This window comes from Pseudoxanthomonas wuyuanensis (genome assembly GCF_900215535.1).
Classification (GTDB): domain Bacteria; phylum Pseudomonadota; class Gammaproteobacteria; order Xanthomonadales; family Xanthomonadaceae; genus Pseudoxanthomonas_A; species Pseudoxanthomonas_A wuyuanensis.
Map to the genome: position 1 here is coordinate 801,478 of NZ_OCND01000001.1, position 57,671 is coordinate 859,148.

General features: G+C 65.9%; 38 protein-coding genes and 3 pseudogenes (2 of these 41 only partly in view). 13 read left to right on the forward strand and 28 right to left on the reverse strand.

The window, feature by feature from the left end:
- A protein-coding gene (locus tag CRO39_RS03475; protein WP_238394529.1) for a cellulase family glycosylhydrolase crosses the window boundary here: on the reverse strand, window positions 1-28 show its start. It extends 1,475 nt beyond the left edge of the window; only the first 28 of its 1,503 coding nucleotides appear in the window; it begins with the start codon at window positions 26-28; the stop codon falls past the left edge of the window.
- A gap of 400 nt (window positions 29-428) precedes the next feature.
- Window positions 429-1,637, reverse strand: coding sequence for an EAL domain-containing response regulator (locus CRO39_RS03480; protein WP_141400696.1), 1,209 nt, complete (start codon window positions 1,635-1,637; stop codon window positions 429-431).
- Between the two features lie 580 nt (window positions 1,638-2,217).
- Here CRO39_RS03480 and CRO39_RS03490 point away from each other — a divergent pair.
- The 5 genes from CRO39_RS03490 to CRO39_RS20400 all read left to right on the forward strand — a co-directional run bounded on the left by CRO39_RS03490 (window position 2,218) and on the right by CRO39_RS20400 (window position 20,827).
- On the forward strand, window positions 2,218-5,550 hold the full coding sequence (locus CRO39_RS03490) for a PAS domain-containing protein (protein ID WP_176520145.1): 3,333 nt from the start codon (window positions 2,218-2,220) through the stop codon (window positions 5,548-5,550).
- Between the two features lie 90 nt (window positions 5,551-5,640).
- Window positions 5,641-6,273, forward strand: coding sequence for a response regulator (locus tag CRO39_RS03495; RefSeq protein WP_141400697.1), 633 nt, complete (start codon window positions 5,641-5,643; stop codon window positions 6,271-6,273).
- Window positions 6,274-6,429: 156 nt separating this feature from the next.
- Window positions 6,430-6,807: an Hpt domain-containing protein gene (locus CRO39_RS03500; protein WP_097120455.1), complete on the forward strand. Its 378-nt coding sequence runs from the start codon at window positions 6,430-6,432 to the stop codon at window positions 6,805-6,807.
- A gap of 526 nt (window positions 6,808-7,333) precedes the next feature.
- Window positions 7,334-20,149, forward strand: a complete 12,816-nt coding sequence (locus CRO39_RS03505) for an autotransporter-associated beta strand repeat-containing protein (RefSeq protein ID WP_162125679.1) — start codon at window positions 7,334-7,336, stop codon at window positions 20,147-20,149.
- Between the two features lie 411 nt (window positions 20,150-20,560).
- A complete protein-coding gene (locus CRO39_RS20400) occupies window positions 20,561-20,827 on the forward strand; it encodes a hypothetical protein (protein ID WP_176520146.1) in 267 nt (88 codons plus the stop codon).
- Between the two features lie 35 nt (window positions 20,828-20,862).
- Here the strand turns inward: CRO39_RS20400 and CRO39_RS03510 are convergent.
- The 14 genes and pseudogenes from CRO39_RS03510 to CRO39_RS03570 form a co-directional block, all read right to left on the reverse strand.
- Window positions 20,863-21,324 (reverse strand): annotated as a pseudogene (locus CRO39_RS03510) (transposase family protein); the annotation flags it as partial.
- 55 nt (window positions 21,325-21,379) lie between these two features.
- Entirely contained in the window at window positions 21,380-22,975 is a 1,596-nt protein-coding gene (locus tag CRO39_RS03515) for a hypothetical protein (protein ID WP_141400700.1), read from the reverse strand.
- 9 nt (window positions 22,976-22,984) lie between these two features.
- Window positions 22,985-23,920 (reverse strand): hypothetical protein, encoded by a 936-nt coding sequence (locus CRO39_RS03520; protein ID WP_141400701.1) that lies wholly within the window; start codon window positions 23,918-23,920, stop codon window positions 22,985-22,987.
- 8 nt (window positions 23,921-23,928) lie between these two features.
- Complete coding sequence (locus tag CRO39_RS03525; protein ID WP_097120460.1) at window positions 23,929-25,200, reverse strand: hypothetical protein; 1,272 nt, start codon at window positions 25,198-25,200, stop codon at window positions 23,929-23,931.
- Between the two features lie 20 nt (window positions 25,201-25,220).
- Complete coding sequence (locus CRO39_RS03530) at window positions 25,221-26,546, reverse strand: hypothetical protein (protein ID WP_202926254.1); 1,326 nt, start codon at window positions 26,544-26,546, stop codon at window positions 25,221-25,223.
- Between the two features lie 97 nt (window positions 26,547-26,643).
- Window positions 26,644-27,705, reverse strand: coding sequence for a hypothetical protein (locus CRO39_RS03535; RefSeq protein ID WP_097120461.1), 1,062 nt, complete (start codon window positions 27,703-27,705; stop codon window positions 26,644-26,646).
- Between the two features lie 33 nt (window positions 27,706-27,738).
- A complete protein-coding gene (locus CRO39_RS03540) occupies window positions 27,739-29,499 on the reverse strand; it encodes a hypothetical protein (protein ID WP_097120462.1) in 1,761 nt (586 codons plus the stop codon).
- A 263-nt stretch (window positions 29,500-29,762) separates the two neighbouring features.
- Window positions 29,763-31,208, reverse strand: coding sequence for a S8 family peptidase (locus tag CRO39_RS03545; RefSeq protein ID WP_097120463.1), 1,446 nt, complete (start codon window positions 31,206-31,208; stop codon window positions 29,763-29,765).
- A complete protein-coding gene (locus CRO39_RS03550; RefSeq protein WP_097120464.1) occupies window positions 31,205-31,972 on the reverse strand; it encodes a hypothetical protein in 768 nt (255 codons plus the stop codon). Before CRO39_RS03550 ends, CRO39_RS03545 begins: the two co-directional genes overlap by 4 nt.
- A complete protein-coding gene (locus CRO39_RS03555; RefSeq protein ID WP_097120465.1) occupies window positions 31,969-32,262 on the reverse strand; it encodes a hypothetical protein in 294 nt (97 codons plus the stop codon). Before CRO39_RS03555 ends, CRO39_RS03550 begins: the two co-directional genes overlap by 4 nt.
- Window positions 32,262-33,248 carry a hypothetical protein gene (locus CRO39_RS03560; RefSeq protein WP_202926255.1) on the reverse strand — a complete coding sequence of 329 codons (987 nt, stop codon included), beginning with the start codon at window positions 33,246-33,248 and terminating at the stop codon, window positions 32,262-32,264. Before CRO39_RS03560 ends, CRO39_RS03555 begins: the two co-directional genes overlap by 1 nt.
- Window positions 33,249-33,256: 8 nt before the next feature.
- The gene (locus tag CRO39_RS03565) at window positions 33,257-38,428 is read right to left on the reverse strand and encodes a trypsin-like peptidase domain-containing protein (protein WP_162125680.1); all 5,172 of its coding nucleotides are present in this window, start codon (window positions 38,426-38,428) and stop codon (window positions 33,257-33,259) included.
- Complete coding sequence (locus tag CRO39_RS20820) at window positions 38,425-38,772, reverse strand: hypothetical protein (RefSeq protein ID WP_176520147.1); 348 nt, start codon at window positions 38,770-38,772, stop codon at window positions 38,425-38,427. Before CRO39_RS20820 ends, CRO39_RS03565 begins: the two co-directional genes overlap by 4 nt.
- Window positions 38,773-39,102: 330 nt before the next feature.
- Entirely contained in the window at window positions 39,103-40,041 is a 939-nt protein-coding gene (locus CRO39_RS03570; RefSeq protein WP_238394733.1) for an AfsR/SARP family transcriptional regulator, read from the reverse strand.
- 274 nt (window positions 40,042-40,315) lie between these two features.
- Between CRO39_RS03570 and CRO39_RS03575 the strand changes: the two genes are divergently transcribed.
- A complete protein-coding gene (locus CRO39_RS03575) occupies window positions 40,316-40,675 on the forward strand; it encodes a helix-turn-helix domain-containing protein (RefSeq protein ID WP_097120467.1) in 360 nt (119 codons plus the stop codon).
- Between the two features lie 620 nt (window positions 40,676-41,295).
- On the opposite strand, the gene CRO39_RS03580 is transcribed toward CRO39_RS03575, so the two are convergent.
- Entirely contained in the window at window positions 41,296-41,625 is a 330-nt protein-coding gene (locus CRO39_RS03580; protein ID WP_097120468.1) for a nuclear transport factor 2 family protein, read from the reverse strand.
- A gap of 99 nt (window positions 41,626-41,724) precedes the next feature.
- Between CRO39_RS03580 and CRO39_RS03585 the strand changes: the two genes are divergently transcribed.
- Window positions 41,725-42,660 (forward strand): LysR family transcriptional regulator, encoded by a 936-nt coding sequence (locus CRO39_RS03585; RefSeq protein ID WP_097120469.1) that lies wholly within the window; start codon window positions 41,725-41,727, stop codon window positions 42,658-42,660.
- A 144-nt stretch (window positions 42,661-42,804) separates the two neighbouring features.
- On the opposite strand, the gene CRO39_RS03590 is transcribed toward CRO39_RS03585, so the two are convergent.
- Together CRO39_RS03590 and CRO39_RS03595 are read right to left on the reverse strand one after the other, a co-directional pair.
- Entirely contained in the window at window positions 42,805-43,395 is a 591-nt protein-coding gene (locus CRO39_RS03590) for a cytochrome b (RefSeq protein WP_097120470.1), read from the reverse strand.
- The gene (locus CRO39_RS03595) at window positions 43,392-44,498 is read right to left on the reverse strand and encodes a catalase family peroxidase (protein ID WP_425479648.1); all 1,107 of its coding nucleotides are present in this window, start codon (window positions 44,496-44,498) and stop codon (window positions 43,392-43,394) included. Before CRO39_RS03595 ends, CRO39_RS03590 begins: the two co-directional genes overlap by 4 nt.
- 152 nt (window positions 44,499-44,650) lie before the next feature.
- On the opposite strand from CRO39_RS03595, the gene CRO39_RS03600 reads away from it, so the two are divergent.
- The 4 genes from CRO39_RS03600 to CRO39_RS21150 all read left to right on the forward strand — a co-directional run bounded on the left by CRO39_RS03600 (window position 44,651) and on the right by CRO39_RS21150 (window position 47,306).
- On the forward strand, window positions 44,651-45,178 hold the full coding sequence (locus CRO39_RS03600; protein WP_097120471.1) for a sigma-70 family RNA polymerase sigma factor: 528 nt from the start codon (window positions 44,651-44,653) through the stop codon (window positions 45,176-45,178).
- Entirely contained in the window at window positions 45,175-45,933 is a 759-nt protein-coding gene (locus CRO39_RS03605) for an anti-sigma factor family protein (protein WP_238394732.1), read from the forward strand. The genes CRO39_RS03600 and CRO39_RS03605 overlap by 4 nt, the downstream gene beginning before the upstream one ends.
- Before the next feature lie 255 nt (window positions 45,934-46,188).
- The gene (locus CRO39_RS03610) at window positions 46,189-46,461 is read left to right on the forward strand and encodes a hypothetical protein (RefSeq protein WP_097120472.1); all 273 of its coding nucleotides are present in this window, start codon (window positions 46,189-46,191) and stop codon (window positions 46,459-46,461) included.
- Between the two features lie 164 nt (window positions 46,462-46,625).
- Window positions 46,626-47,306: a L,D-transpeptidase gene (locus CRO39_RS21150; RefSeq protein WP_238394731.1), complete on the forward strand. Its 681-nt coding sequence runs from the start codon at window positions 46,626-46,628 to the stop codon at window positions 47,304-47,306.
- Here the strand turns inward: CRO39_RS21150 and CRO39_RS21375 are convergent.
- Together CRO39_RS21375 and CRO39_RS03625 are read right to left on the reverse strand one after the other, a co-directional pair.
- Window positions 47,238-47,627: pseudogene (locus CRO39_RS21375) on the reverse strand (hypothetical protein); the annotation flags it as partial. The gene CRO39_RS21150 and the pseudogene CRO39_RS21375 sit on opposite strands and share 69 nt — an antisense overlap.
- Window positions 47,624-48,559: an alpha/beta fold hydrolase gene (locus CRO39_RS03625; protein WP_097120475.1), complete on the reverse strand. Its 936-nt coding sequence runs from the start codon at window positions 48,557-48,559 to the stop codon at window positions 47,624-47,626. The gene CRO39_RS03625 and the pseudogene CRO39_RS21375, both read right to left, overlap by 4 nt.
- 127 nt (window positions 48,560-48,686) lie before the next feature.
- Here CRO39_RS03625 and CRO39_RS03630 point away from each other — a divergent pair, with 127 nt between their 5' ends.
- Window positions 48,687-49,283, forward strand: coding sequence for a CGNR zinc finger domain-containing protein (locus tag CRO39_RS03630; protein ID WP_097120476.1), 597 nt, complete (start codon window positions 48,687-48,689; stop codon window positions 49,281-49,283).
- Between the two features lie 35 nt (window positions 49,284-49,318).
- Here CRO39_RS03630 and CRO39_RS03635 read toward each other — a convergent pair whose 3' ends face one another.
- The 6 genes from CRO39_RS03635 to CRO39_RS03660 form a co-directional block, all read right to left on the reverse strand.
- Window positions 49,319-50,233 (reverse strand): SDR family oxidoreductase, encoded by a 915-nt coding sequence (locus CRO39_RS03635; protein WP_097120779.1) that lies wholly within the window; start codon window positions 50,231-50,233, stop codon window positions 49,319-49,321.
- 37 nt (window positions 50,234-50,270) lie between these two features.
- Window positions 50,271-51,851, reverse strand: coding sequence for an NTP/NDP exchange transporter (locus CRO39_RS03640; protein WP_097120477.1), 1,581 nt, complete (start codon window positions 51,849-51,851; stop codon window positions 50,271-50,273).
- 63 nt (window positions 51,852-51,914) lie between these two features.
- Complete coding sequence (locus CRO39_RS03645; protein WP_097120478.1) at window positions 51,915-52,976, reverse strand: SDR family oxidoreductase; 1,062 nt, start codon at window positions 52,974-52,976, stop codon at window positions 51,915-51,917.
- Window positions 52,977-53,225: 249 nt separating this feature from the next.
- Complete coding sequence (locus CRO39_RS03650; protein WP_202926353.1) at window positions 53,226-54,017, reverse strand: MipA/OmpV family protein; 792 nt, start codon at window positions 54,015-54,017, stop codon at window positions 53,226-53,228.
- Window positions 54,018-54,048: 31 nt separating this feature from the next.
- The gene (locus CRO39_RS03655) at window positions 54,049-55,503 is read right to left on the reverse strand and encodes an NTP/NDP exchange transporter (RefSeq protein ID WP_097120479.1); all 1,455 of its coding nucleotides are present in this window, start codon (window positions 55,501-55,503) and stop codon (window positions 54,049-54,051) included.
- A gap of 48 nt (window positions 55,504-55,551) precedes the next feature.
- Window positions 55,552-56,649, reverse strand: a complete 1,098-nt coding sequence (locus CRO39_RS03660; RefSeq protein WP_238394730.1) for an oxidoreductase — start codon at window positions 56,647-56,649, stop codon at window positions 55,552-55,554.
- Between the two features lie 124 nt (window positions 56,650-56,773).
- On the opposite strand from CRO39_RS03660, the gene CRO39_RS03665 reads away from it, so the two are divergent.
- Window positions 56,774-57,385: a TetR/AcrR family transcriptional regulator gene (locus tag CRO39_RS03665; protein WP_097120481.1), complete on the forward strand. Its 612-nt coding sequence runs from the start codon at window positions 56,774-56,776 to the stop codon at window positions 57,383-57,385.
- Between the two features lie 133 nt (window positions 57,386-57,518).
- Here the strand turns inward: CRO39_RS03665 and CRO39_RS21155 are convergent.
- Window positions 57,519-57,671: pseudogene (locus CRO39_RS21155) on the reverse strand (Atu4866 domain-containing protein) (its annotated part continues 105 nt past the right edge of the window); the annotation flags it as partial.

Consider the following 57,671-nt stretch of genomic DNA (forward strand, 5'->3'; position numbering starts at 1 on the left):
CAAGCAGGAATGCCGCCGCGCAGAACATCGACAATCGTCCAATCAACCTGGACCGGAGCGAGCGAACGGAAGCGGGAAGTCTGGGACCCGACATGAATCCTCCTGGTTTCGATCAACACGAATGGGCTAATCCGCAACGCCATCACCTGGCGCTTCAGGGCTTGGTGTTGCCGGCTGCTCCCGCTGTGCCACGAAACGGTCATGGAGCAACGCCAAGGCGAGCATAGGCAGGCGTGACATGCCACACCAATGAATTGTTTCAAGTGAGCTATATCGTTTTCGACTGCGGCACTGCACCAACAGAGCGCGCGGATCAGTCGCCTGCGTTACGCCCGGTTGGTGAGGAGCCGCGGCGGATCGGGCCAGGCGGAGGGTGCATCTGTGCGGGAGAAGGTCGCGGACCATCGTCCTCGGGGGACGGCCGCATCCTACGGCATGCCGTCTGGAACGGGCGGCATGCCTGTCGCCATTTCCAACAGCTCCTTCAAGGGGAGGGGTCTGGAAAAAAGATAGCCCTGTCCGATCTGGCAGCCAAGCTCCAGGGCCAGTGCGCGCTCCTCTTCGGTCTCTATGCCTTCGGCCACGACGGATTGTCCCATCTGGAGCGCCAACTCGACGGCGGACTGCATGAAAGCGCGTCCTTGCTTGCTCTTCGGCGCGGCGGAAACGAAGCTGCGGTCTATCTTCAGTTCGGTACTCGGCAACTGCGAAAGCAGTTGCATGCTGGATGCGCCGGTACCGTAGTCGTCCAGAGAGATCTTGAAACCGGACAAGCGCAGGCGAAGCAGAGTTTCTAGGATTTTGGCCAGATCATCGACCAGGTGGGTTTCGGTTATCTCCAGCGTGAAGTCTGAAGGCTCGCCGAGTTCGGTCGCCACGGCATCGAGCATCCGTTCGACGATGTCCGGGCCGTGCAGGTTTTTCAGCGATACGTTGATGGCGAAGTCGAGAAAGACCCCCCTGTCGGCAGCGGTGCGGCGGTCGCGCGCGGTTCGGGAGAGCACCGCCAGGGTCAACTCGTCGATAAGACCGCATTTCTCCGCCGCATCGACCACCTGGGTAGAAGGCACGATGCCGAATGCCGGATCGGTCCAATGCAGCAATGCCTCCACGCCCGCCAGTCCGCCCGAACGCAACTCCATCTTCGGCTGGTAGAGCAAGCGCACGGCGCCATCCTCGATACCTTTCCTCAGATACGCCGCGTCCAAGACAGCGCGCACAGGCTCGGCGCGTGGCCGCCCGATTCCTGGCCGATAGAGATCGAGCAGGGAAACCAACGGCTCGCGCGCAACCGGCTTGCGGAGCACGCCAAGCAAGGTCAGTTGCTTGGCTTCGGCAAACTGGCGGCTGGAATCCAGAATGCGCGAATGTTCGCCACTGACAAGGATGAACGCGGGGCGCTGCTCGAGTGCCGCGATCCGGCTCATCAGCTGAACGCCGTCCATGCCCGGCATGTTGAGATCGCATATGAGAAGATCCGCGGTATGCCTTGAGAGATGCGCAAGAGCCGCCTGTCCGCCATCGGCAATGTCGACCTGCGCGAATCCGCAATCACGGAGGAGCATCGCAATCAGCTCCGTCATCAAGGGGTCGTCGTCAACGACCAGCGCACGCAAGTTGGCAAAGCGGTCGGGCACGGTCGGCGCAGTCCCTGAAGATGATCCCCAGGCGACTTTAGGGCAGGTTTTTCACATTGACAAACAACAGCAAGTAGAGCGACATTGAACAGGCCAGGCAGTCGTTCGTCTTATGGAGGCGCAGAGGCTTGGACCGAGGACATACCGGGATGCAGGAAGAAGGCGGAACGCTGCCTGGCAGCGTTGTTCCGATACTGCCGGTTGTCGCGGCCAGTTGCATCGCCGGCCCGGCGATAACCAAGGCCGCGGATGCGTTCCGGGGGACACCCGCATGGGGTGCCGCTGCGGGGCCGGACGGATGGCAAGCCACCCACCGGATGCAGGCGGTTGCCGGTTCGTCGCCATTCCGCAGCGATACTCCGTTTCGACCGTCCAGGACTTTGCCATCTTGGCCGACCGGGACCTGCGCTCTTTTTTCCACGGCCAGCCAGCCAACGGGAACGCCCGCTCTGCGCGGATGCGCAAGGCGGCTTTTTTCGGCCCGTGAACCCGGTCATCTCGCATCCTGGCGACGCCAATGAACGCTTCGGACGGACTAGAACTGCGCCAGCAGCTGGAAGTCAGCAACGCGCGTTTGGACATGGCGTTGCGTGCGGCGCAAATGGGGACCTGGGCATGGGACTCGGAGAGCGACGAACTGGATCTCGATGCTTTCGAGCGCAAGCTGTTTGGTCTTGGCGAGGGCCCGCACAAGGCCGCGGAATTGGCATTGCACATGCATCCGGAGGACATCGGGCCATTGAGGGAAGCGGTACAGCGCGCTCTGAAGGACGGGGTGGCTGTCGATTACGAATTCCGAGTCCCGGCCAAAGGCGGTGGTTGGTACTGGGTCGAGGGTTCGGCTCTCCGTCAAAGCATACCTGGCAAGCCGACCTATCTGATCGGGGTCAATCGGGATATCACCCAGCGCAAACGCCAGGAGCTGGAACTGGCCGAGGCGAGGTACGATGCCGAGCGTGCGTTGGCCGCGTTGGTGCGGTCGCGTGCCGATCTCGAGTTGGCGCTGCGTAGCGGGCGTCTCGGCGTCTGGCATTCCGAGGTTCGCGGTGCCGACAGTACCGATCGCCCAGGTCAGTTGGGACTCGAGCAACCGGTCGACTGGGACACCAATACGCGCCGCATCTTCGGTCGCGGTCCCGACGAACCGGTGACGCGCCGGCATTACTTCGAAGCGCTGCATCCGGAAGATCGGGAGCGCGTCTTGGCCGGCTTTGCGCGTTCGGGAGGCGGCGAATACGCCGACCAGTACCGGATCGTCCGTCCCGACGGGCAGGTGCGCACGGTCGCCGTTTACGCCGCGGCGCCGACGATACGGGTCGACCCCGATACCGCCGAAACCCTGTTGTCGATGACCGGCATCGTGCACGACGTCACCGACGAGGAGAACCTCAAGGCCGACTTGCGCCAGAAAGTGCGCGAGGCGCAGCAGGCGACCAGCGATCTGGAACAGGCTCGCGCTGCTCTCGAGTTGGCGTTGCGGAGCGGGCGGCTTGGCGTGTGGCGTTCCGAGTACCGCGACGTCAGCGAAGCCGACCGGGCGGACGAACCGGGGCTGGATGACCCGGTCGACTGGGATGTCAACGTCCGCCGCATCTTCGGTCGCGGCGCCGACGAGCGGGTTACGCGCCGGGATTTCTTCGACGCTTTGCATCCTGACGACCGCGGGCGGGTCCTCGACCACTTGAGCGATGCCGCCGAGCGCGGCGGATACTACACGGACAAGTATCGGGTCAGGCTGCCGGACGGTCGGATGCGCTGGGTTGAGGTACACGCCACGATCGAGCCGCGGAACGATTCCGACCCCGCCGCAAACAGGGGGATTACCGGCATCGCCCGCGACATCACCGAGGAAGAGGACCTCAAGGCGGATCTGCGCAAAACGGCCATGGAGGCGCAGCTGGCGATGGAGGCCAAGGCCCGCTTCCTGGCCATGATGAGCCATGAGATCAGGACGCCGATGAACGGCGTGGTCGGCATGATCGAACTGCTGCTGGAAACTTCGTTGGCCCCCGAACAGCAGCAGATGCTCAGGACCTGCAAGGACTCGGCGTTCGCGCTGCTGACCGTCATCAACGACATCCTGGACTTCTCGAAGATAGAGGCCGGCAAGCTGGAACTGGAGCATACCCAGCTGTCGTTGCGGCGGCTGGCCGAGAGCGTAGGCGAATCGCTCGGCACCCACGCCACGCAGCGCGGCATCGCTCTGGACATCGACATTTCACCCGAGGTGCCGCGCCGCGTCATCGGGGACAGGGTCAGGCTGCGCCAGATACTGACCAACCTCATCGGCAACGCCATCAAGTTCACCGACCGGGGCGGCGTGGTGGTGACGCTGTCGCTGGAGCGTGGCGGCGCGGAGACCGGACGGGAAAGCCCGATCCTGGTGCGCTTCGACGTTGCCGACAGCGGAATCGGCATGGATGAAGACACCGTCAAAAACCTGTTCCAGCCGTTCCAGCAGGCCGACGCAGCGACGACGCGGCGCTTTGGCGGCACCGGGTTGGGGTTGAGCATCGTCAAGCATCTGGCCGAACTCATGGGGGGATGGGTGGAGTGCGAAAGCCAATTGCTTCATGGCAGCCGTTTCAGTGCGGTGATTCCCTTCAGGGCGGTGGCCGCCAGCGAGTACGACTGGGGCTATTCGATAGCGGGGGTTCGCGTATTGGCGCTGGTGGCGCGCGATATTCGGCAAAGAATCCTCACCGATCTTCTGCAGCAGTTCGATGCCGATGTCGAGTTTTTCGATTCCGCCGAAAGCCTCCTGGTGCGTGCGCAAGCAGGGGGGGCGGGACGTTCGTTCGATCTCGTCCTGCTGGATCGGGATTGGTCGATCTCCGAATGCGTGGGCCTGCGGCGCCGTTTCGATGAAGTCCCGGCGCTGTGCGGCGTGCCGTTCGTCGTTGTGCGTTCTGCCGAGTCCCTGCATGCGCAGCTGATTTCCAATGCGACGCTGGTCAACGGCAATCCGCTGACCCGCGCCAATCTTATTCCCGGCATTGCGATAGCGCTGGGACGGATCAGCGCGCCGGTGCCGGCCATTGCCGCCGATCAGATGGATATCGCTGCGGCGGCGCCCTCGAGGGAACACGAGGAGGCGGCTGGCCGGCTGGTCCTGCTGGCAGAAGACAATGCTACCAACCGCGATGTGATCTGCCGGCAACTGGCCAGGTTGGGTTATGCGTGCGATGTGGCTGAGGACGGCGCCCGCGCCTGGACGATGCTCCACCAAGGCCAAAGCCGCTATGGCTTGCTATTGACGGATTGCCACATGCCGCGGCTGGACGGCTACGAGCTTACCCGGCGGATCCGTGCCCATGAGCAAAGCAGCGGGGCTCCCAGTTTGCCGATCATCGCAATCACCGCCAATGCATTGCAGGGGGAAGGAGAGCGATGCTTTGCCCTGGGCATGGATGGCTACCTGGCCAAGCCGTTGCAGATGTGCGAGCTGAAACGGATCATGGACGAGTTCCTGCCGCCGGCCGCCACCTCCAGCCCGGTCACGACCGTTCATGCGGCTGACGGAGCCATGGCGCGCTTCCGCGAGCTCGCGGACATCCTGGGGAACAACGAGCAGAAGCTTTGTCATGTGCTTGGCGTGTTCGAGCGCTCGACTCGCGCCGATTGCGAACTGCTGGATGCGGCGTATGCCGCCGGCGACTGGAGGCGCGTGCGCGACCTGGCGCACAAGCTGAAATCCGGATGCCGGCAACTTGGCGAAGAGTCGGCGGCAATCGCGCTGGATGGCCTGGAATCCAAAGCGAAAAGCGATACCGAGTTCGACAGCGAATTCGCAGCAGCGCGTTCTGAACTTCAACAGGTATTGGCGCACGTCAGGGCCCGGCTTGAGACGGAACTTCATGCGGATGCGGGGGACGACTCGGCGGCGGCTGGCTTCTGCAGCTCCCGGGCGTGAGCAGCAAGCTGGCGTGTTCTGGTGGATGGAGCTGGTTGCAGGCGTTGGGTTCCGGCAAAGGCGATAACGCGCACAACGGAGAACGTGCTGATGAGAATTCTGATTGCCGACGACCACCCCATCATCGCCATCGCGCTCACGGAGATGCTGAAGACCGCGTTTCCGGGCGATGTCCATATCGAGGCGATCGTCGATGGCCCCGGTCTCCTGCATAAAGTGGGGCAGGCGCGCTACGACTACCTTGTGCTCGACCTGCAGATGCCCGGTTCGCCAACCAGCATTCCGCTGCTGAGGGCGGTCATGAGCATTTGCCCGGACTTGCGCGTCATCGTCTACACGGGCCATGTGCATCCTTGCCTGGCGCTGGCCTCGCTCGACCTGGGCGCCTCTGGCTATGTCTCGAAGAACAGTGGCCCATTCTTGGCCATGGAGGCGATGCGCGCGGTTGTCGCCGGCGGACAGTTTGTGGATCCCACCATCGACCTTCAGGCGGCGCGAAACCACCCCTGGATGCGTCTGACGGCAGCCGAGCAAGGCATTCTCATTGCGCTCGCTCAGGGGAACAACCTGCAGGCATTGGCGATCGACAGCGAGCGCAGCTACAAGACCGTCACGACCCACAAGTACAACGCATTACGCAAGCTTGGATTGCGCGCCAATACCGAGATCGGTCCATATCTGGCGAATCACGGCCTGGACTACCTGCTGACAGAATCGACCTGAAGCGCCGTTGCGCTGCGCCGGAACGGGAGGTGCGTTCCCTTCTTTGCTGGGGAGAAGTCCTAGCGTCCGCTACCCGCTAGGACTTTTCCCAATATCGTTTCTTCAGGCCTGGCCCTACGATGGTTTCCCGTAGTGATTCCTGGCACGAATATGAAAATGGGACGCGAACAAACGCCGCCGTATCCCGTTCTTGCGGCACTGCTGGGAGGTGACGGCCGCAAGATGAGGTCGATCCTGCGGGTCTTTCACCTGTCGGTCAGCAAGGACATCGAGGCGATCGAACAGGCCGCCGCTCGCGGGCAGTGGTTCGTGGTCCTGCGGCTGGCGCATCGCATATCGATAGGTTGCCGGCAGATCGGCGAAGAGCGCATGGCCGAAGAGCTCATCTCCGATGTGGTGTCCGCAATCGAATGCGCGCGCACCGGTGCGGGCAGTTTCGCGCGCCAGTTCCGCGGCGCGCGCCATGGCCTTATTCAGGTGCTCAATCTTGCCGAAGCGTATGCCGCTGCCGATGAGCTTGATTCTGTGGCATGAGCAGGCATGGCAGGGGAGGGAGGGGTTCGCATCGGGCCGCAGGGCCCGGGCCGTAAGACTTTTCCCAATATCGGCAATCGCGGGTTCCATCTAGCATTCGTTCATGCGCGGCAGGTCGGATTTGAATGTTCAAGCGGAACGGTGTAGAAGCTGAGCCGCTGCATCGGCCGGTTCTTTTGGGGGGCATGGTGATGAAAGCAGTGCAGGGGAAGATTTCCTATCGCACCAGATGCGGCGGTCTTACGCACGATGCGGCTCTTGTTTGCCATCCTGCGATGGCGGTGAGTCGGAAGCCCGCGTGCGGGCATCGTTCCAACAACTCGCCTGCCTTTTCCCGCAACGCCAGGCGCATGTGCCGATTCCGCACTGGCGCCGCTTGCGGCGGTCGCCGTTTTTCCTCTTGCTGACGCGTTGTGCGGTCCTGAACCGCACCGCCTGCTGTTGATCGTTTCGCAAGTTCCCGCGGCGCTGCGCCGCCCCATCGATTGTCGCGTCCGCTACACGGATGTCATCCAGGAGCAAGCTGATGAACCGCATTTTCCGCATTCTCTGGTCCAAGGCCCTGCGCGCCTGGGTAGTCGCTTCGGAGTTGGCTTCTCCCGGCGGCAAGAACGGCAGGACCGTCGATCACAGGGCTGCCATGGTCGACATGGCGCAGGTTCAGGGCGCGCTTGAAGATTCGCCGCCGAGCCAGCCTTGGCCATTGCGCCTGGGCATCCTCATGGCGTTGGTGGCGTTGTGCGCACCGGCGCAGGCGGCAGACCGCTGGTGGGACCCCAACAACACCGCCATCGGCCTGGGCGGCAGCGGTACCTGGAACGCCGGTTCCGCCTTCTGGAGTCCCAATAACGACGGCGTCAGCGGCCCCTACAGCGCCTGGAACAATGGCGCCCTGGACGATGCGTTCTTCGGCGGTACCGCCGGCACCGTGACCTTGGACGGTTCGATCACCGTCCACAACCTGACCTTCGTCACCAACGGCTACATCCTCAATGGCGGCACCCTGATCCTGGACGGTGTGGACCCGACCATCCACACCGGCAACGGCGCCGTCACCCAAACCATCAACTCGGTGATCAACAGCACCAGCGGGCTGAACAAGGCAGGCACCGGCACCCTGACCCTGACCGCCAGCAACAGTTTCAACGGCGGGATCGTCATCAATGGCGGCCGCCTTAACCTGGACGCCGCCAACACTTTCGCCGGCGACATCAACGTCAACAGCGGCAGCGTCGGTGTTGTCGGGGACGCCGCCCTTGGCGATATCGGCAACGTGCTCAACATGCAGGCAGGCACTGGCTTGGCCGCCACCGGCGCGCTCTCCAGCAACCGGACGGTCAATCTGATCGGCCCGGGCGCTGTTGGCATCAGCGGCGGCGGTGTTGGCAGCGCCTTCTTCACCGGTGCCGGCGGCATCAGCGCCTCTGGTTCGGTTGCCATGAGCAACGACGCCAACGACTACACGGGCTCGACGGCGTTCATCGGGAGCGGCACTGCCACCTTCACTTCGATCGGCAACTTGGGCGAGGCGAGCTCACTGGGGGCGCCCACCACGGTCGCCAACGGCACCATCACCTTCCAGAATTCAAGCCAGACCAACCATACCCTCATCTACATCGGCGATGGCGATACCTCGAACCGCAACTGGGTCATCAACCCCGGTTCGGGCCCGGGCGGCGTCCGGCCGCAGCTCCGCAACGGCGGTACCGGCACCTTGACCCTGACCGGCAATATCTCGCTGGGAGGTGCTTCGGGCAACGGCCCCCAGTTCTATGCACAAAGCGCAGATCTTGAACTGCTGGGTGTGATCAGCAGCAACAACGCGCGTCCTGTTTCTTTCATCACCGATGCCGGGCGCATCCTTACCCTGGGGGACGCCAGCACCTTCACCGGTAGCGCCAACGTCAGCGGCGCGGGCACGGTAGTGGCGGGCACCATCGCCGACAGCGGCATCGCCAGTTCGTTGGGCGCCGGGACCGGCGCCAACATCAGCGGAAACGGCACCTTGAGCTATACCGGCACGGGCGCCGGCAGCAACCGCAACTGGTCGCTCAGCAACGGTACCCTCAGCAATGACGGCAGCGGCGCCCTGACGCTGAGCGGGGACGTGGCCATCGGCAATACCGCCACCCTTGGCGGCAGCTTCACCGGTGCCAACAATGCGATCACCGGCGTTATCTCAGGCGGCGGCAATCTGCGCAGTGGCGGCGACGGCACCTGGATACTGACCGGCATCAACACCTACACCGGCCAGACCATCGTCGACAGCGGCGTGCTGCGCGCGGGGACAGCCGACGCCTTCGGCGCCTCGGACACCTTCGTCGTCAATGGCGGCAGCCTGGATCTGAGCAGTTTCGACCGAACCATCGTCAGGCTGACCGGCACCGGTGGCACGGTGAACCTGGGCAGCGCCACCCTGACCCTGGAGGCCGATGAGGGCGTGAGCGCCACCTATGCCGGCAGCATCACTGGCATTGGCGGGCTCACCAAGCTCGGCGGCAGCACCCAGACCCTGACCGGTGCCAGCACCTATACCGGCGATACCACCATTGGCGGCGGCACCCTGAACCTGGATTTCAGCGGGGCGGGTGGCCCCACTAGCAACATCATCGGCAGCGGCTCCACCCTCAGCATGGGCGGCGGCACGCTCAACGTGATCGGCGCCGCGGGCGAGGCCAACGGCCAGACCTTCGACGGCCTCAACATCACCGCCGGCAACAACACCATCGACGCCAGTTCGGGCACCGGTGGCAGCATCACCGTCAATCTCGGTGCGATCACCCGCACCGGCGGCCTGATGAATTTCAACCTGCCGGGCAGCGGCAATATCACCACCACCAACACCGCGCTCGGTGGCTGGGCGACGGTCAACGGCACCGACTACGCCAAGGTCGTGAGCGGCAACATCCTCGCGTTTGTCGAAGAGGACTACACCGACAAGGACAACGCCGCCAACTGGCTGGACAACGAGTTCATCACCGACGTCAGCGGCTTCTTCGGCACGGTCAACGGCAGCGTGCAGCTGGGCGGCCTGCGCTACACCCAGCCGGTGTCCACCACCGTGACCGTGGAGCCGGGCGAGACCCTGGGCGTGGACGGCACCATCATCGTCGCGCCCTTTGTGTTGGGCACCAACCAGCTGATCACCGGCGGCATGATCACCGGCGGCATCGGCGGCGATCTGGGCGTGCAGCAGAACGGCACCGGCAATTTCACCATCGACTCGCAAGTCGTCGACAACGGCGGCCCAACCGGGTTCATCAAGGCCGGCACCGGCCTGGTCACCCTGGGCAATGCCAACAACAGCTATACCGGATCCACGCTGATCGCCCAGGGCACCCTGTCGGTGGACCATATCGCCGATGGCGGCGTGAACAGCAGCATCGGCGCCTCCAGCGCCGATTCCTCCAACCTGGTCATGGAAGGCGGCACCCTGCGCTACACCGGCACTGGCGACACCAGCGATCGCGGCTTCACCTTCCTCAAATCCGGCGACATCCTCGGCGCAGGCATCGAAGTCACCGACGCCAATGCCAACCTGACCTTCAGCGGCCTGGTTACCAGCCCGGACGACGCCAACTTCACCAAGAGCGGCGCGGGCACGCTGACCCTGGCCAATCCCAACAACGACTATGTAGGCATCACCACCGTCACCGGCGGCCTGCTGTCGGTGAACACCCTGCCCAACGGCGGCGTGGTCAGTCCCATCGGTCAGTCCGGCAGCGCCTCCGCCAACCTGGTGCTGGACGGCGGCGGCCTGCAGTACACCGGCGCCACCACCAGCACCGACCGCGGCTTCACCCTGGGTACCAACCACGGCACCGTCGACGTCGCCGACGCGGGCACCACCCTGACCGTCAGCGGCACAGTGGTGCAGGCGGTAGGGAACAGGAGGCTGACCAAGGAGGGCGACGGCACCCTGGTGCTGTCCGGCACCAACACCTACACCGGCGGCAACACCGTCAACGGCGGTACATTGCGCGCCGGTTCCACCCAGGCCTTCGGTGCCCCCAGCACCGCTGCCGTCATGACCCTGGCCGACACGGCCGGCGTCACATTGGACCTGGACGGCTTCGACAACACCATCGGCCCCCTCAACGGCGGCGGCGCCAATGGCGGCAACGTCACCCTGGGCTCGGCCACCCTGCGCATTGCCGGCGGCAACGGCAACTATTCCGGTGTCATCAGCGGGACCGGCGGCATCCTGCGCACCAACGGCGGCATCCAGACCTTCAACGGCTGCAACCACACCTACACCGGCGCCACCACTTTGGAGGGTTCCACCCTGAGCACGGACTGCCTTCAGGACGGCGGCCTGGCCAGCGGCATCGGCGCGTCCGGCGCTGCCTCCGCCAACCTGGTGTTCAACGCCGGGTCGTTGACCTACACCGGTGGCAGCGTCTCCATCGACCGCGGTTTCCAGTTGCTGGGAAGCGGTGGCATCAACGTGACCAACGCCGGCACCACGCTGGAGTTCGAAGGGAACGCGATTGGTGCAGGATCTTTGATCAAACGCAACGCCGGCACTCTGGTGCTGTCGGGCAACAACACCTACACCGGCAATACCCAAGTGGAAGGCGGCGTGCTGCGCGCCGCGGCAACCAATGCCTTCGGTCCCCAGGGCCATATGACCCTGAACAACACCGCCGGCGTGCTGCTGGATCTGGACAGCTTCGATACCGTGGTGACCTCGCTGATTGGCGGCGGCGCCAACGGCGGCAACATCAGCCTGGGCAGCGCCACGCTGACGCTGCTCGACGGCGCGACCCAGTCCTATGCCGGTGCGATCGGCGGCACCGGCAATCTGGTCAAGAACGGCAATGGGCTTCAAGCGCTCAGTGGCTGCAACAGCAGCTACAGCGGCACCACCACCATCAATGCCGGCGTGCTGCAGGTCAACTGCCTGGGGAATGGTGGCGTCAACAGCTCCATCGGCGCTTCCTCTTCCGCCCCTGCCAACTTGACCCTCAACGGCGGCACGCTGAGATATGCGGGCACAGGCGGCAGCACCGACCGCCAATTCACCCTGGGCACCAATGGCGGGACGATCGACGCCTCGGGCACTGGCGCAATCAACTTCAGCAGCACCGCCGCGGTGACGTTGGCAGGTACCAACACCGCGCGCATGCTGACGCTCACCGGCCCCAACGCCGGCACCAACATCTTCTCCGCGCAACTGGACGACAACGGCAGCGGCGCCACCTCGCTGACCAAGACCGGCACCGGTCTCTGGCGCCTGACCAGCGCCACCAGCAGCTACACCGGCGTCACCACCATCAGCGGCGGCATCCTCGAGGTCAACGAATTCGCCGACGGCGGCATGGCCAGCAGTATCGGCGCCTCGTCCAATGCGGCCGCCAACCTGGTGATCGGCAACGGCTCGACGCTGCGCTATACCGGCGCGGGCGACACCACCGACCGCCAGTTCACCCTGGCCACCGGCGTTACCTTCATCGAGTCCTCCGGCAGCGGCGCGCTGCAGTTCACCAACACCGGCGCGGTGGCCCTGACCGGCACCAACACCGCCCGTACCATCGCGCTGGGCGGCACCAACACCGGCGACAACACGATGGGCGGCGCCATTGGCAACAACGGCACCGGCGCCACCACCCTGGCCAAGAACGACAGCGGCACCTGGGTGCTCACCGGCAACAATACCTACACCGGCAACACCGTCATCAACGACGGCAACCTGATGATCGGCAACGGCGGCACCACCGGCAATGCCGGCGCCGGCAATGTGATCATCGATTCGGCCACTTCGACGCTTTCCCTCAACCGCAGCGACACCTTCACCTTCAGCGGCACCCTGAGCGGCCCGGGCACCCTGGCACAGATCGGCACCGGTACCAGTGTGCTCACCTCGACGACCAACCAGGTCGGCGCGACCACGATCAGCGCCGGAACGCTTGAGGTGGACGGTGGTTTGACGACGCCCACCATCGGCATGACCGGCAATGCCGCCCTGACCGTAGACGGCACCGTTCGGGCAGCCGGGCCCACCCAGACGGCCATCACCGGCGATGCGGGCGACCAGACCGTCACCGTCAATGCCGGCGGCACCTTGCTGGCCAATGGCGACCTGGGCGACGGCAACGATACGGTGGACCTGAGCGGCACCCTGGATACCGGCAGCGGTACCCTGGCCCTGGGCGACGGCGACGACACCCTGATTCTCAACGACGGTGCGCAGATGCTGGGAGCCGGCGTCAACGCCGCAGGCGGCGGCGGCACCGACACCCTGGTGATCGATACCGCGCTCGGCTTCGTCCTGGACGGCAGCGACATCGACGCTTTCAACATCCTGACCAAGCGGAACAGCGGCGAGCTGACGCTCACCGGCGAGCACGACTTCGATACAGGCAGCCAGATCGAGGGCGGCACCCTGAGCGTGGACGGCGCCCTGATCACGCCCGCGTTGTCCATGGCCGACGACACCACGCTGAACGTGGACGGCCTGGTGCAGGGCGCCGGCGAAACCCAGACCACCCTCACCGGCAGTGCGGGCGATCAGACCATCAGCGTTGGCAGCGGCGGCGCTCTGCTGGCCGATGGCGACCTGGGCGACGGCAATGATGCCGTGACCCTGGCCGGGCTTCTCGACACCGGTGCCGGCACGCTGGCCCTGGGCGATGGCGACGACACCCTGACCCTGCGCGACGGCGCCGTGATCGGAGGCGGCGGCGTTGCTGCCGGCGCCGGCAGCAACGACACCCTGATCCTGGACAACGCCAACGCATTGACCTTCAACGGCAGCCAGACCGCCGGCTTCGAACTGCTGCAAAAGGACAACGTAGGCGAGGCCACCATGACCGGCAGCCAGAGCTTCGGCGGCGGTACCGCCCTCAACGCGGGCACGCTCACCGTCGCCGGCGATCTGGAGACGGGTGCCGTGGACATGGCCGACGACACCACCCTCAACGTGGACGGTACGCTGCAAGGAGGCCTTGGCAGCCCCGTGGCAATCACCGGCAGCACCGGCGACAACACGGTCACGGTGGGGGCGGATGGCACCTTGTTGGCCAATGGCGACCTGGGCGAAGGCAATGATGCGCTGGACATCGCCGGGACGCTCGACACCGGCGGCGGCGTATTCGCGCTGGGCGATGGCGACGACACCCTGGTCATCCACGACAACACCAACATCATCGGCACCGTGGACGCGGGGGCGGGTAACAACACCCTTGAAACCAACATCGCGATCGTCGCCGACCTGGGCGCGGTTCAGGGCTTCCAGACCCTGGACAAGACCGGCACCGGCGAGCTCAACATCAACGGTCCGCTGAGTTCGGACTTCACCACGGTCAACGTGCGCGAAGGGATCCTGGACGTGACCGCTGGCGGCAGCGTCATTCCGGCGCCCGGCAATACCCTGGACACTTTCGTGGCCAGCGGCGCGACCCTCAACGTCGACGGCAACTACGGCTGCGGTGCCGGCAACGACACCATGACCGTAGCCGGCAACGTATCGGGCACCGGCACCATCGATCTGTGCGACGGCGACGATACGCTGACCCTGCAGGATGGCGCGGTATTGGCCAACGCCATCAGCGGCGGCTCGGGAACCGGGGATACGCTGGTGCTCGACAATGCAGGCGCACTCACTTTCGATGCGGGCAACACAGCGGATTTCGAACTGCTGCAGAAGAACAACACCGGCATCGCCACGCTCACCGGTGCGCAGAACTTCACCGGCGGCACCGCCATCAACGCCGGCACGCTGGATGTGGATGGCGCGCTGGCAACCCCCACCGTCGACCTGGCCGGCGGCACCACGCTCAACGTGGACGGCACACTGGAAGCCGGGGGCGGCACCGCGGCCACCGTGACCGGCGATGCCGGCGCCAACACCGTCAGCGTGGGCATCGGCGGCACCCTGCTGGCCAATGGCGACCTGGGCGAAGGCAATGATGTGCTGGACATCGCCGGCACGCTCGACACCGGCGGCGGCGTATTCGCGCTGGGCGACGGCGACGACAACTTCATCGTGCACGACGGCACGGTGGTGATAGGCACGGTGGATGGTGGCGCCGGCTTCGACACCCGTACCTACGCCATCAACACCAGCGCCGACCTGGGCGCGCTGCTGAACTTCGAGGGCGTTACCAAGACCGGCACCGGTGTGCTCAACATCACCGGGCCCGGGGCGACCGACCTGCAGCAAGTGGAGGTGCTGGAGGGCACGCTGGACGTGCATGCTGGCGCGAGCATCGTGGCGACTGCAGGCGAGTCGCTGGATACCCTGGTGGCCGACGGTGCGACCCTGAACGTGGATGGCGCATTCGGCTGCGGCGACGGGGCGGATACCCTGAACGTGTCCGGCACCGTGAGCGGCAGCGGTACCGTCAACCTGTGCGGCGGCGACGACACGCTGACGCTCAACGACGGCGCCGACATCGCGGGCTTGATCAATCCTGTCGACGGCGACGCCGGCGATGACCGGGTGGTGCTCAACAATGCCGGAGTCCTGTCCCTGGACGGCAGCGACATCGCCAACTTCGAGGTGCTGCAGAAGGACAACATCGGCGAGGCGATCCTCACCGGCGCGCACGGCTTCACCGGTGGCGCCGAATTGAACGGCGGCACCCTCACCGTGGACGGTACGCTCGATACCCCGATGGTCGTCATGGGCGACGGCACCGTGCTCGACGTCAACGGCCTGCTGCAGGCCGGTGGCGGCACAGCTGCAGTTCTCACCGGCAGCACCGGCGTCAACACCGTCAACGTGGGGCAGGGCGGTCTGCTGATCGCCAGCGGCGACCTGGGCGACGGCGACGATGTGCTGGATGTGGCGGGCATCCTGGACACCGGCGGCGGCGTTTTCTCCCTGGGCGATGGCAGCGACACGTTCACCATCCACGATGGCACCGTGGTGCTGGGCACGGTGGATGGCGGTGCGGGACTGGATACTTTCAATCCCGACATCGACACCAGCGCCGACCTGGGCGCTCTGACCAACTTCGAGATCCTGACCAAGACCGGCATCGGCGTGCTCAACGTCAATGGTCCCGGGCAGTCGGATTTCGTTGAGGTGAACGTGCTGGAAGGCACGCTGAATATCGGTCCGGCCGCGGGACTCGGCGGCGTGCAGGATGCCATCGTGGCCGGCGGCGCCACCTTGAACCTGGATGGCGACCTGCTGTTCACCACAGGCGACGACACTCTGACCGTGGCCGGCACCGTGACCGGTGGCGGCACGCTCGACATGGGCGACGGCAACGACACCTTCACCCTCCAGGACGGTGCGAACCTGTCCGGACTGGCCACACCGGTCAGCGGTGGTGCAGGGACCGATACCTTCGTGGCCGATCTGGCCGGCAGCGCCGTCCTGGGCGGTGCCGTCGACTTCGAAACGCTGACCAAGACCAATGTCGGCACCTTGCATGTCGACGGCCCGGCGATGTCGGCATTCGCTACCGTCAATGTGGATGGCGGCACGCTCGACATCGGCGTGGCAGGCAGCCTGAACGGTGTGCAGGACGCGACCGTGGCCAGCGGCGCCAGCCTGATCGCGGACGGCTCGATGCTGTTCACGGCCGGTGCCGACAACTTTACCGTGGCCGGCACCGTCAGCGGTTCGGGCATCATCGACATGCTCGATGGCGATGACAACCTCATCCTGCAGGACGGCGCCGACCTGAGCGGACTCGACAACGCCATCGACGGCGGCGCCGGTACCGACACCTTGACCGCCGACATCGCCGGCACCGCTACCCTGGGTGGCGTCACCAACTTCGAGACGCTGAGCAAGACCAACACCGGCACGTTGATCGTCGCCGGCCCGGCGCCGTCGGATTTCACCACGGTGAATGTTGATGGCGGCACGCTGGACGTCGGCGTCGCCGGCAGCATCAGTGGCGTGGTCACCAGTACCGTGGCCGGTGGCGCCACGCTGAATGTCGACGGCAGCTACAGTGGTTCGGCGGGCGACGACACGATGACGGTGGCCGGTGCGATCAACGGCGACGGCACGATCTTCTTCGACGATGGCGACGACGTGTTGACGCTCAACGACGGTGCCGACCTGAGCGGCTTCTCCGGCACCCTGGACGGCGGCGCCCACAGCGGCGGCGATACCGTGGCGCTCAACAACGCCATGGATCTGACCTTCGGTGCCGGCGCGGTCATCAACTTCGAGTTCCTGAGCAAGACCAACACCGGCACTGCGACCCTGACCGGAACGCAGGGCTACAGCGGCGGCACCACGCTCGCCGGCGGCGCGTTGGTAGTCGATGGCGGCCTGACCACACCGTCCGTCGCGATGAGCGACGATACGACGCTGACTGTCGATGGTGCGCTGGATGCAGGCACGGGTACGGCTGCGGTCATCACCGGCAGCGACGGCGTCAATACGGTGATCATCAACGGCACGGCACTGGCAACGGGCGATCTGGGCGCAGGCGAGGACGTGCTGGATGTGACCGGCACGCTCGACACCGGTGGCGGGGTGTTTGCGCTGGGCGATGGCGACGACACGTTCGTGGTACACGACGGCACCGTGGTGCTGGGCACCGTCGACGGTGGCGCGGGCCTGGATACGCGCGTCTACGACATCAACCTCACCGCCGAGCTCGGTGCGCTGGTGAACTTCGAGGGCGTGACCAAGACCGGCTCCGGCGTGCTCAACATCACCGGCCCGGGCACGACCGACCTGCAGGAGGTCAGCGTGCTGGGCGGCACCCTGAACATTGGGCCAGACGCCAGCGTCGCGGCGATCGCCGGCGGTCCGCTCGATTCGGTCATCGCCAGCGGGGCAACCTTGCACGTCGACGGCAGCTACGGCTGCGGCGACAGCGACGACACCATGACCGTGGCCGGCACCGTGTCGGGCACCGGCACCATCGATCTGTGCGGCGGCGAAGACGTGCTGACGCTGCAGGACGGCGCCGTCCTGGCCAACATCATCAGTGGCGGAAGCCATGGCAGCGGCGACACGGTCGTGCTCGACACCGCCAACGCGTTCACATTCGACGCCAGCAACACGATCAACTTCGAGTACCTGCAGAAGGACAACGCCGGCGAAGCGACCCTGGTCGGAGCCCAGAGCTTCACCGGCGGCACCACTCTCAACGGCGGCACCTTGACCGTGGCTGGCCAGTTGCAGACGCCGACCCTGGCGCTCGCCGACGACACCGTGCTCAATGTCGACGGCAGGCTGGACGCCGTCGGCGGTACCGCCGTGACGATCACCGGCAGCGCCGGCGTCAATACCGTGACGGTGGGCGAGGGCGGCACCTTGCTGGCGACCGGCGACCTGGGCGATGGCAATGATGTGCTGGACGTGGCCGGTACGCTCGACACCTTAGGGGGAACGTTCGACCTGGGCGACGGCGACGACACCCTGACCATCCACGACGACACCCACATCATCGGCACGGTGGCAGCGGGTGAGGGCAACGACACGTTCAACGCCGATATCGCCACCCAGGCCGACCTGGGCGCGGTGCAGGACTTCGAAACGCTGAGCAAGACAAGCGGCGGCGTGCTGAACGTCAACGGCCCGGCCAGTTCCGACTTCACCACCGTCAACGTGCTGGGCGGCACCTTGAACGTGACGGCGGGCGGCAGCGTCATGGCCCAGACCACCACGGTCGCCGCCGGCGCCACGCTCGATGTGCAGGGCAGCTACACGGGTACCGACGGCGACGACAGCTTCACCTCGCAAGGCACCGTGCGTGGCGCATTCGCCTTCGGCGACGGCAACGATACGGTGGCATTCATCGGCGGCGATCCCAGCGGCGTCACTTCGCTGGATGGCGGTCTGGGCAGCGACCTGCTCAGCTTCAGCGGCCTTGAACTGGAAAGCGCAACCCTGCCGGTGCTGACGAGCTGGGAACGCGTGGAGCTGCTGGACAACAGTACGCTGAACCTGGCCAATGCGCTCGATCTGGGCGGCGGCGTGCTGGCGATCGATGGTACCTCGCAGCTACTGGCTCGCGTTGGCGCCGCCATCGGCGGTAGCGTGGAGAACGCCGGCCTGATCGATGTCGGGATGAACCGATTGGCGATCAGCGGCAATTACACCGGCAATGAAGGCCTGTTGCGGCTGACGGTGTCGCCAGGCACCTTGAGTGCGGGCGGACTGGACATCGGTGGCGACGTGGCCGGTACCACGCGTGTGGCGTTTGCAGGCGACGGCAGCGATTTCACGCAGGGCGGTACCGCCTCGATCCTGGTTATTTCCAGCCCGAACGACAACGCCGCCACGGCCGGCGGCTTCGAGGCGGCCGAGGATGTCATCCGTCTGGAAGGCAGCATCTACCCGTGGAGCTTCGGGCAGCAAGCGGACAACAACTGGTACCTGAATGCCGAAGCCGGCGTGTTGCCTGAGGTTCCCGGCTATGGCGTGTTGCCGACCCTGGGGCTGCTGGCCGTCCAGAACAGCGACAATCTGATCCATCAGCGTCTGGCTGGCGTCCGTGGCCGCGAGCTGCCCCAGTGCGGCATCACACCCGAATGGCCGGTGCAGCACGCCGGTACCGAAGTGATCGACGACTGCCGCGGCGTCTGGGTGGCGGCTACGGGAAGCGAAGTGGAACTGGGAGCCAATCCGGGCTTCGAGGTCTCCGGCGACGACGTGGGTCTGTACGTGGGCGTCGACAGCGCCTTCGATCGTCCGGGGCGGACGCTGCGTGGTGGCATCTATCTGGGCTACCGGCACGGCAACTACTGGACGACTGGCGTCAATTCCACCGATTTGCCCGGCTCGGGACTCGCCCACGTGCAGATCGACACCCTGGTCGCTGGCATGTACATGAGCCATACCTGGGATAGCGGTGGTTACCTCAACTTCGTGCTCACCGGCCACCTGCCGCGCGCAAGCATCCGCACTTCGGATGGCTTCAGCGAACACATCCCCGGCAACAGCCTGAGCCTGAGTTCGCGCGTGGGGCATCGCTATCGCCTCCAGGGCGACTGGACGCTCGAGCCGCAGGCGCAGCTGACGGTCAGCGCCGTGGGTTGGGGCAGCAAGATCGACCAATCCGGAAAGGAGGTCGGCTTCGACGACGATCTGGTGACCACGGCACGCGCCGGGCTACGCATCGAGAAGGAGATCGCCCGCGGCAATGGTGCGCTGATCCGGCCCTGGGCCACATTCGCCGTGCAAAGAATCATCGGGCAGAACGACACCAGCGTAAGCCTGATGACCCCCGGCGCCACGGGCGACGCGCAAGCGTTCCCGAATCATCAACTGGGCACGTCCGCAACGCTGGAGGTTGGAGTGGAGGCAACAGTGAACCAGCGCGTCAGCCTGTTCGGCGTACTGTCGGTCGGCAAGCAACTCGACGGCACCGACTACGAGCAGCGCGAAGCCAACCTTGGTGTGCGGGTGCGCTGGTGAAATGAATGTAGTTCGTTGAAGCGAAATCGCCGATGAAACTCCGGCTTCCTTCGCGGAAGCCGGCATCGAAATGCCGGCCTCCGCAATGCTGGAGTTGAATCTGGCCACCTTGTCGGACACTCGTTCTCGATAGCAGTCTCCGGAACAAGGATCGATAAATACGTTCGGCAGCGCAAAGAGCGCAGGCGAAGTCGCTCGCATACATCTTCCCGAGCAGGTTCCGCGCACCCAGAGCGGCCTGCGTCGAGCCGTGCAACCGAAAGCTGCGGAAATGACTGCAGGCGCCGGGTCGAACAGAGCCATCGCACAGGTCCTGCAAGCAGTCGAAAGACGCTTCTTGCAGCCGGTTGATGCCAGCGTGAAGTGCGGGGCTTTTCGCTGGCCCGCGTCGTCTTACCAAAGAGAAATGATATGAGTCTTGTTTCAGTAGCTTGGCCAAACGCCGAGCCGGAAGCCACGATGATGGCCAGCCTCCTGTATGCGCACGGAATTCCATTTTTTGTCCGCGATGCAGAACCAGGTGAAACGCCTCACCCGGCACGGGGCAGCGAACACAGCCGGGTTGTTCTGGTCTCAGAAAAGGACGTCGCTTTTACGATCAGGCTATTGTCTGAACTGGTGCAGTTTGAGGGTGCTACAGAGAACGAAAATCCGGTTAGTCCCGCTTCAAGAGAGTAGTGAATGGCTTGTCGTCGCTTCACCCACGTCCATTACCGTCGGGTCAGTCGCTTGGACTTGCCCCGGTGCAGAATCTTCACATCCTCCACCTCGCGGCCGCGGTAGCCCAGATCCACGATGGCTACCTTCGGCTTGTGGCCCATCAGGATTTCGGCCTGCTCCAACTGCTCAGCCGGTGTATCGCCGTCATTCGGCGTGCCCGGGAAGCTGCGCGCACCGACAATCAAGCCCTTGCGCGCGGTACTCGCCAAGCCGACCTTCACCCCGGACTCATGCGGCTGCCGCGCCTTACCCTTGCCAATGCACTCCACTTCCGTGGCGTGCAGCGCGTACAGCTTGCCTTTGTCTTTCGGCCGCTGGCGGTACAGTCGTTGGGCCTGCTCCAGCCATGATTGCAGCGTGGCGCGAGCGGTCTCATCGACGCCTTCCGGCTTGCGTCCGATGTCGCGAATCACCCGGCTCAGCAACGTGCGCTGACGACGCAGCACCCGGCGCACGAAGACGATCAGCGGAGATGGGTACGCCGTCGGGACGGGAGGCGACGGCCCGAGCCTATGTGCCGGTCGCACCATGGGAAGTCGGCGCAGGAGGCCCGGCAGTGGGACGCGGAGCCGTCGGAGCCGGCGCGGCGGGGGAGGTCGCCGGTACGCCTACAGCCGGCGCGCCTACCGCGGGTGTGATGGGGGCGCCTGTCGCCGGTGAACCCGTCACGGGCGACGCAACGGCAGCGGGGGGCGTGACCGGCGTCGCAGTGGTGGTGCTGCCGGGCGTGACGGATGCCGCAGGCGCGGGTGCGCTGCCTGGCGCGACGGTGGCTGCACCGCCACTCGCCGGCGCGACAGGGCGCGCTGGCGTGGCTGGTGCAGGGGGCGTGGGCGCAGCCGGTGCGGCAGGGGCAGGCATCGAGATCGGCGTCGCGGTGCGCCGTGCCTCTTCCGCGGCGCGTTGTGCGGCCTGGCGCGCGGCGCGGGCGGCCGCAGGGTCTTCCACAACCGCCGCGGCGGGATTCAGCGTGCTGCTGCGGATGCGCTCGGCCTGCGCCTGGTTGGCCATCTGGTTTAGCGGTAGGTAGTCGCTGCGGAAGTTGAGCTCGACAGACGAGTTGAGCTCGAGATCGGTGTTCATCTCTTCGGTGGACTGGGTACGCTGCGTGGACACGTAACCGATGGTGTTCTCGACTTCGGCGCTGGCGCCCCAGGGCCCCAGGCCAAAGCTTCCGCTGCCTTTGATGCGGTTTTGCATGCTGGTCTGGCTGCCCTGATCCTGGTTGGCGGCGCTGCGGGTGTCGATATGAAAGCGCATCGCCGCGTTGATCTTGCCGCTGTCGATGACGATGCGCTGCATTCCCATCATCACCATGGTCGCGAGCATCTGCTGGCGCTGACGGGCCAGATGCCGGCGCGCCAGCGGCACGAGCTGCTCGGGTGAGCCGGCCTCCAGCGGGTCCTCCGGTGCCATGCCCAGCGTGGCGCGGATTACCTCAAGCGGCGGCATCGACGCGCCACTGCGCAAGCGCAGACGCGTGTTGGCGACCTCTTCGGGATCGGGCGCCTCGCCGGGCTCGATTTCTGGCGCGTCGTATTCGATGGATTCGGGAAACTGGTCCGCCAGCCACTGGCGCACGCGCATCAGCCCGAACTGCGCGCCTTCGAAGCCCTCAGCCGATGCCGATACGGCATTGAGCAGATTGACGTACTGCTGCATCTGCGTCTGGTTGGAGTCGAGCATGGCGCGGAACACGCCGTTGATCAGATCGGTGACGAAGCGTGGGAACGACACGGCGTTGAGAATGTTGTGGGTGGTCTGCGCCACCCGGTCGGCAGCGGCGGCGAAGTCGGGTTGCGACTGCGCGCGTGCCAGCGGCACAGCGGCGGGCGGCGACTCGATGGCGGTGCGGGCATCTCCTTCCTCGTCGATGAGTTCGGCGGCCAATGCCGACACGCGCACCATTGCGTGGGCCAGCGACTTGCGATCGGCTTCGGCGAGCGTCCGGTAGCCCGAGGTCCGCTCCAGCACCTCGCGCACGGCGCCGCGGATCCACGTCGGCGGTGCGGTTTCACGCGTCGGGCGTTTCGTCGTGCTCGTCAGGCGCTCCCGCGCAGGCAGCGGGGCCTGAGCGCGGGTCGACGTAAGGGGAACCGCGTCCATGGCGCGGTCTCAGGCCGCGATGGGAAGCGGAGGCATTGCGCCCGGCGCGAGTCGCGCTGAAGCCAGCGGTGCCGAATCGAGCCAGCGTTGCGCCGACATGATCAGCTCCATGTCCTCGGCATTGCGTGGGTCGAGCGCAAGACTTGTGCTCTGATAGTTCGCGGCCAGCCAGGCCAGCACCGACTGTCCCGCGCGGCCGCGCTCGGCATGGCGTTGCGCCGCGGTGGCGCTTCCGGCGGTCATGCCATCGCTGCTGGATGCGGTGGCCACCAGCGCCCACAGTGAATGCGTGCCGAACGCGACCTGCAGCATCCGGTCGCGCAGGAAGCCGATGGCCTGGTTGATCGTGTCGATGATGTCGCGTACGGCGATCGAGGCCATGGCGTCCACGCGCTGAGCCAGGAACTCGGCTAGCGCCTGCGCGCTGACGGCGAGGCCGACGTGTTCGCGCAGGTCCGGACGGACGCCCGTGGCATCCGCATTGTCGGCCTGCGCGACGATGGCGCGGCAGAGCGCAGCCATCAGGCGCTCGAAATGCGGCGGTTCCACCACGCGGTTGAAGATCGCCTCGCGCTCGCCGGCCTCCAGCCGGTCGCGACGGCCGCGCCAGAACGCGTTGATCGATTGCGCCACCGGCCCCAGCGGCTGGTTGATGGCGCCGCTGGCGAACAGGCCGGCGACAAGCTCCGCGCAGCGCAGCAGGCCTGCGGCTTCGAGTTCGGCGGCAAAGTACAGCGGCCCTGCGGCACGCAGTTGCGCGGCGTCCATGGCGTTGGGCGCACCGTCGGGCAAATCGATGGCGCCGGGATCGAACACCAGCGCGTGCGCCAACGCGCGCTCGTGGCCGGCGACCTGCGAGGTGGCGAACGCCAGCGCATGCAGCAACCCGGCATGAGCCGGCCGCCACGGCAGGCGTACGTCCGGCGGAGGCGGAGCCAGGCGCATCGTGCGCCTCAGACCGGTGCGGGCGTGGCGCCGGCGGCGCCCCCCGCGCGCGGTGGCGGAATATTGGGGTCGACCGGTGTGGAGTTGCCCTGGATGGCGGCCAGCATCGCCGGCGAGGCGAGCTTCTCCATCGGGAAATAGTCGCTCTTGAAGTTGACGCGTACCTCGCCGGTCAGCTTTGCCTTCATCTCCTGCTTGGATTCGGACTCCTCGCTGACCGAGGACGACACCGTGGTCATGTGCCGCTGCACGTTCTCGTTCTTGGTCGACGCGCCGCTCCACGGCAGGCCAATACTCGCCTTGGTCGTGTTGCGGTTGAAGCTGGAATCGCGTTCCGACATGCCGGCTTGCGCATCGCGCATCATTTCGTCGCTGGCGCGGAAGTCGAACACCACCTTGGCGTTGATCTGCCCATCGGTGACCACGATGCGGTTGATGCCCAGGATCACCATGGAGGACAGCATCTGCTGGCGGCTGCGCGCCATCTGCAGGCGCGCAGCCTGCACGAAGCGCTGCTCCTGCTCCTCATCGGAAATATCCTCTATGGGCTGGGCCAGCCCCAGTTCGGCGTTGATGCGCGCCATCGTGGCTTCCACGTCTTCGACGTCGCCCATGGCCAGCATCTTGCCGCCGCTGTCGGGGTTGTCCTGCACCTTCAGCGCATCGGGGAACTTGTCGGCGACATAGTCGCGCGCATTGTCCAGCGTGATGTTGTCCTGCGCGAACTGGTCCACCGACTGCGACACCGATTTCAGCAGCTCGCCGTAGGCGCGCATCTGCTGGATGGTGGCATCGACGATGGCCTGGAACACGTTCTGGATCAGGCCGCCGACGAACTTGGGGAAGTCCACCGCCTCCATCAGCTTGCGGGCGTTGGTACCCAGCGTGCTGGTGGAGGCATCGACGAAGTCGGCGCCTGCCGACCGGCCAACACCGCCTGTCGCCTTGTTGATGGCCTGCTGGTTGACGCCGGCCAGTGCGCGGGCGGTGGGTGCGGTAGGCGAAGCCGCGGTGGACGCGGCGGTCGCCGATGGTTCCTCGCGCGCCAGCACGCCGCCACCGGCGCCGAGTTCCTGGCGCGCCAGGTCGTCCGGGTTGGCCATGTACGAGGCCACCCGCACCATGTTGCGCGCGATCTCCTGTTGTTCGTGGGCGGGCAATGCGCGGAAGCCCGGCGAAGACTGCAGCATGCGGCGCACCTGCGGGCGGACCACGTCGAGTGTGGCATCGCCCAGCCAACCGGGTTCGCTGCTGGGAACGCGTTGCGCGGCGGCGTACATGGGAAGGCTCCGTTGCGAAGTCAGGCGGTGGGGGCGGGCACGGGCGCGGGTGTCGCGGCCTGGCCGGGCGCCGGGCGCGAGGCGAGCGTCTTGACCATGCCCGGCTGCGCGTTCATCTGGATGGCGGCAATCGATTCGGGATTGGCGAGCTTCTCCAACGGCAGGTAGTCGCTCTTGAACTTCACCTTCATCGTACCGGCAAGCGAGGCCTTGGCGGTGAGCTGCGAGTCGCCCTGGGTCTGCGTCACCGACTGCATCGAGATCAGCGGCTGGCTGACGCTCTTGTAGTCGCCCTTGGTGTAGAAGCTGGCATCGCGGCGCTGCTCGATGACGCGGCCATCAGGCATGCGCGCCATCGTCGTGGTCGGGCCGCTGCGCAGGATCGCGCCATTGGCGACCTGCTCGGTGGTCACGCTGGCGCTGCCGTAGTCGAACGCCTGTGCGGTGTGCTGGAACTGGAAGTTGTCGCGCGCCTGGAAGTCGTACATCACCTTCGCGGTGAGTTCGCCGTCGGTGACCACGATGCGGTTGATGCCCAGCATGACCATCGTCGCCAGCAGTTGCTGCCGCCCGCTGGCGATCTGGGTGCGCGCGGCTGGGACCAGTAGCGCCTCGACGAGTTCGTCGTCGAGCGTTTCGATCGGCTTGTCCAGCGGAAGCGACTGGTTGATGCGGGCGATGGCAGCTGCCTCGTCCACGTCTTCGCGCAGAACTACGCGCGGCTGCGGCGCTGTGGGTATCTCGTTGAAGGAGCCGGATCCGAAGCCGAAGGGGTCGTCGCCGCCGGTCTGCAGCTGGAATATGTCGGGGAAGTTCTGCACCAGGTGATCGCGTCCCTGGTTCTGCGTGGTGTTTTCGTCGCGGAATTCGTTGAGGCTTTTGGAGACGTCCGACACCAGCTTGGCGTAGGCCTCCATCTGTTCGATGGAGGTTTGCACGATGGAATGGAATACGCCGTTGATCAGGCCAGCGCAGAAATCGGGGAAATTGACCTGCTGCAACAGCGCGCCAGCCACGGCCGCTCCTTCGCGCGCGCCCTGGGCATCGAACTTCGGCGTCGCCGGCGGCGCATGCTTGTCGTCGCTCTCGCCCGCCAGGGCGCGTACCTGCGCGCTGGGACGGGCGATGTCGCCGCGCGGGGCCACCAGTTCCTCGCCGATGCGCACCATGCCCTGCGCCAGGCTGCGCTGCGCGTCTGGCGAAAGCCGGCGAAAGGCGGGGCTGGCCTCGAGCAGGTTGCGCACCGCATGGCGTACCGGCGTCCGGGCGTCGGTTGCGGGCGCCGGCGCCGGAGGCGAGTAGCTGCGCGAACCGGGTGGAAACAGCGAGGCGCGGGCGGTGGACATGGCGGGGCTCCGGATGGATCGGTGAGCGATGGAACGTCGCATCGGCGTGCAGCTGCCGGGCGGAAGCGGATACAGAAGCCGCCGCACGGGCTTGGGGCTACCGCAGCGAGCGAGCCTCCTCCATGGCGTCGCGCATCTCGAATTCGATCGGGCGCACGTACAGGCTGATGCGTGCCGGCGACGCCGGATTGACGCGGATGCTCAGCACCGAGAAGTGGCCCTCGTCGCCGGCGTCCATGCCGAAGGCGTCCAGCCAGCGCGCGAGCGCGGCAAGTTGCCGCGGCCGTTCCGACAGCCCCAGCTTGAGCAGATCGAGGAAGCGCGAGGGCAAGTCGGGTATCGCCGCCAGCAGCACTTCCAGCTTGAGCTCGGCGCCTTCCGGGGCCTCGCGCACGCCCACCAGCACGCCGCCGGGAGGCAGTTCGAATCGCCCACCCAGCGCCACGCCGACGATGCGCATCAGGCTGGGCAACTGATGGCCGATGCCGAGCCGGTTCATCAGCGGACCGAGCGCGGATACCGCCATCGGCCCGCGATGCAGGAACGTCACCCGCTGGCTGCCGCTATCGCGCTTGCAGCCGATGCTGGTGAAGATCGGCATCAGGTTCGGCATTTCGGTCATCACCTGGCGCGTCAGGTTGGCCAGGCTGGGCGGGAGCGCGTCGATCTGGGTGGGAAGCAGCTCGTAGTAGACCTTCGCCGCGTACAGCCCGTCCTCGTCGAACGCGCTGCCGAACCAGGCGCCGTAGTTCATCCACGACAGCCCGCCGAAACCGCGCCATTCCTCGCTGCGCGCATCGAACCACTTCAGCGCGTCGCGTCCGAAGATCGGCGAGACCAGACGGCGCATCTCGCTGGTGGCCTCGTCGCGACGCGCCATCGGCGTGGCACCGGGGCCCAGCGGCTCGATGGTGAAGCGCAGCTTGCCGGGCTCGGTTTCGGAAAACGACGGCTCGTACGGCACCGCGCCCGGCGCCAGAGAGTTGTGCGCGTACGAATAGTCGTCGTCGGGCAGGTAGAACGTGCGCTCGATGAGGTTGTCGAGGTAGGGCAGCGGATCGCGCGTGCCGAGCGCGCGTGCGGCCGACTGCAGCGAGCGGGTGACCAGGTGCTTGACCGGCCGCGGGCCGGCCTGCTCGGGAAAGGTGGAGATGTTCATCGCAAGGCTCCGGAGTCGGTCAGGGTCGCTGGGTTACATGCCAGGCAGGCTGAAGCCGGCCTGGTCCAGCACGGCGCGCGCCTCCGGCGGCAGGCCGTTGCCGCTGCCGATGGGTCGGCTTGGAATCGGCGGCGACAGCGCCGACTGCGAGTACTGCTCGACGCTTGCGTCCTGCACGCCTTCGACGGCCAGCCACTGCTCGCAAGCCTGCACCAGGTCCCAATCGTTGGGGTTGAGCATCGGCTGGTCGCTGCCGCTCATCTGCGGGTTGGTCAGGGCGTTGACGCTGATGACTTCGCCGTAGCGTCCGGCCAGGCGGTCGCTGTGATTGGCCAGCCAGCGGATGACGACCGCGCTTGAGCGCGCCTGCGTGCGGTGCTGGTGGGTATTGCGCAGCCCACCCAGGTAGTTGGCGTTGACCTGATCGATCAACTGCCACATGTCGCGCGCGCCGACGCAGCCGCGCAGCTCCGGGTCGGACAGCGCATCGCGGAACTCCAGGATCGTCTGCTGCAGCTCGGCGGCGGCGAAACGCACGATGCCGAAGCTGTGCACCGACAGGTTGGCAGCCAGATCCCGCCCGGCCTTGCGCACCTGCTCCTGAGAGACCGAGACCGGCACGTTGGTGCGCAGCATGCGGTCCACCGACAGCTGCCGGCCGAAATTGGATACCGCGGCGATGAAGCGCAACCACAGTTCCTTGAACTCCGGATTGCCGGGAGTGGCCGGGTCGCCTTCGTTGCGGCCAAGCACCTGGCGGTAGAGGTCCAGGCGCTCGTTCTGGGTCATGCGCTCGGCGGACTTCTTCAGGTAGCTGTAAAGATAGTCGCCCGCCTTGCCGCGACTGATCGGCAGCAGGCCCATGCGGAACAGGTCCACGCACTTCTCGACCACCTGGAACATGTTCATGTCCTCGCAGTGCGCCGCGAACGCGACGGCCTGCGCGCCGAGCAGGTTCTCGCGCACGGCGACCTGATCGCTGGCGTCATCGAACTCGGGTAGCGAAATTTCCGTCGATGAAATCGGCGCGCCTTCGATCACGCCGGCCTGCATGTCGTAGCCGTTCTGGATACGGCTGGTCAGCCACGGATCGTTTGCGGTCACTCCGGTAGCGGCCATGCGCCGTACCGTCGCGGCCACGTTGCGTGCCGAAAGCGCGCATACCCTGTCGCTGCCGCTGGGGCGGAACGGACGGTCGGCACTGGGCGCATCGCGCCGTTCGCCCGGATCGTCGCCTGGCCATTCGCAGCCGACGATGTCGGGGTCGATCAGTCCCGCGTCGATCTGCGATTGAACGGTGACCAGGTATTGCGTCGAAAGCTGCTTGAAAGCGGCATCGAACAGTGCGCGGTTGGCCCGATACTCGCCCTGGGCGGTGCTGATGTGACGCACCAGGCCGCCTTTGTCGCGCGTGCCATCCACGTGGTTGTCCAGTTGCAACAGGCCGGCGATGCCGGCGATCTCGCGCTCGTTCTCGCGCAGCTCGCCGAGCAGCTTGCCCATCATCCGTTGGCTGCCGAGCAGCCCGTACAGATGGATGAAGTCGTTGACGGTGGCCAGTTCCTTCCACGGGCGCTGCGTCACCGTTTCGGCGACGACCTGGTAGAACGGGTCGGCGGTGATGTCGCTGGCGAGCGTCTTCTTGATCGCCTCGTACTCGCGCTGCTGCGTCGGGTTGAGGCCGTCGAGGTTCTTGTTGGCGAGAATGGATTCGTACTTCAGCTTGCGTCCGCGCAATTCCTCACGGGTCTTGTGCTCGCGCTCGCCGAGATCGACCAGCAGGATGCGGTTCATGGCGTTTCTCTCATCGTGGTGTGCAGGGGTGTTGCGGGGAATGCCTCTTGCGGCGGCTACCGCATCGGGCGGGGGTGCGTTTGGGTTTGCCGAAGATTTGTCCGATCGCGCCGCGCCGGTCGCCTTGCCTAGGGGTTTGGTGACGGTCGCGGACGCGGTTGTGCGCGCGGCCGGGCCGTCGCCCCGCGCCTTGAGCCTCGGTGTCTTCCGAGTTGCGGACTTCTTAGGACTTCGCTTCGTCGCCATTGCAGTCTCCTCGGGTCTCAGGCCGCGGCAGGCGCGGGGGATGGTTCAAGCCATGCGCCGCCGTCATCGGCATCGCGCAGATGCAGGTCGATATCGTCATCGAGCGCACGCAATGCGGCGGCCGCATCGAGCACGCCATGGCCACAGCCGGTGATGCCGGCGCGCGAGAACGGGCGTGCGCTGGCGATGAGCAGGCGCTTGCAGTCCTCGCCGGTCAACGGCCAGGCGCGACGTTGCGCACGCGAGGCCATCAACGCGCACACTGCGGCCACGAACGGGGCGGCGAAGCTGGTGCCGGTGGCGCGCTGATAGCCGTCGAGGCCGCAGGTGACGATGTCGCGGCCGGGGGCGCACAACGCCACGTGCGCACCGCGGGTACTGAATGACGCCGGCTTCAGCGATTCGTCCACCGCGCCAACCGCGATCACGCCCTCGTGCGCGGCCGGGTGGAAGCGCTCCTCCAATCCGGAGTTGCCGCTGGCGGCCACCAGGATCACCCCGCGCGCCAACGCGTAGCGGATGACTTCCTCGTGCGGGCGTGGCGCGTCACCGGTCAGCAGCGAGTCGGGCGTGCCGAAGCTCATGTTGATGACCTTGGCGCCGAGGTCGATCAGCCGCTTCATGCCGGCGTCGATGTTGTCCAGCGCGCCGACGCCGAAACGTCTGGCGTCCGGCCCGAGCGCTGCGCCCAGCACGCGCACGGGGGTAAGGCCGCAGAGGCCCGCACCGCCCGATGGCATGCCGGCGCCGCGAGCTACCAGGATTCCCGCGCAACCCGTGCCATGGCCCACGTCGTCGTCCGGGCGTTGGCCACGATGGCGGAAATCGCCCACCAACGTGAGCCCGCCGACCGCATCGGGATCCAGATCGACGCTGTCGAATCCCGCGCGCAGGCGCGCATCGAGTTCGGCATGGCGCAAGGCGACGCCGGTATCGGCGAGCCCTACGACGATGGCGGGGTCGCCAGGCTCCAGGCGCAGCGCCTGCGGAAGGCGGGTGGCTTCCTGTGCCCAGGCCGCGTTGCCGGCATGGCGCGCGTCGCCAGCGATGGCGGGGGCGTCGAATGGCGAGTGGCACAGGTAGTCCGCGCTGACACGTTCGACCATCGGCAGTTCCGCCAACGCGGCCATCAGCGACTGCATCCGGCCGATCTCGCGCACTTCGATCCGTAGCACGCGCGCCACGCCGCTGATCTGCTCGACGTCATCGAAGCGGCGTGCGCCAATGACTTTCCCCCGCTCGGCGCGCCGCACGCGGGCGCTGTGCAGCCGGGCGACGCGGATGGCGCCGCCATGGTGGCGCAGGATGCGGTCGATGATGCCGCCGTCGACGTGGTCGGCCGGCTGGGTGCCGAAGCCATGCACCGCGCGCAGGCCGGGGACGTGTTCCGGCATTTCGCCGAGTTTCAGCGTCAGCAACAGGCGGTGGCGGGCGGTATGTGCGTTGGCGACGTGACTATTCATGGCGCGGCCTCCCAGCGGCCAAGTTGGCCTTCGGCCAGTTGCACGCGGGCGAACTCACCATCGCCGAAGTCCACTTCGGCCTCGCAGCCCAGTTGCATGGCCATCGGAGCCAGCACGATCTCGCCGTCGCTGGCCGAAACTACCGGCACCGCGGTGCCGGCGGCACGCACGAGCGGCAGACGGCCGGTGCGCAGGCCCGGCGCATTGATGTGAACGCGCTCGCCGTGGCCATTGCGATCCACGCGTGTCACCCGCGGCGCGGCGGCACGCATCATCGCCTGCTGCAGACGGTTGACCGGCATGCGCGACAGGCGCGCGATAACATCGGTGCCCGCGGTGGCCTTGAGTTCGTTGAGCTGGGTGATGGTGCGCACGCCGATGCGTTCCAAGCGGCGCTGCTCATCGTCGGAAATGCCGTCGCCAAGGGCCTCCTTGAGATTGAACTTCGGATCCTCGGCCTTGAAGTCGACCGCGTTCTCTTCGACCATCGCCTTGGTGATGGTGGTGAGGGAAAGCTTGACCGTGCTGGCGTCCGATTCGCCCGGACCTGCGGGGCGCAGATACACCTCATCGTCGACCATCTGCACGAACGCGCGCAGGTCGATGGAGATGTCCTTGACCGCAAAGGTCAATGGCATGCGTCCGACGCGGGCCTTGATCGCCATCGACGCCTGCGCCTTGTCGAGTTGCTCGGTGAGCGCCTGGATGAACAGGTCGAACGGCACGCCCGAATCCTGCACCAGCAGTGGCAACTGGGCGCTCATGGGAGATGCTCCGAGGAAGCGGGCGCGCTGGCGGAAAACGCGTCCCGGTCCGGGACATCGCCATCCGCACTCCACCCGATCACCAGCTTCGACGGACTTGCCACCCAGGCATCCACCGCCCGCTGCCGCGGCACGTCCGCAAGCAGCACGCAGCCGCCGTTGCGAAACAAGGGGCGCAGTTCCAGCGGCAAGGTCATGTCGACATTCGACAGACGCACGCCGGCATGCCGCTCGATGGCGTTGAGGCCGTCGTGCAGCTCATTCAGCAGATGGTGGAGTTCGCGCAACATTACGCGGCTCCTTCGGCGGGTGCCGGCGGTGCCGGCAACGGAGCAGGCGCAGCGGCGCGCAGTGCCGGCGCGTGGCGCTGCACCAGCGAGGCCTTGACCGGGTCCACCAGCTTGTCCAGGGGCAAGGTCTCGCTGACGAAATTCAACTTGACTTCGCCAAAGAGATCCGCGCGCACGCTGGATTCGTTCTGCGCGTTGACCGCCAGCGTTGAGACCATGGTCGAGCTCTGGCCGGCGTAGCTTTGCGAGCCGCGCTCGCCCCAGTTGTTGACGGACTTCGGATCGCTGGCGGTGGCGTACTGCACGCCGGCGGCGTCGCGCGCGGCGGCGCGGAACATCACCTTGGCGCTGATGCTGCCGTCGCGCACGGCCACCCGGTTCAGACCCAACAGCACCATCGTCGACAGCAACTGGTGACGCTCGGCGCCGATATTCGCGCGTACCCGAGGCACCACGCGCTGTTCAAGCAGCTCCGGCGTCAGCTCCTCGCCTTCGATGCCGTAGTCGGCCAGCCATGCCGGCTCCAGGCCTTCTGCGCGTGGCGCAACCTGCGGTTCGCTGCGTTCGCCGCCATCGGGCAGCAGCAGGGCCACGTCGCCGGGATAGCGGGTGGCCAGCCAGTCGCGCGCCTGGTTGGCGGTGACGTTCGCCTCGGTGAACTCGTCAACGGTCTTGGCGCAGGCGCTGACCAGTTCCGAATAGCTCTCCATCTGCCGGATCGATGCGTCGACTATCGCGTCGAACGTGCCATGCACCAGTTGGGCGACGAAGCCGGGGAAATCGATCTCGTCGACCATTGCGCCGGCACGGCGCGCGATGGTCTCGGTGGCCTGGGGCTTGGCCGGTGTGGCCGCCGCCGGTGCCGGCTCATCGCCGTTGGCCAGCGCGTACGAGCGTGTGCCACGGGCCTGCGCATTACCTGCCATGCCGGGCGGGAAGATCCCGCCGCGGGCTGGCGTTCCGTTGACGGGAGGGCGCGCGGACATGGGGCGTCTCAGGCCGCCAAGCTCGTGTCGGTCCAGCGGTTGCTGCGCTCGTAGCGGCCGTTGCCGAGCAGGCGCAGTTCGATGCGAGCGCTGGGAGCTCCCTGTGCCAGCCCGCTGAAGCGTACATCGATACCCACTGTGAGCGCGGCCACGCCATCGGCATCGGGGGCGTCGTCGATGCGCGCCACCACCTCCACGCCGTAGCCGGGTTGTGTCGGCGTGCCGGCGATGATGGCGACGTCACCCACCGAACCATCGGCTTGGCTACGGAAACGCACGCTGAGCGGTAGCGGCGCAGCCTGGCCTTCCAGCGCGGGCCATTCGCCAAGGTCGATCACCACATCGGTGGGCTGCAGCGACGACACCGATGGCACCATGGCCTGCGGCGGCTTGTAGCCTTCAAGCTGGTCCAGCGCCCAGCGGCTGGCGCCTGCGCTGCCGCGGACCACGCTCATCCGCGTGCCGGGCACACGCGTGGGTTCGATGGGCTCGGGCACGCCGTCCGACAACGCGCGTCCCAGCGGTGCCGGTGGCGGCGCCAGGCGATAGCGCCCCTGCGCGCTCAGCGACTGCGCTTGCGCGGTGGTTGCCGGCAGATGCAGCACGCGCCAGTTGCCGTAATCGGGCTGGGCCATATTGCCGAAATCGGCGGCGAATTCTTCGAACGGCATCCAGCCTTCATGGCCGCGGTTGGGAGGATTGAACGCGACCGCATCGTTATCGAACACCGTGGTCGTGTCCCACGGATTGAGTACGTAGACTTCGGTGGAAGCTGCGTCGCTCAGGTCGCCGCGGATGCCGGAGATTACCACCGCGTGCGGCGCGCCGACGATCACCACCCACAGCGGTCCCAGGTCGCCCAGCCACTGCGCCCATTGCACCGGAGTGTGGTACAGGCTGGCGTTGGACGGTTGCTCGATGACACGGAAGCCGTAGTGGTCGCGCACGCGCTCAAGCTGGTCCCAGCCGTAGGAGGTGGCCAGTGAGCCGCCGGCTTCGCGCACGAATGCTTCGGGGTCGAACGAGGCATCGCTGCGGAACGACTTGAGCATCGCCATCGACGCTGCCCAGCATGCGTTCTTGTCCGGTTGCGGGACCAGTGCGACACGGTGCTCCACGCCCTCGCTGGAGAGCGCGCGCGGGCCGCGGTAGTTGAACGTGGTGGCTCGGCCTTCGATCCAGTCGATCTTGGCCGGGGTGATGAAACAGCCGCGGTTGACGCTGGTACCGCCGGTGCCCGGATCGATCGGTCCGCGGGTGACGTGCACGCCGCAGACGAAGGCCTCAAGTCCATTGCCTTCATCGCGCACGGTGTAGACCGGCGAGCCGCTGGCGCCGGCAACGGCGAGGATGTCGTAGTCGATGGTGTCGAACGTCGCCTGGCCCTGCGCATGCCCGCCGTGCAGGTGCTGCTTGTTGCGGTCGGCGACGGGGCCGAGTTCGCGATGCAACTTCGACCCGGAGGAGTAACCGCACACGGCCAGAGGCATCGCGCCGCCGGGCGTTGCCTGCATGAAGCGGAAGAACGCGCCGTTGGGCGCCGCGATCGGCGCGTTGTCGATCACCGCCAGGTCGTTGTCCCAGTCGCCGTTGCCCGTGTAGCGTGGCGCGATGCGCCACTGCGTGGAGTCGATCGTCGCCTGGCCGAACGGCGCGGTGCCAGCCCCGTTGCGCCCCGGCACGATCTGCACCGTGCTCTTGCCGTGCAGGTTGTGCGCGCAGGTGAGGATGCGGTTGCGGCCGATGTAGAAGCCGGTGCCGGTGGATGCCTTGCCGTCCGGTGCGGTCATGCGCAGGTAGCAGATCGCCGAATGCGGGAACGCGGAGGTGTCCTCCACGCCGACGTACCACTCTTCGCGCTGCTGGCTGAAGGCATCGTTGGTGCACTGCAGGGCGGTGCCGGGGTTCGACGGGTCGTAGTACGGGGTGATCAGTTCCTGCGCGCGGACCAGTGCGCGCGGTGCCATGGCGGCGCTGGTGCTCCGCGCGGCCGGGGTCGGTGCGCGGTACGCGAAGCTGGTGGTGCGCCCTTCGATCCAGTCGATCTTGCCCGGAGTGATGAAACAGCCGGTGTTGAGTCCCTGGGTGTCGGCGCGCACGCCGCTGACGTGCACGGCGCAGATCAGCGCCTGCAGGCCGTTGCCATCGTCGCGCAGCGTGTACACGGGCGAACCGCTGGCGCGCTTGAGGGTGAGGATCGGGTAGTCGATGGTGTCCTGCGTCTCCATCTTCCGCGCGTAACCGCCGTGCAGATGCTGCTTGAAGCCATCGATGGCCGCGGTGAGCGATGGGACTGCCTCGGACCGCGACGAATAGCCGCACACCACCAGCGGCATCTGGTCGCTGGGCGTGGCATTGAGGAACGAGAACCATGCGTTGCCCGGCGCGGCGATCGGCACGTTCTCAATCACCGCCAGGTCGCGATCGTAGCCGCCCGACGGATAATCTGGTGCGATGCGCCAACTGTCGAAGCTGACGTTGCAACGCCCGAACGGCTCGTTGCCTCGGCCGTTGTTGCCGGGAACGATGTCGACGCTGTGCTCGCCGTGCAGGTTGTGGGCGCAGGTGAGGATCCGGTTCGCACCGATGTAGAAGCCGGTGCCGCGCCCGGTCACGTTGCCGGCCGCGTCCTTCATCTCCAGCAGGCAGATCGCCGAATGCGGGAACGAGCGCGTGTCGTCCACGCCGACGAACCATTCCTCGCGTGCCAGGCTGAAAGCATCGTTCTGGCAGGTGAGTGCGGTGGACGGGTTCGACGGGTCGTAGAACGGCGTGATGATCTCCTGCGCGCGCACCGGCGCGCGGTTGCGCAGCCCTTGCGACGACGCCGGCACCTCGCCGGTGGAACTGTTCTGCGCCAGCGCCTGCGCCGCCAGTTGCACGCACTGCATGTAGGTTTCCCAGTCCCAGTACGATGAGGGACAGTCGTGGTTATCGGCGGGCGTGGCCTCGATGTGGCCGACGATATGCGTGCGGTCCAGAGGAATGCCGTACTGCGCGGCGAGCCACGCCACCAGGTGCGCCGATGCCTGGTACTGCTCCATGGTAGGCGGCAGGTCGCGCCGGTTGAGCCGGTAAGGCTTGTTGGCGTTGTGCTCGATGCCGATGCTGCGGCTGTTGGCGCTGGACGCGTGGTAAGCGGTGTCTGCGTTGCGCACCATCTGTACCACCTCGCCATCGCGGCCAACGATGTAATGCGCACTGCTGGGACCGGCCTGCTCGCCGGTCGTGGCGTTGCGCCGCTCGCCGTCCTGGAACCACCGGATGGTCCCGTCGATGCGCGGCCCGCCGGCGGTGATGTGGATGACGATGCGATCGATGACCGCGCCCTGGCGCCGGCCCGCACGGAAGTTGCGTGCATGCGCTGGCACGAAACGGCTGGCGCCAGGGTAGTCGGGCGTGGAGGCAGTGAATGCGCGCGTGCGCAAGGCCTGCGCTTCGGCGAATTCCGCCTCGACCGGTTCGGGCACATGGGTATAGCGCTCGGCGTCGGCAAAGCCCGCGTCGTCGGTGGTCGCGGCCTCATCGGACAACGCGCGCGCGCCGAGCGAGAAGGTGAGCGACTGGCGCCACGCGGCCGCTTGCTGGCGGATCCAGGCCAACTTGGCTGGTGTGATGCGACAGCCGAGATTGGTGGTGTCGCTGTGGCCGGCCACGTGCACACCGACCATGTACGTGCGCGGCGCATCGCCATTTTCGATGTAGTACACCGGCGAGCCACTGGTCCCGCCGAGCGACTGCAGGTCGTAGTCGAAGGTTTCGTCGGTGGGCAGCGAACGGATGTAGCCGCCATGCATGTGCTGCTTGTCGGCATCGATGGTCGCATTGACGATGCTGTCGATGATGCCTTGCGGGTCGGAATACGCGGCGTAGCCGGAGACCACCACGCCCTCGGGCCTGGACTGGGTGAGTTCCTCGACCAGTTCGAAATAGTTGGGCGACGCGTGGGCCGCAGGCACGCGGATCAACGCCATGTCGAAGTCGCGGCTGGACGCCACGTACGAGGGGTGCTTGACCATGTCCGCAGCGGATACGCGGAACCGCCCGAACGGCTCGTTGGCGCTGCTGGTGCCCGCGCCATTCTTTCCCGGAACGACGATCAGCTCGCTCTGCCCGTCGACCACGTGCGCGGCCGTAAGCAGCAGGTTTGGTGCGATGAAGAATGCGCTACCGTGCTGGCCACCCTCTGTACTGCCGTCGACGGTACGCGCCTGGCAGATTGCGCTGTGCGGCATGACCGTGGTGTTCTCCACACCGGCCCACCACTGCGCGCTGGCGGCGAAGAAGCCGATCTGGGTGCGCAGCGCATCCAGCCAGTCGCTGGGGTTGTAGTAGCTGGAGACCACGCGCAGCGCGCGGGCGGTCGGGGCAATGGGTGGGGCGGGGCGCAATGCGCTGCGCGCGGCCGGCATCGGCCCAAAGCCGTCGTCGTAGTCGTCGCGTTGCTGCGCGGCGCGGAAGGATGCCTGCCTGTAGCCCGCGTCTGCCTGGCCGTTGCCATTGTGTCGGAACGCCTGCGCGGTGGCCGGCGCTGCGGTGCCAGGTGCGGGAACCGCGGGATTGTGCGCGGCGGTCGCCGGCGCCGCACCGGGCTCAGCCGCGGCAGCGGGCGATTGCCGCCACAGATCATCGGAATAACCGTCGCTGTACGGGGCCGGGGAGGTGGCCGCGCCTGCGCCTGCGCCGTCGCCGTTCTGTGGCGGTGCCGCCGCAACGGTGTCGACCACGGCGTCGCCGCCCCAGGCGGGCGTCGGCACGGGCGTGCCGTAGCTGGCGCCATTGCCGGCCTGGCCATTGCGCACACCGCGTCGCAGGCCGCGCTCGGTCAATCCTCGCAGGCTCACATACATATGGCCGCCGTCCGGGCGACGCACGCTGACCGGCTTGCTGCGATCGCTGTCGGCGTAGGTCGCCACGCCAAAGTACAGCCGTGGCTGGCCGACGAATCGCGCCACCACCGACGGTGGCACCAGATACACCGCATCGCTGCGCGGACGCGTGCCCTGCAACGGGCTTGCATAGAAGTTGTCCGCGGTGCGGCGCGCGCGGTGCTCGGGCTTGAACAGCTCAGGGTCGGTCGCCAACCCGACCTCGTACAGCGGCTGGTCGGCGTTGACGGTGAACCCGAGCACGCTGAAGCGATCGTCGATCGATTCGCGGTTGGCACGGATGCGGGTCATGACGAACTCCTGGCTTGCAGGACGGCGGGGGCGGGGGCGGGTGGTTCGCCCGCGAGAGTTGCGTCCGCGGGAGGAATGGGGATGTCGACGGGAGCGGCCGGCGGCGGGTCGTCCAGCACCGAGGAAATGCGTTCCCAGAAACGTTGCTGCGCATCGATGCCGATGCCCTCCAGGTGCGGCCGGACGAACTCCAGCACCGCCTCCAGATTGCGGAAGAAAGCGCGCTGCCCACTCTGGATGTGCTCTACCGAGCCGCGCCATTCGGTGATTGCGGCATCACCATCGCCACGTTCGCACCACACGCGGACGATGAAAACGGCGGTGCGGTCTTCAAGCAGGGCCATCTCGGGGCTCCGGCGGCAGATTCCAGGGCGACGCTACGCCGTGGACATCACCGTCGGATCACGCGTGAATCACGCCGGACTCACTCGCGCAGGCTGAACGTGTGATGTTCGGCTGCCCGCACAGAAACGCTCCCCGGCCTGAAGGAGGGGGTGAGAAGATTCGTTACGCTTCAAAGAGTGGCGCCGGCGGAACCTGTGGTGCGGTCGCGTTGCTTAGGTTCTCAACGGCAATCCACAACGGCCGCCCGGCAAATCTGGCGCTGCAGCATTCTTTCCGCCATGGCTTTGTCAGCATGGGCCTACGCTGCCGAAGACGCCCGCCCGCCTGAGTCAGGTCAGCAGATCCAGGCTCAACTGCAGTTGCGCGTCCGCCGCCGCCAGATGCGCGCGGGCATCCTGAAGCAGCTCAAGCGGCGCGGCGCCGGAGCTGATTGGGGGTGCCGCAACCGCCGGCATTGCACCGGTATATGGTGTCGCCTGGTCGCGCAAACCCAACGCACTGTCGGCAATCCGCCGGTACAGTGCCTGCGTTTCCCGCATCGGCTGGATCGCCAGCTCGCGGCGCAGCGAATCGCGGCAATGTTCGAACTGTCGCAACGCCAGCGCACGCTGGCCGCTGGCGACGAACAGCTGCATCAGGTCGCGATGGACATCCTCTCGCAGCGGATCGTGGTCCAGAATGCGCTGCGCGTGCGCAATGCCGTCGACATACCGCCTGCCCATGGTGGCGATCTGCATCAGCCGGTACAGCGCGTTGAGAAAGTTGCGGCGATAGCGTTCGCGCGCGCGCAGGGCCCAGTCGTCGGATAGATCGATCAGCAGATCGGCCTTGTATAGCCGCACGCCGCGCTCAAGCGCGTCGATGTCCTCGTCGCTCAACCGTTCCGCCGCGCGCGTGAGCCGCGGCGCTATCAGACGGTCGAATTCGGCCACGTCCAGCCACACGTCCGCCTGCGGGCACATCGCTATGGCGCCGCGGCGGTCGCTGGTAATCAGGTTGCCATGCGCAAGCGGCGGGGTTTCCAGCAGCCGGCGCAGGCGCCACAGCGCCGTGTTGAACGATCCGGTGGACGCGCTGGCCTCGGGGTCGGGCCACAGGCTGGCCAGCAGCTCCGAGCGGCTGAAGCTGCGGCCATGACCCAGCGCCAGGTACGCCAGCAGGCTGGCGCTGCGCCCGGCTACGGGCACTTCGGGGGCACCGCCAACGCCCGCGGCCAGCGCCATCGAACCGAACAGGGAAATGCGCAGCATCAGCGTGTCTTCTGCCATGACCGGCATCCTGCCGGCGCGGTCGGCGCCCCTGCGCCGATGTCACAGAGGAATCACGCACCCGATCCGGCCGCGATGCAACCGCCCGTCCGAGCAAGCGCCGCTGACACCGGCGGGTTGGCGCGTCGTCGTCCGCTGCCACCGACGAACGGACAGCGCTGCTGGACCGCGTGATGCCAGAATCGCTGGCCGGACAGACACGCTCTCCTGCGTTGGTCGTAGTTCAGGGGTGGCATCCGTCAGCCCTTGCCGTCATCAATCCAGCGAGCACGCCATGAATTCGTTGCCCCAGCGCATCCGCCGAGCCCGCACCCGCGCCGGCCTCTCACAGACCGGCCTGGCCGCGCGGATTGGCATCAAGCGCAGCGCGGTCACCCAGTGGGAGCATCCGCAGGGCACCAAGCCCAGCGTGGAGCACCTGATCCGCATCGCCACCGAGACCGGCACCGGATTCGAGTGGCTGGCAACAGGCCGCGGACCCAGCGTGCTTGATCCGCAGAACACCGCCCCTGCATTGCTGATGGACGACTATGCCGGCGATGATCTCGAGGCGCAGGCCCTGGGCCACCTGCGTCACATGGCGCCAGCGAAGAAGCGCATGGCGGTCGCCATCCTGGAAACCATGAGCCACTGACGGCCAAGGCATCAGGCGGCATTGGTTCGCCATCGGACCGGCAAGTCACCACCGTCAAGTTGGGCTGCCCCAGCTCCGAGAAGATGCAGGAGCGGAAGAACGATGAGCGCCGGCCTGCCTTCGCGATCAGGTCGTTGAGCGCAACGCCGCCGCGCCCTTCCATCATGGCGCCATCGGGGCTGTCGAACGTCGGGAGCCCAAGCGCCTTAGCTGCCTCGACCATGGCAATCGCCACCGGTTGGGGGTGACGTTTCCACGCGCACCGGTCCGCCGCTGCCGCGCCGGACGGCATCGGAGGCACCGCGCCAGTCCTCAACGCGTCGATAGATGTCGAGCACCGGACGATAACTCCACGCATCGTCGCCTGCTTCTTCGGCGAAGCAGGCTACTTTGCGGCGCACGACAGCGCTCGGTTGCCTAAACTTGATCGGTCGTGCTGCCAACTCGCCAAGCAGCCCGATGGGCGCCATCACGCGGTCGGTACGGTGGGCAGCGGCCGCCTCTGCTGGGTCGCCAAGATCCGTGCACCTAGCTGGGACAAGAGCGCGACCACCGCTGCGCCCACGCCACGCGTACCGCCCGTGACCAGGCGCGCTTGCCGGCCAATTGCAGGCCGAAGCTCATGGCACGATCTCCAGCGTTGCGATCTTTCCGCGCTCCAGGGTGAAGGTGTAGCGCAGGTCCACGGGGCTGCCAGGGAAGTTGCCCGACACATGGCTGGTCACGATGTAGCTGCGACCATGCTTCTCCCACATGTGAGGTCTGGCGGTGTAGGTGTACCGGGCAGATGCGTCCGCCTTCCACGCTTCGATAGCGGCCGGCCCGGCGTGGGTCTTGCCCTCGTCCAGCACCCGCCCGTCCGTGGTGAAGCAGCGGGCAACGGCCTGGGCACCCTGGTTGTCGGCATCGAAGTAGGCCGCGATAGGCTCGGGCAGGTTCAAATCTTTCATTGCAATGCTCCGTTGGGGTCCGTGGAGCTAGGTTGAACCGTCCAGGCAGATAAGAGAATCACCTATTATCTGGCCAGGCTATGTAGGAATCAGGACACAATGCGCGGCGCTGAATTTGCTGAACTCAAGGCCTTCGTGGCCGTTGTCGACCGGGCCAGCTTCGCCCGGGCAGCCGATCACCTGGGGCTGTCCCGGTCAGCCCTCAGCCAGGTCATTCGACAACTCGAATCACGGCTGGGCGTTCGCCTGTTGAACCGGACGACGCGCAGTGTCTCGCCGACGGAACCGGGGCGGCGTCTGCATGAGCGGATCGCCCCGATGCTGCGCGACATGGACGATGCCGTCGCGCAGGCGGTAGGCGCAAATGCGCGTGCTGCGGGAACCCTGCGGATCAATACCCTCAGCATGGCCGCCAGAAAGGTGATCGCACCCAGGCTGGGTCGTTTCGCGAAAGCCCATCCGGAGGTGGTGCTCGACATCGTGATCGATGACGGCTTGAGCGATATCGCGGGGGAAGGCTTCGATGCGGGCATCCGCGTGGGAGGCCGCCTGCAGAAGGACATGGTCGCCGTGCGGCTCACGCCCGACATCGAACTGCTGGCAGTAGCGTCGCCCGACTACCTCGCCCGACACGGCGAGCCCAGGACGCCCGCAGACCTGAACCATCATGCTTGCATCAACTGGCGATTCCCGGGCAGCGGAAAAGTGGCCGGGTGGGAGTTCAAGAAGAAGGGAAAAGCGGTCGAGTTCCTTGGCGAAGGCACAGTGATCTCCAATCACCAGGACATCGTCGTGCCTGCGGCACTCCAGGGGCTTGGCATCTTCTACGCCTATAACGACGAGGGCATTGCCGACGCACTGCAGGACGGACGACTCAAGCGCGTCCTTTCCGACTGGTCGCCGAGCGTGCCGGGCCTGTATCTGTATTACTCCAGTCGAAGGTACATGCTGCCCGCGCTTCGCGCCTTCATCGATTGCCTGTTGGATCGCGATTTAGGCAGCAAGGATCATCCCACGTCCGGAAGTGCCCGCTGAGCGCGCAGGGGAGTCCTGGCACTGCGATGTCCGCTTCCGACCGAGGCTGTGTGCCCCCGGAGGGTCAAATCCTTTGTCGACTCATTCTTTCGATACTTTTCCGAGATGGACGACCGGCACAGCGCATGCCATCAGCGGGGCAGGTCAGTCCTGCAAGCCGGGGGGCGGCTCAGCCACGGTTTCGTTCGATGGCATCGGCCTTGGTCGCCCGCTCCGCGCCATTGCATCGAATACGCCATCACGACGCACCCAGGCGTGGTACAACGCCGCGGCCAGGTGCGTCAGCACCAGGGCGAAAAGCGCATAGCCAAGTACGCCATGCGCGCCGCGCAACCAAGCGTAAAGCGTGGGGTCGTGCGGGACGAGTGCGGGCAGCTCCAGCGCGCCGACCATCTGCACCGGGTAACCGCCTGCCGACAGCATCGACCAGCCGAGCAGCGGCATAGCAAGCATCAGCGAGTACAGCAGCCAGTGCGAGGCTTTCGCGGCGAGGACCTGCGGGCGCGGCAGGTCCGCAGGCAGCGGGGGTGGCGGGCTGCGCCAGCGGTGGTACAGCCGCACCAGCGCCAACAGCAGGATGGCGATGCCGAGCGGCCGGTGCAGCTCGATCAGCATCGGGCGCAGCGCCAACGATGCGACCATGCCCACGCCGATGAAGAGCATGGCCATGACCAGCACGGCCATGCCCCAGTGCAACAGCCGCGCAAGCGTATCGAAATGGCCGTGGCGATTCATCGTGCAGCCTCCTGCGCAGTGACGGCGGTCGCCGGCGGCGCCTGGTTGCGGGCGGTCTCGCGTTCGCGACGGTTGAAGGAAACCGAATACGTCGCCGCGCGCGCCGCCAGTATCGGATCGCTGGACAGGGCGATGCCGTCAGGCACCACGGTCGGGTCGTAGTTCACGTCCCGGCATTGACCGGTGGCCTGCGGCTGGCTGGTTTTCAACACCAGTACGCCGGCAATGTGGCGCGGACGGTTCTCGGGCCACGCCTGCGAGGGATCATCGACCGGATCGCCGGGCGCAGCTTCGACGATGACCAGGTTCCAGCGCAGCGGACCTTGCTGCAGTCGTGCCTGCAGATCCTCACGCAGGTAGTCAGGATTGGCCTGCTGGCGTTCGGCTTCGCTGAGCGGTTCGAATGGGGCCTGTGGCTCCATCGACCATCGTACGAAGCGTTCGCGACCCGCTGCGTCAACGAAACGGAAGGCGTTGACGCCGTTGTATGCCGTGTTGGCCCAGCTGCTGGACCACGGTGCGGACTTCGCCCAGGCCTGGAACCGCTTCGCTTCCGGATGTTCGGCAAGGAACGCCGCCATCTTTGCCGGATCCGGCTTGCCCGTCGCCGGATCCGGACGCGACGCAACCAGTTGCTTGTGGAATCCGGCCGGTGTGGACACGGGGAAGAAGGGGAAGCTGTTCATCGCCATCCGCCACTCCTGTCCGTTCTCGGTCTTCAGCAGCAACGCCAGGCTGCGCACGCGTGCCTGCGCGTCCAGCGCGTACGGATCGGCACCGCCTATCGACAGCCGGCCCTGCACCGCCGTGCGCGGCTGGCTGAAAACCTGCGCGCGCGAAAGCGCCGCAGCCTGCGTGGAAGGTTCGAAATAGCCCGCCACGCAGACGCCCTTGCTGTGCGCCCGGCGGAACCCCGCGTACGGCTTGCCGCCCTCGATGGCGTCCACCAGGCGTGGTGCCGTCAGGCGGTCCCTCCCGATCCAGCCGGCCGCCCAGGCGAAGGCCGTGGCCAGTAGCAGGACAATGGTGGCGATGGCGGCCAATGCGGGCCACGGCATCGGTGGTTTCGGGGGCATCAGCGGATCGGGAGGAAGGGTGGGCATGGGCAGTTCCGGCATCGTTGGGATGGCGTAGGACGCACGGCGGCTGGATTTATTCCATGTATCGGCAATATCCGCCCGTTGCGTTGGCGGCAATGCGGAATAATCCGCCTTGCCCATACGTCCTAAGCACAACACCGACCCTGCGCTCCCCGATGCCTGCTTCACCGCCCCCTCTGGATGATGAAACCCTGCGTGAGCTGATCCCGCGGCTGCGCCGGTTCGCGCGGTCCCTGGCTGCGGATCCTGCCGCGGCCGATGACCTGGTCCAGGCCACGCTGGAGCGCGCACTGACCCGGGGCACGAGCCGCCGCAACGAGGACGCCCTGCAACCTTGGTTGTTCTCGGTGCTGTACCGCCAGTTCATCGACGACCATCGGCGTGCGGTGCGCTGGAAGCGCATCGCATCGCTGTTCGCGACCGAAGACGAGCCGCGGCCGCCGACGCCGGACCAGGTCTTCGATGCACGCACCTCGTTGGCGGCATTCTCCCACCTGCCGACGGAACAGCGCGCGTTACTGATGCTGGTCAGCGTGGAAGGCCTGGGTTACCGCGAAGCGGCCGATGTGCTGGGCATCCCCATCGGCACGGTGATGTCGCGCCTGTCGCGCGCCCGACAGGCGTTGCGTGCGATGGATGAGGAAAAAATGCCTGCCTCCCCCGTGTTGAGGGTCCTGCAATGAACATCGATGCCATGCGCCACCGGCCCGACGACAGTGAACTGCATGCCTATGTGGACGGTCGGCTGGAGCCTGCCCGGCTCGCCGATGTTGAAGCCTGGCTCGCCGCGCACCCGCAGCATGCCGTCCAGGTGGAGGGCTGGAAGCGCGATGCCGAGCGGCTACGCGCACTTCATGCACATCCGGAACACTGGGCTTCCAACACCGCACTGGAACCGGCGCGCGTGCGCAACCGCCTGCGCTCGCGGCGGCGTGCGCGCTTTGGCATCGCCGCATCGCTGCTGCTGGCCTTCGGCATGGGAAGTGGTGCGGGCTGGCAGGCGCGCGAATCGCGGCCGGTGCAAGCTTCGTTGCCGATGGCCGACGCCGTGGCCGCGTACCGCCAGTTCGTGAATGCCGATGCGCCGCCCATGGAGTTCGATGCCAGCCGCACCGATGACCTGCAGCGCTGGCTGCGGCGCCATTTCGGCGAAGCGGGGCGGGTACCCGACCTGAGCGCAGCAGGTTATCGGCTGATGGGGGGGCGCCTGCTCTCTACCGAACAGGGGGCGGCGGCGATGCTGGTCTACCAGGACGGCTCAGGCGCGCGCGTGGGTTTCTATCTGCGTCCGCGCGGCTTGTTGCGCAGCGACGGCCAGCGCCGTGACGGTGACCTTCTGGCGCGATACTGGTCAAACCGGAACACCAGCTTTGCACTGGTCAGCGATACAGAAGACACGGCAGCGTTGAAGCTGCCAGGCCTGTTGGGCGGCGGGTAAGGATTGGAGAGACCGCATGTGACAGGGACGCTAACGACCGAGCATGTCCCCGGTACGTCGATTCGAAGCCGTTCGTCGAAATGCGTGGAGTTTTCACACGGCCTCGGGTCTGTTTTCCTGGTTGGGTTCAAGTCGCAACGCTCACGAGTTGCCATCTTCACAGCTTATCTACGTATTCCAACGTAAGCTGAAGACGAGTCATGGTTCCAGCTAAAAGGCCGCTATATTTCGAGGCCCAAGACGAAGGAGGTTGGAATGTTTACGATTACCAAAAAACACGTGGTGATGGCGCGTACCCTCGGCGTGGCGATCGTCGCCACCCTGGGCCTTGCCGCCTGCGCCACCTATGATGACGAGTTTGCAGGGATCAACTCGCGCCTCGATCAACTCGACACGAGGGTGCAGGGCGCGGCCCAGAGCGCCGAATCCGCCAATCAATCCGCACAGCAGGCCAACCAACGGCTGGATCAAATGGAAAGCCGCGTCCGGCAGCTGGAAGCGGCACCGCGCCGCGTGCCGCGCGGTTAGTCGCCCCTGCACAAGTTGTGACGAACGGTTTGAGTTTGACCCAGGACCCGGTGGCCCTTGCTGGCCACCGGTCTCCTTTCTTGACCCACTCTTTAGTTGTAAGGAACCGCCCCATCCGCACGTGCATACACCCTGCGATCCGGTCCGCTTATGGCGCGCTGGTGTTGGCGCTGGCGTTCGCGAGCTTCGGCGTGGCGGCCGCCGAGGATGCTGCCGCGCAAACGGTAGAGTCCTTCGATCAACTTCCGAAAGACCAGGAAGTGTCCGACACGGTGATTGAGCTGGCGGGCTGGGTTGTCGCGGCCGAGGACAGCCAAGGCTATCCGTTCGCGGTCATAGACAAAGCCGCCGCACAGATCCTGGTGTTCGGCGGCGACGGCCGGCTTCGCGGCGCGGCACCTGGGCTTTTTGGCTCGGCAACCGGTGATCATACGGCCCCCGGCATCGCCGGTCTCGCGCTTCGCGAGATTCCGGGCCGGGATCGCACGACGCCTGCTGGTCGCTTTGTGGGCGGTTTCGGTCCGTCACTCGACGCTGGGCGCGTGCTGTGGGTGGACTACGATTCCGCTGTCTCCATCCACCCTACCGCTACTGGCGTCCCGGCCGAGAGACGCGCCGAACGCCTTGCATCGCCTTCGCCGGACGACAATCGCGTCACTCATGGCTGCATCAACGTCTCGCCCGAGTTTTACGAGCGGATCATCCGTCCGACGTTCGAGCGGGGAGGGGTGTTCTATATCCTGCCGGACACGGAGCCGTTGGCGGAGACCTTCCCGGAGTTCGCGCAAAGTCGCTCGACTGCGCAACGCAACGATGGAAGACGCGCACGGACCGCCCGACAGTGAAGGGCGCATCGGCGTATTGCCTTTGGTTTGCGAAGCACGCAGCCGGGGCTGGTGCGCCGAAGTCACAGCCCCGTTATCCTGGACATCAAGCTCAACGAGTTCTGGGCAAGTCAGGCGCTTATAGCGCCACAAGGAAGTGAGTGCTGTGCGAAAGTCGGGCGCATGCAGGGCGACGATCGACGTTACACCATAACCTGAGGCGATCCCTTTTGCCCCGAAGTTAAGACCAACGGAAGTTGGCGTGAGCTTCAAAAGGCGGACGTCCCTGTCCTGGTGCTCAGGTAGTGCATCCCAACGTCCGTCCTTGCGAACCACGCTCACCGCGCGATGTTGCGGTCCAGGAACTCAAGCATGCGCGTCGCGATCTCGCTGCCATGGGTTTCGATGGCGAAATGGCCTGTATCGAGGAAGCGCACTTCGGCCTTCGGGTTGTCGCGCTTGTAGGCTTCGGCGCCGGCAGGAATGAAGAACGGGTCGTTCTTGCCCCAGATTGCGAGCGTCGGCGGCTGGTACTGGCGGAAAAATGCATGCAACTGCGGGTACTGCCGGAGGTTGCTGCCATAGTCCAGCAGGAGGTCCATCTGCGGTTCGACACCGATGCGCGCGATCGCGGCCGACGCCAGCTGATAGCTCTCGGGCGCGATCAACGTGGTGTCCCGGACACCTTCGGTGTACTGCCACCGGATCATGTCCGGCGTATTGAAGCGGCGCAGCGCCTCGCGGTTCTCGGGGGTGGGGGCGTCCCAGGCCTTGCGCATGTCGGCCCAACCTTCGCTCAAGCCTTCTTCGTAGGCGTTGCCGTTCTGGCTCACGATGGCGGTGATCTTCCGGGGGTTCGCCACGGCCAGGCGCCAGCCGACGGGCGCGCCGTAGTCGAACACGTAGATCGCATAGCGATCCAGGCGCTTTTCGACCGTGAAGGCGTCGATGACCGTGGCTACGTTGTCGAACGTGTAGTCGAACGCGACGCCCTGCTTGACCGTCGTCTGCCCGAAGCCCGGCAAGTCGGGGGCGATCACGCGGTAGCGCTGCGCCAGGACCGGGATCAGGTCCCGGAACATGTGGGAGGAGGCACCGAAGCCGTGGAGCAGAAGGACGGCAGGGGCGTCCGCCGGTCCGGCTTCGCGATAGAAGATGTTGACGCCCTGGATGTCGGCGGTGCGGTAGTGGAGCTGCGGGGCGGGCTCGGTCGCCGCGGCCGGCAGTGTGCTGCTCAGCGTAGCGGCAGCAAGGAGAAGGCTTTTGAGGCTCATGACAGGTTCTCGCAACAGGTTGGAATGTTGAGCTAAGTAACCTTTCAAATCGAATATTAAAGGTTACTTTGACATAGTCTCCTCCAGCCGTGGTAACCTGTCAATAGTCACTTTAAAGGTTACTGTTATGAGCGCCACGACGTTGCAAAAAAGCGCTGGCATGCCCGAAGCCCCCCAAGTGGGCGACCACTTGGCGTTGGATCTGCTCAACACCGAGGCCAGGAGGCAAGACCAGGTGGTGGACTACTGGGCGACAGGTGAGGATGTGCACCGATGGCTGGTGCGGCAGGGCGTCGCGACCGAGAGCGCAGGCAATGAGATTCCGACAAATCTGCTGGTGCGTGGCCGCGAGCTGAGGGACGCGGTGCGGGAGGCAATCTCCGCACGCAAGGCGGGTGGGCCGGTGGCCGTCGATGCCCTCAATCAGCACCTGCAGGCCTACCAGACGTCCCCGCTTCTGCAGCGCGATGACACCGGCGGGTTGGCGTTGACACGTATCCGACGGGGCGACGGCTCCGCGTCGCTGCTGGGCCCTGTGGCCGAAGCGGCGGCCCAACTGCTCGTAGAAGGTGACTTCGCCTTGGTTAGGCAGTGCGAGCACCCTGACTGCATCCTGTGGTTCTACGACCGCACCAAGTCGCACAAGCGACGCTGGTGCAGCATGACCCAATGCGGCAATCGGCATAAGGCGGCGCAATTCCGGAAGCGCAGCCATGCGGGATGAAATGGGCTGAGTCGGACGCGTGCCAAGCGCGGCATCTAAAAAAAAGTCACTCCAGTAAGCCGTTCCGACTCACTCCACAATCTTTCGGCCATGCCTATATCCAGTGCCTGTGGAGGCACGTTGGCGACGGTGGGGTAACCTCGTGTCTCACCAAGCTTGTCCGGGCCGTAGTAGGCGCCGCCTTGAGCCTGCGGTGCAGTCGCGGCGAAGAGCGTCGGCAACGCACCTTTCGCGGCCGGCTGGAACAGAAACCACAAGAAGCGACGGGCGATGCCCGGAGCGCTCCATGCGCCAGCGCCATTGGGCAGCAGGTCGGTGCGCGAAATGCCCGGATGGGCCGCAGTGCTCTGGATGCCCCAGCCAGCCGCATCGCTGCGGCGTTGCAGTTCGAAGGCAAACATCAAGCACGCCAGTTTCGACTGGCCATAAGCGACCATTGGCTTGTAGCTGTGCTCAGACTGAAGATTGTCGAAATCGATCGCACCGGATCGAGCGGCCACGCTTGAGAGCGTGACGACGCGCGGCTGATTGCCCTTGCGCAGCAGCGGCAGCAATTGGGCAGTCAAGGCGAAGTGGCCCAGGTGGTTCGTACCGAACTGCAACTCGAATCCGTTGGCGGTTACCTGGCGTTCCGGCGGCGTCATCACACCCGCGTTGTTGATCAGCAGATCGAGGCTATCGATGGAGGAATGCAACCGTTCGCCGAATGCCTCGATGGAATCCAGGCTGGCGAGATCCAGTGCCGCAAATCTCACCGTCGCGCCAGGAACACTTTGGCGAATCCGCTCGACAGCGGCCGCCCCTTTTGAGGGACTTCGGCCCGCAAGGATGACGTGCGCATCGGCGCGAGCCAGCGCCAATGCGTCTTCGAATCCGAGTCCGCCTGTTCCGGTGACGACCGCCGTACGGCCGCGTTGAGAAGGAATGTCAGAAGCTGTCCAGCTAGTCATGATGGTTGCCTTGTAGATGAGAGGAAGGTGTGCCAAGTCAAGGGATCGACTTGTGCGCCTGGGCACCAAGTCGGGTGCCGGGCGGTTGAAGAGTTCCGGAATATCGGCGGGTCCGGGACGGGTGTTCTTGATGTTCCCGCTGCACGCAGGCAATCTCAGGTGAGACGAGCGTCTCGGCGCCGCCCTGAGCTTGGATGGTCCGGGGCGTGTCGGTGGGGTGGGGCGAGGTTGCGGCATGCGACACGGATAGAACAGCGCCATCGTGTATACCGTCGGAGTCCGCGGGTGCGGCGCTCGCCGGCAGTTGCGCCGCGCGTCGAAACTGCGCGCGCCCCAACCACAGGGCGAGTACCCCCCATACCAGTGCCAGCGGCAGGACAACGCTGACCAGGCCGCCCATCGCCAGCCCGAGCCGACCCAGCGCGCCCTCGGCCTGCGCACCGGCCACGTCGCCTGAGCGATAGACGAAGGTGTCGATGAGGGCCTTGGCCTTGTACTTGTCCTGACGGTCGACCACGGTGAACAGCGCCTCTCGCGCCGGCTGGGCGATGCCGCGCTGCACCGCGCGGGTACCGACCTCCAGCAGCATCAGCCCCAGGAAGGAACCGTAGATCGCCAGCCCGATGAAGCCGAACGCGGTGGTCACGGGCAGCATCGCCAACGTGACGCCCAGGCCGAAGCGTTTGATGATTCGTCCTGCCAGGGTGAGCTGAAGCGTCAGCACCGCGACATGCGTCCACATGTCGATCTTTCCCAGGATCGCTGCCCGCGTGTCCAGGTCGTCGGCGATCGCTGCGACCATCTGCAGGCGGGTGAAGTACACGAACGTCACCATCACCGCCGTCAACATCACGTAGCCGGCGACGCCGATCAGGTATGGGGACCGGAACACCGAGAGGACGCCGGCCCAGGCGCTGCCACCGATGCGCTCGCTCTCGTCCGCACGCGACGACGTAGCGACATCGGTGTCGGTCGTGCGGTCGGGTGCGATCCACAGCAGAAGCCACGCGGCCAGCATGCCCAGCAGCAGGAAGCCGCCAGCGACCAGCAGCAGGCTGGGCGTGCCCAAGGGCTGGGCCAGTTGCGAGGTGAGCCAGGGGCCGAAGATCGCGCCAAGCGTGCCGCCGACCGCGATCAGGGCGAAGAAGCGCTTGCCCTGGTCGCTGGTGAAACGGTCGGCCAGCAACGCCCAGAACACCATGGTCACGAACAGGTTGAACACGTTGAACCAGATGTAGAACACTTGGCTGCTGGCTTGGCTCACCGCGCTGGGAGCGAACCTCATCAGGCCCCAAAAGCCCACCAGGGCCAGCACCAGGAAGCCGTAGGTCGCGCCGATGAACTGCAGTCGCTTCAAGCGACTGACCACCCATCCGAACAGCGGGTTCATCGCCAGTGTCACCACCGCGGTCACGACGATAAGCGAACGCACGCTTTCGATGCCATGCGCCAGGCCCAAAGCGTCGCGCGCCGGCCGCAGCAGCATCAGCGCGGTCAGCAGGAAGAAAAAGAACAGTGCTGCGATCAGCACCGGCCCGGTCTCTTCGCGGCGGAGGTGGAACATGGCCTCCCACAGGCGCGGGCGGCGCGAGGCTGTTGGCATCTGGGTTGGGCTCATGGGGCTTCTTGGGCGCGCTGGCGCCCAGGAAGCAAGCGGGGGATCGATTCGGTGACGATGCGATCAACGGCCGCGCGCGGGGAAACGCGTGCCGGTGATCTCTTCGGTGATCGTCCACAGGCGGGCGGCAGCCGCAGCATCGCTGGCAGGCGGGGGAACGGTCGCCAGGCCAAGCGGCCCTGCGATCTCGTTCGGGCCAGTCGGGCCGTAGTAGATCCCGCCTTGTGCCTCCGGTGCAGTGGCGGCGTACAGTGTGGGCACGGCCCCCTGGGCCGCAGTCTGCAAGTGCTCGCGCATGGCGGACCACTGACGTCCCTGTTCGCTCTCCAGACCGGGTCCGCGCGCAACCAGCTCGGTCACCGAGACGCCGGGATGGGCGGCCATGCTCTGGATGCCCCAGCCCGCGGCATCGCTGCGCCGCTGCAGTTCGAATGCGAACATCAGGCACGCCAGCTTGGACTGGGCATAGACGGTCATCGGCTCGTAAGCCTGCGTGAACTGCAGGTCGTCGAAGTTGATCCTGCCCCCCCGGTGAATGGCGATGCTGGACAGGGTGACGACGCGGGGAGAATCGCTCTTGCGCAGCAGTGGCAACAGCTCGGCAGTCAGAACGAAGTGCCCGGCGTAGTTCGTGGCGAATTGCATCTCAAAGCCGTCCGCGGACGTGCCACGTTCGGCAGGCGCCATGATCGCCGCATTGTTGATCAATCCATCGAGCCGGGGCAGCGTGGTCCTGAGACGTTGGCCCAGCGCACGAACCGAGGACAGATTGGCCAGGTCGAAGGCTTCGAACTGTACCTGCGCGTCGGGTACTTCCTGTTTGATGCGGTCGACCGATTCCTGACCCCGCTGTGGGTTGCGCGCTGCGATTACCACCTTCGCGCCCGCGGCAGCCAGCGCCTTGGCATCCTCGAACCCCATGCCGCTGGTTCCGCCGGTGACCAGGAAGATTCGCCCCTTCTGGGAGGGCATGTCGGCCAGGCTCCAATCAGGCTTGGGCGGGCTCTGCGCCAGCACGCTGCCCACGGCAAATGAGCAGCCCAACAGCAGGCCAAAGGCGGCAAGGCGGCTGCGCCATCCGGAACGCGTCGCGCGCGTGTTGTTTATTCGCAGTGTGTTGATCATCTTTCTGTCCTCACGGTTGGTTGGAGATGTGCATCAAGGGATCAGAAGCGTCTGATCAGTCCCGGCACTTGGTAACGCGGTTGAGTGGTCCATGCCTGCAGTACAGCGACGCTTGAGCGCGCAGGGTTCGCGCGGCCATGGCAACGGGAAACTCTCGGTCAGGTTCGAAGCACGGCCGTAGGCAAGGGCGGAGGTTTCTGCGAAGGATTGGTGCGGTTGCAGGCACCGAAACCAACGCCCTTGAAGGGATCAGAAGCGCCGGCTTAGTCCCAGCACCACACGCCCAAACCCGTCGCGGTCAGGCTCCAGCAGCGGGCTGTCGCTGAGCTCGCTCGGCAGCAACTGGTACTCAACCGACCCGAGAAGCTGCCACTTCGATGCTCCGATCGGATGCATCAGCGTCAGACCTATACGCGGGATAACAGCAGATCCAGGGGAGTACCCTGCGACCCCTCTCGCGATCTCTTCGTCCAGTATTCCGAAGTAGTAGCCCGCGAGATCCGAGGACATCCAGCTTGCCCCCGCGTTGGCCGTGAGCGCGGTCCGGTCGAACAGCCACGTGTACCGATAGTCGAGGGAAATCTCGTAACCGCCACTGGCATCTGAAATGTCATGAACACCCTCAAGCGAGATCGCACCCCATGTCGAGGCGAAGGTCGCTCGAAAGCCGGCATCCATACCGTCATCGCGATCGCTCAACAGGCTGGGGTCCACGCCGTTGGCCACGAGCTCAGCGTGCCCGAGGTCCGAGATATCGAACCCATATAGGCGTGCGGACAAAATCGCATCGAACGTAAATCCGCCCGATTCATACAGGTGCACACCACCGGAGATCCCACGCAGGAACACACGCTCTCCCTCGTAGCTGATCAGAGGGAACGGCCGGACGCGCGATTCTTCGCCGGCATAGGGGCTGTCGATGACAGCAGCACCGACGCCGACTGACCATTTTCCCGATGGCGCAGAAGATTCCTGGCCCAACGCAGTGGCAGGAAGAGCAAGAAGAGCGAGCTTTGCGAGCGTTCGTGCGGTCATGTTCATTCAATGGCTCCAGTAACAGGGATTGGAATTTCTACTTTTGGAGTTCAGGCGGGCCAGGTCGCGTCGGACGCGCGGGGAATGCCGCCACGGACGCCGCCGATGGGCCAGGACTGTCGTGTGCGCCGTCAGAGATTTCAGGCGTGGCGATCGTCGGCGCCGGAGGAAGCACCACGCGCCGTGCCTGCGCGCGTCCCAGCCAGATGCCCAGCGCGGCCCACACAAGTGCCAGCGGTACCACCATGCTGACCAGTCCGCCCATGGCAAGCCCCAACCTTCCGAGTGCGCCTTCGGTCTGCGCACCGATGACATCGCCGGTGCGGTACATGAACGTGTCGACAAAGGCCTTGGCCTTGTACTTCTCCTCACGGCTGACCACGGTGAACAGCGCCTCGCGCGCCGGCCGGGTGATGCCGCGCTGCACGGCGCGGTTGACGGCTTCAAGCAGGATCAGCACCACAAACGAACCGTAGACCGCCAGGCCGATGAAGCCGAGCGCGGTGGCCACCGGCAGGATCGCCAATGCCACGCCCAGGCCGAAGCGCTTGATGATCTTTCCGGTCAGGGTGAGCTGCAGGACCAGCACCGCGACCTGCGTCCACATGTCGATGTTGCCGAAGATCGCCGCGCGCGCGTCGGTGTCGTCGGCGACCGCCGCGACCATCTGCAGGCGGGTGAAGTAGACCAGCGTCGCTACCACGGTCATCAGCAGGATGTAGCCGGCGATGCCGGTCAGATAGCGCGACCGGAACACCGCACGCAGGCCCGCCCACGCGCTGCCGCCGATGCGCTCGGCCTCGCTCGCAAAACCGGCCGTCGCGGTCGTGGCGGCCGGCGCACCGGTGCCCACCCGATCCGGCGCCACGTGAACCAGCAGCCAGGCCATGGCAAGGGCCAGCAGCAGGAAGCCGCCAGCGACCAGCAGCAGGCTGGGCGTGCCCAAGGGCTGGGCCAGTTGCGAGGTGAGCCAGGGGCCGAAGATCGCACCGAGCGTGCCGCCCACCGAGATCAGGGCGAAGAAGCGTTTGCCCTGGTCGCTGGTGAAGCGGTCGGCCAACAACGCCCAGAACACCATGGTCACGAACAGGTTGAACACGCTGAACCAGACAAAGAACACCTGGCCGCTGCGCTGGCCCACAGCGTCGGGCGCGAACATCAGCAACGCCCAGAAGCCGACCAGGCTCAGCACAAAGAATCCGTAGGTCGCACCGATGAACTGCAGCCGCCGCAGGCGGCTGACCAGCCAACCGAACAGCGGGTTCACCGCCAGCGTCACCACCGCGGTGCCGATGAACAGCCAACGGATGCTCTCGATACCGCGTTCCATGCCCAGCGCGTCACGTGCAGGTCGCAACAGCATCAGCGCAGTCAGCACGCAGAAGAAGAACAGCGCGGCGATCAGTACCGGTACGATTTCCTCGCGGCGGAGGTTGAACAAGGCCTGCAGCAGGCGTGGGCGACGCGGCGCCGGTATCGCGGTTCTACTCATGGAGAGGGGGCCTGGTTAGGAATGCGTTGTACAAGCGCGTGCTGGCATTCAGTCGGCAATGCGCGACGGGTAGCGCGTGCCGCTGAGTTGTTCGCTGACGGCCCACAGGCGGGCGGCTGCCTGGGCATCCGTTGCGGCGGCGGGCACCCTGGCGAGGCCGAGCGAGCCACGCGCTTCCATCAAGCCGGTCGGCCCGTAGTAGGCGCCGCCTTGCGCTTCCTGCGCGGTGGCGGCGTACAGCGTCGGCACTGCGCCCTGTGCGGCCGTCTGGAAGAAGCGCCACAGCAGGGTGCTTCGGCCTTGCGAAGGCAGCAGGTTGGTGCGTGAGAGCCCCGGATGGGACGCGATGCTCTTGAGGCCCCAGCCGGCCGCATCACTGCGCCGTTGCAGTTCGAGGGCGAACATCAGGCAGGCCAACTTCGATTGATCGTAGGCCGCAGACGGATCGTAGGCTTGCTCGAACTGCAGATCAGGGAAGTTGATCGCCGCCCCTCTTCGTGCGGCGGCGATGCTGGACAAGGTGACGACGCGTGGCGCATCGGCCTTCTGCAACAACGGCAGCAAGTCCGCGGTCAGGGCAAAGTGGCCCAGGTGGTTGACGGCGAATTGCATCTCAAAACCGTCCTTCGACGTGCCGCGATCCGGCGGTTCCATGATTCCCGCGTTGTTGATCAGGCCGTCGAGACGGGGCAGCGCCGCGTTGAGACGTTCAGCCAACGCGTGAACTGAAGCCAGGTCGGCCAAGTCCAGCGCTTCGAACTGCACGCGCGCATCGGGTGTTTCCTGCCGGATGCTCGCGATCGCTTCTTCGCCTCGCTCCGGATTGCGTGCCGCGATCACGACCTGCGCACCCGCGGCCGCCAGGGCCTTGGCGCTTTCGTAGCCGATGCCGCTGGTTCCGCCGGTGACCAGGAAGATGCGTCCATCCTGGGAAGGCATGTCGGCCAGGTTCCAATCCGGCTTCGGCTGGCCCTGCGCAATCGAGCCGCCCGCGGCGCACGCGGAGAGGAGCAACGCAGCCAAGGCGGCGAGACAGGTTCGCGACCGGGAAAACATCGGACGCGCCTTGGAATCCGAGGTCGCGGTACTGACGACCGTGGTGCGGCCGCGTCGGGAGAGAATGCCAGAAGCTGTCCAGTTGGCCATGGTCTTTGCCTTGCAAGGGACGGGAGGGTAAGCTGGATGCATAAATAGATGCACCGAGTGCTTTATTTAACGTACCGAGTGCAAATTAAAGATTCTTTAAGCGATACATACGCCAGGCACTCGAATGTCGGAAATCCTCCCCCCAGCGGGCACTGCGCCCGCAGAAGGCTTGCGGGAACGCAAGCGCCGCGAAACACGTCAGCGCATCGCCGAAACCGCGCTGCGCTTGTTCCTCGCCAAGGGCTACGAGGGCACGACGCTGGACGCCATCGCGGCGGAGGCCGGCATCTCGCGCCGCACCTTCTTCTCGTACTTCAAGTCGAAGGACGACATCATCTTGTTCGGGCTAGACGCGGATTCGGCCATGATGATCGCCGACCTGCTGAAGACATCGCCCGACGTACCGCCGCTCGATGCCGTTCGCGATGTGATGGTGAAGCGCATCGCGCGCCATACGACCGAGCAGATGAAAGCCATCGACGATCTCATGCTGTCGAGCGAATCGCTGCTTGCGCGCAAGCAGACGTTCTACGCAAGACAGGAGCAGGCGCTCTTCAACGCGATGTGCGAGGTCTGGCGGCAGCCTGAGCGCCGTCGGGCGCTGCGGATGGTGGCCATGGTGTCCATCGGTGCGATGAGAGTCGCGCTTCAGGCATGGAGGGAACAGACCGGCCAGCGGAAGTCGGCGGCCAAGTTCCTGCGGGACGCCTTCGACAGCCTGAAATCCGGGCTTTGACTGTGTACCAAGACCGAATGCTGTGACAGATCGCCCGGTTCAACCTCCGGCGCGAAGCGCATCGTCCCCAACACAACCGGCATGACGGCGAGTCTTGCGGCGGGCGCTTGGCATACAGGGCAAGAAGTGGCGGCTATCGACGGCGGAAGATCATCCCGCCGTGGTGGAGGGTGTTTTCGTCAACGAACACGCCGTCGGCGGTGAACCCAGTGTCGTCCCAATAGTCGATGTGATTGCCCTTCACCTCGTAGCGACCTTGATAGGCGCTTTCCCGGGTGCCGCGCGC

What these genes read in the sequence shown, in the direction of transcription:
- CRO39_RS03490 (WP_176520145.1), top strand. Translation starts at nt 2,218, where the DNA reads ATGGCGTTGCGTGCGGCGCAAATGGGGACCTGGGCATGGGACTCGGAG.
- CRO39_RS03495 (WP_141400697.1), top strand. Translation starts at nt 5,641, where the DNA reads ATGAGAATTCTGATTGCCGACGACCACCCCATCATCGCCATCGCGCTC.
- CRO39_RS03500 (WP_097120455.1), top strand. Translation starts at nt 6,430, where the DNA reads ATGGGACGCGAACAAACGCCGCCGTATCCCGTTCTTGCGGCACTGCTG.
- CRO39_RS03505 (WP_162125679.1), top strand. Translation starts at nt 7,334, where the DNA reads ATGAACCGCATTTTCCGCATTCTCTGGTCCAAGGCCCTGCGCGCCTGG.
- CRO39_RS20400 (WP_176520146.1), top strand. Translation starts at nt 20,561, where the DNA reads ATGAGTCTTGTTTCAGTAGCTTGGCCAAACGCCGAGCCGGAAGCCACG.
- CRO39_RS03515 (WP_141400700.1), bottom strand. Translation starts at nt 22,975, where the DNA reads ATGGACGCGGTTCCCCTTACGTCGACCCGCGCTCAGGCCCCGCTGCCT.
- CRO39_RS03520 (WP_141400701.1), bottom strand. Translation starts at nt 23,920, where the DNA reads ATGCGCCTGGCTCCGCCTCCGCCGGACGTACGCCTGCCGTGGCGGCCG.
- CRO39_RS03525 (WP_097120460.1), bottom strand. Translation starts at nt 25,200, where the DNA reads ATGTACGCCGCCGCGCAACGCGTTCCCAGCAGCGAACCCGGTTGGCTG.
- CRO39_RS03530 (WP_202926254.1), bottom strand. Translation starts at nt 26,546, where the DNA reads ATGTCCACCGCCCGCGCCTCGCTGTTTCCACCCGGTTCGCGCAGCTAC.
- CRO39_RS03535 (WP_097120461.1), bottom strand. Translation starts at nt 27,705, where the DNA reads ATGAACATCTCCACCTTTCCCGAGCAGGCCGGCCCGCGGCCGGTCAAG.
- CRO39_RS03540 (WP_097120462.1), bottom strand. Translation starts at nt 29,499, where the DNA reads ATGAACCGCATCCTGCTGGTCGATCTCGGCGAGCGCGAGCACAAGACC.
- CRO39_RS03545 (WP_097120463.1), bottom strand. Translation starts at nt 31,208, where the DNA reads ATGAATAGTCACGTCGCCAACGCACATACCGCCCGCCACCGCCTGTTG.
- CRO39_RS03550 (WP_097120464.1), bottom strand. Translation starts at nt 31,972, where the DNA reads ATGAGCGCCCAGTTGCCACTGCTGGTGCAGGATTCGGGCGTGCCGTTC.
- CRO39_RS03555 (WP_097120465.1), bottom strand. Translation starts at nt 32,262, where the DNA reads ATGTTGCGCGAACTCCACCATCTGCTGAATGAGCTGCACGACGGCCTC.
- CRO39_RS03560 (WP_202926255.1), bottom strand. Translation starts at nt 33,248, where the DNA reads ATGTCCGCGCGCCCTCCCGTCAACGGAACGCCAGCCCGCGGCGGGATC.
- CRO39_RS03565 (WP_162125680.1), bottom strand. Translation starts at nt 38,428, where the DNA reads ATGACCCGCATCCGTGCCAACCGCGAATCGATCGACGATCGCTTCAGC.
- CRO39_RS20820 (WP_176520147.1), bottom strand. Translation starts at nt 38,772, where the DNA reads ATGGCCCTGCTTGAAGACCGCACCGCCGTTTTCATCGTCCGCGTGTGG.
- CRO39_RS03570 (WP_238394733.1), bottom strand. Translation starts at nt 40,041, where the DNA reads ATGGCAGAAGACACGCTGATGCTGCGCATTTCCCTGTTCGGTTCGATG.
- CRO39_RS03575 (WP_097120467.1), top strand. Translation starts at nt 40,316, where the DNA reads ATGAATTCGTTGCCCCAGCGCATCCGCCGAGCCCGCACCCGCGCCGGC.
- CRO39_RS03580 (WP_097120468.1), bottom strand. Translation starts at nt 41,625, where the DNA reads ATGAAAGATTTGAACCTGCCCGAGCCTATCGCGGCCTACTTCGATGCC.
- CRO39_RS03585 (WP_097120469.1), top strand. Translation starts at nt 41,725, where the DNA reads ATGCGCGGCGCTGAATTTGCTGAACTCAAGGCCTTCGTGGCCGTTGTC.
- CRO39_RS03590 (WP_097120470.1), bottom strand. Translation starts at nt 43,395, where the DNA reads ATGAATCGCCACGGCCATTTCGATACGCTTGCGCGGCTGTTGCACTGG.
- CRO39_RS03595 (WP_425479648.1), bottom strand. Translation starts at nt 44,498, where the DNA reads ATGCCCACCCTTCCTCCCGATCCGCTGATGCCCCCGAAACCACCGATG.
- CRO39_RS03600 (WP_097120471.1), top strand. Translation starts at nt 44,651, where the DNA reads ATGCCTGCTTCACCGCCCCCTCTGGATGATGAAACCCTGCGTGAGCTG.
- CRO39_RS03605 (WP_238394732.1), top strand. Translation starts at nt 45,175, where the DNA reads ATGAACATCGATGCCATGCGCCACCGGCCCGACGACAGTGAACTGCAT.
- CRO39_RS03610 (WP_097120472.1), top strand. Translation starts at nt 46,189, where the DNA reads ATGTTTACGATTACCAAAAAACACGTGGTGATGGCGCGTACCCTCGGC.
- CRO39_RS03625 (WP_097120475.1), bottom strand. Translation starts at nt 48,559, where the DNA reads ATGAGCCTCAAAAGCCTTCTCCTTGCTGCCGCTACGCTGAGCAGCACA.
- CRO39_RS03630 (WP_097120476.1), top strand. Translation starts at nt 48,687, where the DNA reads ATGAGCGCCACGACGTTGCAAAAAAGCGCTGGCATGCCCGAAGCCCCC.
- CRO39_RS03635 (WP_097120779.1), bottom strand. Translation starts at nt 50,233, where the DNA reads ATGACTAGCTGGACAGCTTCTGACATTCCTTCTCAACGCGGCCGTACG.
- CRO39_RS03640 (WP_097120477.1), bottom strand. Translation starts at nt 51,851, where the DNA reads ATGAGCCCAACCCAGATGCCAACAGCCTCGCGCCGCCCGCGCCTGTGG.
- CRO39_RS03645 (WP_097120478.1), bottom strand. Translation starts at nt 52,976, where the DNA reads ATGATCAACACACTGCGAATAAACAACACGCGCGCGACGCGTTCCGGA.
- CRO39_RS03650 (WP_202926353.1), bottom strand. Translation starts at nt 54,017, where the DNA reads ATGAACATGACCGCACGAACGCTCGCAAAGCTCGCTCTTCTTGCTCTT.
- CRO39_RS03655 (WP_097120479.1), bottom strand. Translation starts at nt 55,503, where the DNA reads ATGAGTAGAACCGCGATACCGGCGCCGCGTCGCCCACGCCTGCTGCAG.
- CRO39_RS03660 (WP_238394730.1), bottom strand. Translation starts at nt 56,649, where the DNA reads ATGGCCAACTGGACAGCTTCTGGCATTCTCTCCCGACGCGGCCGCACC.
- CRO39_RS03665 (WP_097120481.1), top strand. Translation starts at nt 56,774, where the DNA reads ATGTCGGAAATCCTCCCCCCAGCGGGCACTGCGCCCGCAGAAGGCTTG.